Source organism: Streptococcus oricebi, assembly GCF_017883985.1.
GTDB classification, from domain to species: domain Bacteria; phylum Bacillota; class Bacilli; order Lactobacillales; family Streptococcaceae; genus Streptococcus; species Streptococcus oricebi.
In genome coordinates this window covers 237,055-294,725 of sequence record NZ_PRDG01000003.1, presented here as the reverse complement: position 1 = coordinate 294,725, position 57,671 = coordinate 237,055, and the positions used below count along the sequence as shown (strand labels likewise).

The 57,671-nt window shown below is 45.3% G+C and carries 43 protein-coding genes and 1 pseudogene (2 of these 44 only partly in view); 30 read left to right on the top strand and 14 right to left on the bottom strand.

What is annotated here, in order from left to right; genetic code table 11:
- Positions 1–1,076 carry the 3' portion of a 6-phospho-beta-glucosidase gene (locus C4K46_RS06410; RefSeq protein ID WP_209628066.1) on the top strand. 367 nt of this gene lie to the left of the window's left edge, so 1,076 of the gene's 1,443 nt are visible here — the last part of the coding sequence; its start codon lies beyond the left edge, outside the window; the stop codon is at positions 1,074–1,076.
- Positions 1,077–1,220: 144 nt separating this feature from the next.
- On the opposite strand, the gene C4K46_RS06405 is transcribed toward C4K46_RS06410, so the two are convergent.
- Both C4K46_RS06405 and tyrS read right to left on the bottom strand, forming a co-directional pair.
- On the bottom strand, positions 1,221–2,060 hold the full coding sequence (locus C4K46_RS06405) for a methyltransferase domain-containing protein (protein WP_209628065.1): 840 nt from the start codon (positions 2,058–2,060) through the stop codon (positions 1,221–1,223).
- 52 nt (positions 2,061–2,112) lie between these two features.
- Entirely contained in the window at positions 2,113–3,369 is a 1,257-nt protein-coding gene (tyrS, locus tag C4K46_RS06400) for a tyrosine--tRNA ligase (protein ID WP_209628064.1), read from the bottom strand.
- Between the two features lie 160 nt (positions 3,370–3,529).
- On the opposite strand from tyrS, the gene pbp1b reads away from it, so the two are divergent.
- The 8 genes from pbp1b (at position 3,530) to C4K46_RS06360 (ending at position 25,035) form a co-directional block, all read left to right on the top strand.
- On the top strand, positions 3,530–5,878 hold the full coding sequence (pbp1b, locus tag C4K46_RS06395; protein WP_209628063.1) for a penicillin-binding protein PBP1B: 2,349 nt from the start codon (positions 3,530–3,532) through the stop codon (positions 5,876–5,878).
- A gap of 530 nt (positions 5,879–6,408) precedes the next feature.
- On the top strand, positions 6,409–9,975 hold the full coding sequence (gene rpoB, locus C4K46_RS06390; RefSeq protein WP_209628062.1) for a DNA-directed RNA polymerase subunit beta: 3,567 nt from the start codon (positions 6,409–6,411) through the stop codon (positions 9,973–9,975).
- 28 nt (positions 9,976–10,003) lie between these two features.
- The gene (gene rpoC / locus C4K46_RS06385; RefSeq protein WP_209628061.1) at positions 10,004–13,657 is read left to right on the top strand and encodes a DNA-directed RNA polymerase subunit beta'; all 3,654 of its coding nucleotides are present in this window, start codon (positions 10,004–10,006) and stop codon (positions 13,655–13,657) included.
- 443 nt (positions 13,658–14,100) lie between these two features.
- A complete protein-coding gene (locus C4K46_RS06380) occupies positions 14,101–16,911 on the top strand; it encodes a MucBP domain-containing protein (RefSeq protein ID WP_476756098.1) in 2,811 nt (936 codons plus the stop codon).
- A 549-nt stretch (positions 16,912–17,460) separates the two neighbouring features.
- Positions 17,461–20,250, top strand: coding sequence for a glycoside hydrolase family 66 protein (locus C4K46_RS06375; RefSeq protein WP_209628059.1), 2,790 nt, complete (start codon positions 17,461–17,463; stop codon positions 20,248–20,250).
- A gap of 511 nt (positions 20,251–20,761) precedes the next feature.
- Positions 20,762–23,179 carry a glycoside hydrolase family 68 protein gene (locus C4K46_RS06370; protein ID WP_245335148.1) on the top strand — a complete coding sequence of 806 codons (2,418 nt, stop codon included), beginning with the start codon at positions 20,762–20,764 and terminating at the stop codon, positions 23,177–23,179.
- Between the two features lie 186 nt (positions 23,180–23,365).
- Positions 23,366–24,427: a zinc-dependent alcohol dehydrogenase family protein gene (locus C4K46_RS06365; protein ID WP_209628058.1), complete on the top strand. Its 1,062-nt coding sequence runs from the start codon at positions 23,366–23,368 to the stop codon at positions 24,425–24,427.
- A 239-nt stretch (positions 24,428–24,666) separates the two neighbouring features.
- The gene (locus C4K46_RS06360; protein WP_209628057.1) at positions 24,667–25,035 is read left to right on the top strand and encodes a DUF1033 family protein; all 369 of its coding nucleotides are present in this window, start codon (positions 24,667–24,669) and stop codon (positions 25,033–25,035) included.
- A gap of 157 nt (positions 25,036–25,192) precedes the next feature.
- Here the strand turns inward: C4K46_RS06360 and C4K46_RS06355 are convergent.
- A pseudogene (locus C4K46_RS06355) lies at positions 25,193–27,382 on the bottom strand (bifunctional 2',3'-cyclic-nucleotide 2'-phosphodiesterase/3'-nucleotidase); the annotation flags it as partial.
- A 215-nt stretch (positions 27,383–27,597) separates the two neighbouring features.
- Here C4K46_RS06355 and C4K46_RS06350 point away from each other — a divergent pair.
- Both C4K46_RS06350 and dtd read left to right on the top strand, forming a co-directional pair.
- The gene (locus tag C4K46_RS06350) at positions 27,598–29,814 is read left to right on the top strand and encodes a RelA/SpoT family protein (protein WP_209628056.1); all 2,217 of its coding nucleotides are present in this window, start codon (positions 27,598–27,600) and stop codon (positions 29,812–29,814) included.
- Positions 29,815–29,854: 40 nt separating this feature from the next.
- Positions 29,855–30,298, top strand: coding sequence for a D-aminoacyl-tRNA deacylase (dtd, locus tag C4K46_RS06345; RefSeq protein ID WP_209628055.1), 444 nt, complete (start codon positions 29,855–29,857; stop codon positions 30,296–30,298).
- Between the two features lie 103 nt (positions 30,299–30,401).
- Here the strand turns inward: dtd and C4K46_RS06340 are convergent, their stop codons facing one another.
- Positions 30,402–31,049, bottom strand: coding sequence for a metal-dependent transcriptional regulator (locus C4K46_RS06340; RefSeq protein WP_209628054.1), 648 nt, complete (start codon positions 31,047–31,049; stop codon positions 30,402–30,404).
- Between the two features lie 118 nt (positions 31,050–31,167).
- On the opposite strand from C4K46_RS06340, the gene C4K46_RS06335 reads away from it, so the two are divergent.
- The 9 genes from C4K46_RS06335 to C4K46_RS06295 all read left to right on the top strand — a co-directional run bounded on the left by C4K46_RS06335 (position 31,168) and on the right by C4K46_RS06295 (position 37,041).
- Positions 31,168–32,259, top strand: coding sequence for a DUF3114 domain-containing protein (locus C4K46_RS06335; protein ID WP_209628053.1), 1,092 nt, complete (start codon positions 31,168–31,170; stop codon positions 32,257–32,259).
- A gap of 63 nt (positions 32,260–32,322) precedes the next feature.
- Positions 32,323–32,619, top strand: a complete 297-nt coding sequence (locus C4K46_RS06330) for a TIGR04197 family type VII secretion effector (protein WP_209628052.1) — start codon at positions 32,323–32,325, stop codon at positions 32,617–32,619.
- Positions 32,600–32,968 (top strand): hypothetical protein, encoded by a 369-nt coding sequence (locus C4K46_RS06325; RefSeq protein ID WP_209628051.1) that lies wholly within the window; start codon positions 32,600–32,602, stop codon positions 32,966–32,968. The genes C4K46_RS06330 and C4K46_RS06325 overlap by 20 nt, the downstream gene beginning before the upstream one ends.
- On the top strand, positions 32,961–34,340 hold the full coding sequence (locus tag C4K46_RS06320; RefSeq protein ID WP_209628050.1) for a polymorphic toxin type 44 domain-containing protein: 1,380 nt from the start codon (positions 32,961–32,963) through the stop codon (positions 34,338–34,340). Before C4K46_RS06325 ends, C4K46_RS06320 begins: the two co-directional genes overlap by 8 nt.
- Complete coding sequence (locus tag C4K46_RS06315; RefSeq protein ID WP_209628049.1) at positions 34,340–34,849, top strand: hypothetical protein; 510 nt, start codon at positions 34,340–34,342, stop codon at positions 34,847–34,849. The genes C4K46_RS06320 and C4K46_RS06315 overlap by 1 nt, the downstream gene beginning before the upstream one ends.
- A gap of 45 nt (positions 34,850–34,894) precedes the next feature.
- Entirely contained in the window at positions 34,895–35,437 is a 543-nt protein-coding gene (locus C4K46_RS06310; protein ID WP_209628048.1) for a hypothetical protein, read from the top strand.
- A gap of 104 nt (positions 35,438–35,541) precedes the next feature.
- On the top strand, positions 35,542–36,048 hold the full coding sequence (locus tag C4K46_RS06305; protein ID WP_209628047.1) for a hypothetical protein: 507 nt from the start codon (positions 35,542–35,544) through the stop codon (positions 36,046–36,048).
- 45 nt (positions 36,049–36,093) lie between these two features.
- A complete protein-coding gene (locus C4K46_RS06300) occupies positions 36,094–36,621 on the top strand; it encodes a hypothetical protein (protein ID WP_209628046.1) in 528 nt (175 codons plus the stop codon).
- A gap of 45 nt (positions 36,622–36,666) precedes the next feature.
- Positions 36,667–37,041: a hypothetical protein gene (locus tag C4K46_RS06295; RefSeq protein WP_209628045.1), complete on the top strand. Its 375-nt coding sequence runs from the start codon at positions 36,667–36,669 to the stop codon at positions 37,039–37,041.
- A gap of 269 nt (positions 37,042–37,310) precedes the next feature.
- Here C4K46_RS06295 and tpx read toward each other — a convergent pair whose 3' ends face one another.
- The 4 genes from tpx to C4K46_RS06275 form a co-directional block, all read right to left on the bottom strand.
- Complete coding sequence (tpx, locus tag C4K46_RS06290) at positions 37,311–37,802, bottom strand: thiol peroxidase (RefSeq protein ID WP_209628044.1); 492 nt, start codon at positions 37,800–37,802, stop codon at positions 37,311–37,313.
- Between the two features lie 126 nt (positions 37,803–37,928).
- The gene (locus C4K46_RS06285; protein ID WP_209628043.1) at positions 37,929–38,858 is read right to left on the bottom strand and encodes a metal ABC transporter substrate-binding protein; all 930 of its coding nucleotides are present in this window, start codon (positions 38,856–38,858) and stop codon (positions 37,929–37,931) included.
- 12 nt (positions 38,859–38,870) lie between these two features.
- Positions 38,871–39,713: a metal ABC transporter permease gene (locus C4K46_RS06280; protein WP_209628042.1), complete on the bottom strand. Its 843-nt coding sequence runs from the start codon at positions 39,711–39,713 to the stop codon at positions 38,871–38,873.
- A complete protein-coding gene (locus C4K46_RS06275; RefSeq protein WP_209628041.1) occupies positions 39,714–40,433 on the bottom strand; it encodes a metal ABC transporter ATP-binding protein in 720 nt (239 codons plus the stop codon).
- Between the two features lie 233 nt (positions 40,434–40,666).
- Here C4K46_RS06275 and C4K46_RS06270 point away from each other — a divergent pair, with 233 nt between their 5' ends.
- The 4 genes from C4K46_RS06270 to C4K46_RS06255 all read left to right on the top strand — a co-directional run bounded on the left by C4K46_RS06270 (position 40,667) and on the right by C4K46_RS06255 (position 45,171).
- Complete coding sequence (locus tag C4K46_RS06270) at positions 40,667–42,559, top strand: M13 family metallopeptidase (protein WP_209628040.1); 1,893 nt, start codon at positions 40,667–40,669, stop codon at positions 42,557–42,559.
- A gap of 166 nt (positions 42,560–42,725) precedes the next feature.
- Positions 42,726–43,019, top strand: coding sequence for an ArsR/SmtB family transcription factor (locus tag C4K46_RS06265; protein ID WP_245335147.1), 294 nt, complete (start codon positions 42,726–42,728; stop codon positions 43,017–43,019).
- A 106-nt stretch (positions 43,020–43,125) separates the two neighbouring features.
- The gene (locus C4K46_RS06260; protein ID WP_245335146.1) at positions 43,126–44,028 is read left to right on the top strand and encodes an alpha/beta fold hydrolase; all 903 of its coding nucleotides are present in this window, start codon (positions 43,126–43,128) and stop codon (positions 44,026–44,028) included.
- Positions 44,029–44,274: 246 nt separating this feature from the next.
- The gene (locus C4K46_RS06255; RefSeq protein WP_209628037.1) at positions 44,275–45,171 is read left to right on the top strand and encodes a DUF7916 family protein; all 897 of its coding nucleotides are present in this window, start codon (positions 44,275–44,277) and stop codon (positions 45,169–45,171) included.
- A gap of 89 nt (positions 45,172–45,260) precedes the next feature.
- Here the strand turns inward: C4K46_RS06255 and C4K46_RS06250 are convergent, their stop codons facing one another.
- Positions 45,261–46,454: an ROK family protein gene (locus C4K46_RS06250; protein WP_209628036.1), complete on the bottom strand. Its 1,194-nt coding sequence runs from the start codon at positions 46,452–46,454 to the stop codon at positions 45,261–45,263.
- A gap of 201 nt (positions 46,455–46,655) precedes the next feature.
- Here C4K46_RS06250 and C4K46_RS06245 point away from each other — a divergent pair, with 201 nt between their 5' ends.
- From C4K46_RS06245 to C4K46_RS06220, 6 genes are all read left to right on the top strand, one after another.
- Positions 46,656–46,970, top strand: coding sequence for a PTS sugar transporter subunit IIB (locus tag C4K46_RS06245; protein WP_209628035.1), 315 nt, complete (start codon positions 46,656–46,658; stop codon positions 46,968–46,970).
- 4 nt (positions 46,971–46,974) lie between these two features.
- Positions 46,975–47,292: a PTS sugar transporter subunit IIA gene (locus tag C4K46_RS06240; RefSeq protein ID WP_209628034.1), complete on the top strand. Its 318-nt coding sequence runs from the start codon at positions 46,975–46,977 to the stop codon at positions 47,290–47,292.
- Between the two features lie 13 nt (positions 47,293–47,305).
- A complete protein-coding gene (locus C4K46_RS06235; RefSeq protein ID WP_209628033.1) occupies positions 47,306–48,658 on the top strand; it encodes a PTS sugar transporter subunit IIC in 1,353 nt (450 codons plus the stop codon).
- Between the two features lie 3 nt (positions 48,659–48,661).
- Positions 48,662–50,452, top strand: coding sequence for a glycoside hydrolase family 35 protein (locus C4K46_RS06230; protein WP_209628032.1), 1,791 nt, complete (start codon positions 48,662–48,664; stop codon positions 50,450–50,452).
- Complete coding sequence (locus C4K46_RS06225) at positions 50,449–51,378, top strand: aldo/keto reductase (protein WP_209628031.1); 930 nt, start codon at positions 50,449–50,451, stop codon at positions 51,376–51,378. The genes C4K46_RS06230 and C4K46_RS06225 overlap by 4 nt, the downstream gene beginning before the upstream one ends.
- A 128-nt stretch (positions 51,379–51,506) precedes the next feature.
- Positions 51,507–52,925 (top strand): LPXTG cell wall anchor domain-containing protein, encoded by a 1,419-nt coding sequence (locus tag C4K46_RS06220; protein ID WP_209628030.1) that lies wholly within the window; start codon positions 51,507–51,509, stop codon positions 52,923–52,925.
- A 92-nt stretch (positions 52,926–53,017) separates the two neighbouring features.
- Here C4K46_RS06220 and serS read toward each other — a convergent pair whose 3' ends face one another.
- The 5 genes from serS to C4K46_RS06195 all read right to left on the bottom strand — a co-directional run.
- Complete coding sequence (serS, locus tag C4K46_RS06215; protein ID WP_209628029.1) at positions 53,018–54,295, bottom strand: serine--tRNA ligase; 1,278 nt, start codon at positions 54,293–54,295, stop codon at positions 53,018–53,020.
- 218 nt (positions 54,296–54,513) lie between these two features.
- Positions 54,514–54,888, bottom strand: a complete 375-nt coding sequence (locus tag C4K46_RS06210) for a DUF956 family protein (protein ID WP_209628028.1) — start codon at positions 54,886–54,888, stop codon at positions 54,514–54,516.
- Between the two features lie 69 nt (positions 54,889–54,957).
- Positions 54,958–55,869 carry a PTS system mannose/fructose/sorbose family transporter subunit IID gene (locus tag C4K46_RS06205; RefSeq protein WP_209628027.1) on the bottom strand — a complete coding sequence of 304 codons (912 nt, stop codon included), beginning with the start codon at positions 55,867–55,869 and terminating at the stop codon, positions 54,958–54,960.
- A gap of 16 nt (positions 55,870–55,885) precedes the next feature.
- A complete protein-coding gene (locus C4K46_RS06200; RefSeq protein ID WP_209628026.1) occupies positions 55,886–56,689 on the bottom strand; it encodes a PTS mannose/fructose/sorbose transporter subunit IIC in 804 nt (267 codons plus the stop codon).
- Positions 56,690–57,282: 593 nt separating this feature from the next.
- Positions 57,283–57,671 carry the 3' end of a PTS sugar transporter subunit IIB gene (locus tag C4K46_RS06195; RefSeq protein WP_209628130.1) on the bottom strand. 604 nt of this gene lie beyond the right edge of the window, so only the last 389 of its 993 coding nucleotides appear in the window; the start codon falls outside the window, past its right edge; its stop codon occupies positions 57,283–57,285.

Below are 57,671 nucleotides of genomic sequence, written 5' to 3'. Positions count from 1 at the left end.
AGTGCCATAAATATGGAATTGAACCTCTGGTAACCATTACCCACTTTGACTGCCCCATGCACTTGATTAAGGAATACGGTGGTTGGCGCAATCGCAAGCTCTTGGAATTTTATGAGCGGCTCTGCCGAACCCTCTTTACTCGCTACAAGGGTCTGGTCAAGTATTGGCTGACCTTTAACGAAATCAACATGCTCCTTCATGCTCCTTTTATGGGGGCAGGGATTTGCTTTGAAGAAGGAGAGAATGAGGAAGAAGTCAAGTTTCAGGCGGCCCACCATGAGCTAGTAGCCTCAAGTCTTGCGACCAAATTAGCCCATGAAATTGACCCAGAAAATAAGGTGGGTTGTATGTTGGCGGCCGGCCAGTGCTATCCTAGAACTTGCAATCCAGAAGATGTTTGGCAGGCCATGCAGGAGGACCATGAAAACTTCTTCTTTATCGACGTTCAGGCTCGGGGTGAATATCCCAACTATGCTAAGAAGTATTGGGAAAGACTGGGCTTAAAGCTCCAAATGACTGAGGAGGACCTGAGCCTACTCAAAGAGCATACTGTAGACTTTATCTCCTTCTCCTACTATTCTAGTCGAGTAGCGGCCGCTAATCCAGAGGCTTCTGAGGAGACCGAGGGCAATGTCTTTGCCTCGCTCAAAAATCCCTATCTTCCTTCTTCTGAATGGGGCTGGCAAATTGACCCGCTAGGTTTAAGGATTACCCTGAATATTATCTGGGATCGTTATCAAAAGCCAATGTTTATCGTAGAAAATGGTCTGGGAGCTATTGACCACCCAGATGAAAATGGCTATGTGGAAGATGACTATCGGATTGACTATCTAGCAGCTCATATTAAGGCTATGCGACAGGCTATTAACGAGGATGGAGTGGTCCTTTGGGGCTACACAACCTGGGGCTGTATTGACCTGGTTTCGGCAGGAACAGGCGAGATGAAGAAGCGCTACGGATTCATCTATGTGGACCGAGACAATGAAGGCAAGGGAAGCTTTAAGCGGTCCAAGAAAAAATCCTTCTACTGGTATAAGGATGTCATTGCTAGCAATGGTGCCTGCCTAGGGGACTAAAAAATAAAAGCAAGACTGTAAATAAAGGCCTCTTGGGCTTGGGAAACAATTCCAAGTCCAAGGGGCCTTGTCTTGTATGAATTTTTTATCTTGTTTGGCGAAAGACTTTTCTAGGAGTTGGGCCTAAATCAAGCGCTGTTGGATCTATTTGGCTCGGCCTAGTAGGAGGCTGGCTGATACGGTGATTTCTGTCAGTTGGGTCCAGTCGATTTGGCTCTGGTCCACATGAAAGAGTAGGGGCGTCATGGCTAGAAAGGCCTGACGTTGGTTGTCATTTAAGGGGAAGATCCGGCTGACTGTCTGCTTGTCAAGGAGCTCAAAGTGCTTACTAAAATGCTCCAAGACCTTCTGATTGGAGTAGTCTTTCTGTCTAAGCTGGTCTTGGGCTAGCTGTCTGATTTCTAGTAGATGGTCAACATTGGGAATGACCTTTAAGAGCAGGCCGTCTTTTTTTAGGACCCGCTGAAATTCCTGGTAATTGGCAGGGGAAAAGATGTCTAAGACGGCATCCATAGACTGGTCTTGCAGGGGTAGGCGGGCTAGGTCAGCTACAAACCATTTAACTGTTCGAGACAAATCAAGCTTGCTAGCTAGCTGGACAGAGGCCTTGGATAAATCAAAAGCATAGATGTCAGAGGTTAACCTTCTCTGAAGCTGGCGGGCGTAGTAGCCTTCGCCACAGCCAATATCTAGCAGATTATGAAGGTTCTTTTGTCTTTCTAAATGCAGGACAATGGTGTCCAGAACGTGCTGGTAAAAACCAGCCTCCAAAATAAGGGACCTCTGCTCGAAGGAAGACTGGTCATAATCATTGGAGACCTTGGCTTGGGGAGCCAGATTGACATAGCCAAATTTAGCTAAATCATAGGAATGGCCCTGGGGGCACTTGAGACTGGCGTCGACTAGCTGGAGGTCCTGCTGGCATAAGGGGCAGCTAAAGAGGAGCTGGCCGGCAGCAAAACGCTGGAGTTTGGGACTTAACATAGGATTTCCTCTAGAGTAGAAAACGAGCTTGCGCTCGTTTTTTCTTAGTAAATTAGTAAGTGAGAACAAAGTATTTTTTCTTACCACGGCGGATAACGGTCAGTTGGCCTTCGAGCTTATCGCTGTCCTTTAGACTGTAATCCAGGTCTTGGATACGGTCACCATTGATGTAAATGGCTCCGTTTTGGATATCCTCCCGAGCTTGACGCTTAGAAGAAACGACTCCGGCAGTTACGAGGATATCAACTAGGTTTAGCTGGTCATCAGCCTTTACCTGGTAGTTTGGCACGCCTTTTAGGCCTTCCTTTAATTCCTTGACAGAAAGGTTTTTGATTGCTCCTGCAAAGAGTTGCTCGGTAATCTTGAGGGCGCCTTGGTAGGCTTTGGCTCCATGGACTAGGGTGACCACTTCTTTTGCCAAGATTTTTTGGGCCAGGCGTTCATGGGGAGCAGCCTCAAACTGTTGGCGAATCTCTTCGATTTCTTCCAAGCTCAGGAAGGTGAAAATTTTGAGGAAGCGGATAGCATCTGCATCCATGACATTCATCCAAAACTGGTACATTTCATAAGGAGAGGTTTTATCGGCGTCCAACCAGACGGCATTGCCCTCGGACTTTCCAAATTTCTTACCAGTCGCATCGGTAATGAGGGGGACGGTGATGACGTGGCCGGTCTTGTCGGCCTTGCGGCGGAGCAGCTCGGTACCTGCAGTCATATTGCCCCACTGGTCGCTCCCGCCGATTTGCAGGGTCACATTGTGCTTGCGGTTGAGCTCGTAAAAGTCAAAACCTTGCATAATTTGGTAGGCAAATTCGGTATAGGAAATTCCTGTTTCGATCCGTTTCTTAACGGATTCCTTGCTCATCATATAGTTGACGGTAAAGTACTTGCCGATATCGCGCAGAAAGTCGATAAAGCTAATATCAGAAAACCAGTCATAGTTATTGACCATTTGGGCCTTGTTGTCTCCCGTTTCAAAATCCAAAAAGCGGGAAAGCTGTCCTTGGATACTCTTGACCCAACCGTCAACGGTTTCCTTGGTCTGGAGGCTGCGTTCGCTATCTTTAAAAGAAGGGTCGCCAATCAGACCAGTTGCTCCACCGACCAAGGGATAGGGCTTGTGGCCTGCCAATTGTAGGTGGCGCAAAACAAGAATGGGAACCAGGTGACCTAGGTGCAGGCTGTCAGCAGTTGGATCATAACCTGAATAGTAGGAGATGCTTCCTTCTTCCAAGGCCTTGCGCAGGGCGGCTTCATCGGTTGTCTGAAAAATCAGACCACGTTCCTTTAACTCATCAAAAATGTGCATCTTTCGCTCCTTAAAAAGTTTCTTATCCCTTATTGTAACATAATATAGCTAAATAGCAATTTACTTTATTAAAAGATGGTTAAAAATAGTCCTTCCTTTCTTCTACCTTGTAATAAATAGGATAAATTTGCTATAATAGGCAGTGCGAGGAATATATACAATGTGGAAAGAATTTTTAGAAAAGGGCCAGCGCTTAGGGCGAAACCTGGCTAAAAATATATCTAAAAAGAAAAGAAAGTCAAGAAATCAGGAAGGTTGGTCCATTTTAGACATTGGAGCGATCATGCTTCGGACCCTAAAGTTATTGTCTAATGTGGCCTTTGTCCTGGTCTTTTTGGGTGGCTTGTTTGGTCTGGGCTTGTCCCTGGGTTACGCGGCCAATCTTTTTGACAAGGTCCAGGTCCCTGATAAGGAAAGCCTGGTCAAGAAGGTCCAAAATATCTCGGCCATCTCGGATTTGACTTATGCTGACGGGAGCTTGATTTCTAGTATTGATAGCGATCTGCTTAGGGTGACTGTGGATAGCTCGGCTATTTCAGAAAATGTAAAAAAAGCTGTGATTGCCACAGAGGATGAAAATTTTGAGACCCATAAAGGAGTCGTACCCAAGGCTGTACTAAGGGCGACCCTGGGCTCGGTTATCGGTGTTGGCTCATCCAGCGGTGGTTCTACCCTGACCCAGCAGTTGATTAAGCAGCAGGTGGTGGGGGATGCACCAACCTTTAGCCGTAAGGCGACGGAGATTGTTGATGCCCTGGCCTTGGAGCGTTATATGACCAAGGATGATATCCTGACGACCTATCTCAATGTCTCACCTTTTGGTCGCAATAATAAGGGGCAGAATATAGCAGGTGTAGAGGAGGCAGCCAAGGGCCTCTTTGGGAAATCGGCCAAGGATTTGACGGTGCCCCAGGCAGCCTTTATTGCCGGCCTACCCCAAAGTCCTATTAGCTACTCTCCTTACACAGCCAGTGGGGAGAAAAAAAGCCCAGAGGAAATGGCCTTAGGCCTAGATAGGGCTAAGGATGTCCTTTACAATATGTATCGGACGGGTGCCCTGACTGGAGAGGAGTATAATCTTTACAAGGATTATGATGTAAGTCAGGATTTCCTGCCTGGCCAAAATGTTTCTAATGCTTCCAAGGGCTATCTCTATTATGCTACCCTATCCGAGGCTCAAGACGTCATGTATGACTACCTGATCCAGCGGGATAATGTAAGCCGCCAAGAGCTTAAAAATGATGCGACTGTCAAGGCCTATAAGGAATTGGCCGCTCGAGAATTGAGCGAGGGGGGCTATACGGTCAAAACGACTATCAATAAGAATGTCCATAATGCCATGCAAGAGGCAGTGGCAAACTTTGGCTCTATGCTTGATGATGGAACAGGGCAGATAGAAGTAGGGAATGTCCTGATGGACAATAAAACAGGGGCCATTCTGGGCTTCATTGGTGGTCGAGACTATGCTAGCAATCAAAACAACCATGCCTTTGATACAGAGCGTTCTCCAGGATCAACTATTAAGCCTATCCTGGCTTATGGAATCGCTATTGACCAGGGCTTGATGGGAAGTGCCAGTGTCCTTTCAAACTATCCAACCAACTTTTCAAGCGGAGACCCGATTATGCACGTTGATAGTCGGGGGACAGCCATGATGGACTTGGCCGAGGCCCTCAATACCTCTTGGAATATCCCAGCCTACTGGACCTATAAACTGCTCCAGGAAAAGGGAGTCAATGTCAAGGACTATATGGAAAAAATGGGCTACTATATTGATAACTATAGCATTGAGAGCCTACCTATGGGAGGGGGGATAGAGGTTTCTGTCGCCCAACATACCAATGGTTTCCAAACCCTAGCTAATAATGGCTCCTACAAAAAGGGCTATATGGTGGCCAAAATCACAGATAGGAAAGGTCAGGTAATCTATGAGCACAAGGATAGCTCTGCTCAGATATACAGTCCAGCTGCAGCGACCATTATGCAGGAAATGATGCGGGGAGTTCTGAATTCGGGTAATACAACCACCTTCAAATCCCGTCTGGCCCAGGTCAATGGGAGTCTAGCTGGTGCAGACTGGATTGGTAAGACTGGGACAACCAATATCAATGGTGATATGTGGCTGATGCTATCCACCCCTAACCTGACCCTAGGAGGCTGGATTGGTCATGATGATAATTCACCTATGGCTCCTTTGACGGGCTATAATAACAATGCTGGCTACATGGCCAATCTTGTAAATGCCATCCACCAGGCCGACCCCAACCTCTGGGGAGTCAATAAGAAATTTGCTTTAGACTCTAGCGTCGTCAAGTCAGAAGTTCTTAAGTCGACAGGAGAAAAACCGGGCAAGGTCAATATCAATGGTCGTGAAGTTAATGTCGGCGGTCAGACCGTGACCAGCTACTGGGCCAAAAATGGAGCTCCGACCACTAGCTATCGTTTTGGAATTGGTGGTACAGACAGCGACTATCAAAGAGCCTGGTCAGCCATTCTAGGTGGTCGATAAGAAAAAGCAAAAAAAGTGATTAAAAACGTTTTCTAAATCCTTGGGAGACTTGCTTTTTTCGAGGAAATAGGATATAATGATACCAATCATTTGTCGTCTGCTTTTTTGAAATATTGTCCAAAAGAGCTTACAGCAGTTAAATCAAACTTTTACAGTCCGATTTAGCTGCTCTTTTTGTGCCTATTTTTAGAAAAAAAGAGTCTTGTTATCAACACTTAATGATTCTAAAAATTCAGACAAAAAGGACAAAGGAATGTTTTGGTTGACCAAATCAAAATAGATGAGATATGACCGTCTCGTAGACCTATTTAACTGAACACGCCCTAAAAACTTTGAAAAATTCGCTAATGGACTAGTGGTGAACTCCAGACGCAGTAGACATCTGCTTGTAGGTAAGCTCAAGCGCCACCTCCAAGCTAGTTGTCCTTGCGGGGGTCTCACAACGGAGTTGCTAGCCACTCCTGTTCGGCCGCCTATTTTTTCTTCGTTTTCTTTACGGGCTTTGTATCTTATATAAAGGAGCTAATATCTTGGCAGGACATGAAGTTCAATACGGTAAGCACCGTACTCGTCGTAGTTTCTCAAGGATTAAAGAGGTTCTTGATTTACCAAACTTGATTGAAATCCAGACCGACTCGTTCAAGGATTTTCTGGATCATGGCTTGAAAGAAGTTTTTGAGGATGTTCTTCCAATCTCAAACTTCACTGAAACAATGGAATTGGAATTCGTTGGTTATGAAATCAAGGAACCTAAATATACGCTGGAAGAGGCTCGGATTCACGATGCCAGCTATTCAGCACCTATTTTTGTAACCTTCCGCCTAATCAACAAGGAGACCGGTGAGATTAAGACCCAGGAAGTTTTCTTTGGTGATTTTCCACTGATGACCGAGATGGGAACCTTCATCATCAATGGGGGTGAGCGGATTATCGTTTCCCAGCTGGTCCGCTCTCCGGGTGTTTACTTTAATGATAAGGTAGACAAGAACGGAAAGATTGGCTATGGCTCAACTGTCATTCCTAACCGGGGTGCTTGGTTGGAGTTGGAAACGGACTCAAAAGACATTGCCTACACCAGAATTGACCGTACTCGGAAGATTCCATTTACAACGCTTGTACGGGCTCTTGGTTTTTCTGGTGATGATGAAATTTTCGATATCTTTGGCGACAGCGATTTGGTCCGCAATACAATCGAGAAGGATATTCATAAAAATCCAATGGACTCTCGAACAGATGAGGCCCTCAAGGAGATTTATGAGCGCCTGCGTCCAGGTGAGCCTAAGACTGCCGAAAGTTCTCGCAGTCTCTTGATTGCCCGCTTCTTTGACCCACGCCGCTATGACTTGGCAGCTGTTGGTCGCTATAAGATTAACAAAAAACTAAATATTAAGAGTCGCTTGCTCAACCAAACCATCGCGGAGCCTTTGGTGGATCCTGAAACTGGAGAAATTCTAGTAGAAGCAGGGACAGTGATGACCCGTAGTGTGATTGACTCGATTGCAGAGCAATTGGACGGGGGCTTGAACAAGATTACCTACATTCCTAACGATTCTGCTGTCTTGCTTGAGCCAGTTGAATTGCAAAAATTCAAGATTGTTGCTCCAACTGATCCAGACCGGGTGGTGACTGTGATTGGCAATGCCAATCCGTCTGACAAGGTCCGGACAGTCACTCCAGCCGATATCTTGGCAGAGATGAGCTACTTCTTAAACCTGGCTGAAGGGCTAGGTCGGGTCGATGACATTGACCACTTGGGGAACCGTCGGATTCGGGCAGTTGGTGAGCTTTTAGCCAACCAAGTCCGGCTTGGACTTTCTCGGATGGAGCGCAATGTGCGTGAGCGGATGAGCGTCCAAGACAATGAAGTCTTGACACCGCAACAAATCATCAATATCCGTCCTGTGACTGCGGCCATTAAAGAATTCTTTGGTTCTTCCCAGTTATCCCAGTTCATGGACCAGCACAATCCCTTGTCTGAGCTGTCCCACAAGCGTCGTTTATCAGCCTTGGGACCTGGTGGTTTGACTCGTGACCGGGCCGGCTATGAAGTTCGGGACGTGCACTACACCCACTACGGTCGGATGTGTCCGATTGAAACGCCTGAAGGACCGAACATCGGTCTGATCAATAACCTGTCTTCTTATGGACATCTCAATAAGTATGGTTTCATCCAAACTCCATATCGTCGTGTGGACCGTAAGGCTGGCCTAGTAACCAATGAGATTGTTTGGTTGACAGCTGATGAAGAAGATGAATATATCGTAGCCCAAGCCAATTCCAAGCTCAATGAAGCTGGTGGCTTTGCGGAAAGCATCGTTATGGGACGCCATCAGGGTAACAACCAAGAGTTCCCTTCTAGCGAAGTGGACTACATGGACGTTTCACCTAAGCAGGTAGTAGCGGTAGCGACGGCATGTATTCCTTTCCTTGAAAACGATGACTCCAACCGAGCCCTCATGGGAGCTAACATGCAGCGGCAAGCGGTACCTTTGATTGATCCTAAGGCCCCTTATGTGGGAACTGGTATGGAATACCAAGCAGCCCACGACTCCGGTGCAGCAGTGATTGCCCAACATGACGGAACTGTTACCTATGCGGATGCGGACAAGGTTGAGGTGCGTCGTGAAGACGGTTCACTCGATGTTTACCAAATCACTAAATTCCGCCGTTCTAACTCAGGAACAGCCTACAACCAACGTACCCTAGTTAAAGTGGGCGATAACGTTGAAAAAGGTGACTTTATCGCTGACGGACCTTCGATGGAAAATGGGGAAATGGCCCTGGGACAAAACCCAATCGTTGCCTATATGACCTGGGAAGGTTACAACTTTGAGGACGCGGTTATCATGAGTGAGCGTCTGGTCAAGGACGATGTCTATACTTCTGTCCACCTGGAAGAGTATGAGTCAGAAACCCGCGATACCAAGTTGGGCCCTGAAGAAATTACCAGAGAAATTCCAAATGTGGGTGAAGATGCCCTGAAGAATCTTGACGAAATGGGAATTATCCGAATCGGTGCTGAGGTCAAAGAAGGTGATATCTTGGTTGGTAAGGTGACTCCTAAGGGAGAAAAGGACCTATCAGCAGAGGAACGCCTCCTCCACGCTATCTTTGGGGACAAGTCTCGTGAAGTGCGGGATACCTCTCTGCGTGTGCCTCATGGGGCTGACGGTGTTGTTCGGGATGTGAAAATCTTTACTCGGGCCAATGGAGATGAGCTCCAATCTGGGGTCAATATGCTAGTTCGTGTTTATATTGCCCAAAAACGGAAGATTAAGGTCGGAGATAAGATGGCCGGTCGTCATGGTAACAAGGGGGTTGTTTCTCGGATTGTGCCAGTTGAGGATATGCCTTACCTACCTGATGGAACACCAGTTGATATCATGCTTAACCCACTCGGGGTGCCATCACGGATGAATATCGGTCAGGTTATGGAGCTCCACCTAGGGATGGCGGCTCGCAACCTGGGTATTCATATCGCAACTCCAGTCTTTGACGGAGCAAGCTCAGACGATCTCTGGGATACCGTTCGTGAGGCTGGTATGGACAGCGATGCCAAGACCATCCTTTACGATGGTCGGACCGGTGAGCCTTTTGACAACCGCGTCTCTGTAGGTGTCATGTACATGATTAAACTCCACCACATGGTTGATGACAAGCTCCACGCTCGGTCAGTCGGACCATACTCAATGGTTACTCAACAACCGCTTGGTGGTAAAGCCCAGTTTGGTGGACAACGTTTCGGGGAAATGGAAGTTTGGGCCCTAGAAGCCTACGGTGCCTCAAATGTTCTCCAAGAAATCTTGACCTACAAGTCAGATGATGTGAACGGTCGTCTCAAGGCCTATGAAGCAATCACTAAAGGAAAACCAATTCCAAAACCTGGTGTGCCAGAATCCTTCCGCGTGCTTGTAAAAGAGCTGCAATCACTGGGTCTGGACATGCGTGTTCTGGATGAAGATGATCAGGAAGTCGAACTTCGAGACCTCGATGAGGGGGAAGACGATGACGTTATCCATGTAGATGATCTAGAAAAAGCACGTGAAAAAGCAGCCTTAGAAGCGCGAGCAGCCTTTGACGCTGACAGCAAAGAATAAGCAAAGAAATGAAGAAAGGTAAGAAATAGTGGTTGATGTAAATCGTTTTAAAAGTATGCAAATCACCCTAGCTTCTCCCAATAAGGTCCGTTCATGGTCTTATGGGGAAGTGAAGAAGCCTGAAACAATCAATTACCGGACCCTCAAACCAGAGCGAGAAGGTCTCTTTGATGAGGTGATTTTCGGCCCAACCAAGGACTGGGAATGTGCCTGTGGTAAATACAAGCGAATCCGCTATAAGGGAATTGTTTGTGACCGTTGTGGGGTTGAAGTGACACGTGCCAAGGTCCGTCGTGAGCGGATGGGCCATATCGAGCTTAAAGCGCCCGTTTCACATATCTGGTATTTCAAGGGAATCCCAAGTCGTATGGGTCTCACTCTTGATATGAGTCCTCGTGCCCTGGAGGAAGTCATCTATTTTGCGGCCTATGTGGTCATCGATCCTAAGGATACGCCACTAGAGCACAAGTCTATCATGACCGAAAGAGAATACCGGGAACGTCTCCGCGAGTACGGAGCAGGCTCTTTTGTGGCTAAAATGGGAGCAGAGGCTATCCAGGACCTCTTGAAACAAGTGGATTTGGAAGCTGAAATTGCGGTTCTCAAGGAAGAATTAAAGACAGCAACCGGTCAAAAACGGGTCAAGGCTGTCCGCCGTCTGGATGTTTTAGATGCCTTCTACAAGTCAGGCAACAAGCCAGAGTGGATGGTACTCAACATCTTGCCGGTTATTCCACCAGACCTGCGTCCCATGGTTCAGTTGGATGGGGGCCGTTTTGCGGCATCTGACCTCAACGACCTCTACCGGCGGGTAATCAACCGGAACAACCGTCTGGCCCGCCTCTTGGAACTCAATGCTCCAGGAATTATCGTCCAAAATGAAAAACGGATGCTCCAAGAAGCGGTTGACGCCTTGATCGATAACGGCCGTCGTGGTCGTCCGATTACAGGACCAGGTAGCCGTCCTCTCAAATCCCTTAGCCACATGCTAAAAGGGAAACAAGGACGCTTCCGTCAAAACTTGCTCGGTAAGCGGGTTGACTTCTCTGGTCGTTCCGTTATCGCTGTCGGTCCGACCCTTAAAATGTATCAATGTGGGGTTCCACGTGAAATGGCGATTGAGCTCTTCAAGCCATTTGTGATGAGAGAAATCGTGGCGCGTGATATTGTCCAAAACGTTAAGGCTGCTAAACGCTTGGTTGAGCGTGGTGATGAGCGAATCTGGGATATTCTGGAAGAAGTAATCAAGGAACATCCAGTACTCCTTAACCGGGCGCCTACCCTCCATCGTTTGGGAATCCAGGCCTTTGAGCCAGTTCTGATTGACGGGAAGGCCTTGCGTCTTCACCCGCTGGTCTGTGAAGCCTACAATGCCGACTTTGACGGGGACCAAATGGCTATCCACGTGCCTCTGTCTGAAGAGGCCCAAGCCGAAGCCCGCATTCTCATGCTAGCGGCCGAGCATATCCTTAATCCTAAGGACGGAAAACCAGTTGTAACACCGTCTCAAGATATGGTTCTCGGGAACTACTATCTGACTATGGAAGAAGCTGGTCGTGAAGGCGAAGGCATGGTCTTTAAGGACATGAATGAAGCGGTCATGGCCCTACAAAATGGCTATGTTCACCTGCACTCCCGTGTGGGAATTGCTACGGACAGCCTCAACAAGCCTTGGACTGAGAGTCAAAAGCATAAGGTGCTCTTGACAACAGTTGGTAAAATCCTCTTCAATGCGATTATGCCAGACGAGTTGCCTTACCTACAAGAGCCAAGTAATGTCAATCTGACTGAAGGTGTAGCTGACAAGTACTTCTTAGAGCCTGGTCAAGATATCCACCAAGCGATCGAGCAGTTGGAAATCAATCCGCCATTTAAGAAGAAGAACTTGGGAAATATCATTGCAGAAATCTTCAAGCGTTTCCGGACAACTGAAACTTCTGCCCTGCTTGACCGCCTCAAGAACTTGGGTTACTACCACTCAACCTTGGCTGGTCTGACCGTGGGGATTGCCGATATTCCAGTTATTGATGATAAGGAAGAAATCATCGAGGAAAGTCACAAGCGGGTAGAGCAGATTACCAAGCAATTCCGCCGTGGGATGATTACCGATGATGAACGTTATAATGCCGTTACTGATGAATGGCGTTCAGCCAAGGAAAAACTGGAGAAACGCCTAACAGCTAGCCAAGATCCGAAAAATCCAATTGTTATGATGATGGACTCAGGAGCCCGGGGAAATATCTCCAACTTCTCCCAGCTAGCCGGAATGCGGGGCTTGATGTCTGCGCCTAATGGACGGATTATGGAATTGCCAATCCTGTCTAACTTCCGTGAGGGTCTCTCTGTTCTTGAAATGTTCTTCTCAACCCATGGTGCCCGTAAAGGGATGACCGATACGGCCCTTAAGACAGCCGACTCAGGTTATCTGACCCGTCGTTTGGTCGATGTGGCCCAAGATGTTATTATTCGTGAGGATGACTGTGGTACCGACCGCGGACTCTTAATCACTTCTATTGCTGATGGTAAGGAAATGATTGAGCCGCTTGAAGAACGCCTGGTTGGTCGTTACACCAAGAAGACTGTTAAACATCCAGAAACAGGTCAGGTCTTGATTGGGGCCAATGAATTGATTACTGAAGATAAGGCAAGAGAGATTGTTGCAGCTGGTGTTGATGCTGTAACTATCCGCTCCGTCTTTACATGTAACACCCGCCACGGGGTTTGCCGTCATTGCTATGGTATCAATCTAGCAACCGGTGATGCCGTTGAAGTAGGGGAAGCAGTCGGAACAATTGCTGCCCAATCTATCGGTGAGCCAGGTACCCAGTTGACCATGCGGACCTTCCATACCGGTGGGGTTGCTTCTAGTGAAGACATCACCCAAGGTCTGCCTCGGGTCCAAGAAATCTTTGAAGCTAGAAATCCCAAAGGGGAAGCGGTTATCACAGAAGTTAAGGGAACCGTTACTGCTATCGAAGAAGATGCCTCTACTCGGACCAAGAAGGTCTTTGTGGAAGGGGCAACAGGTCAAGGTGAATATGTGGTGCCATTTACGGCTCGCATGAAGGTGGAAGTGGGCGATCAGGTCTCTCGTGGGGCCGCTCTGACCGAAGGGTCTATCCAACCGAAACACCTCTTGGCAGTGCGCGATGTTCTGTCAGTTGAGACCTACCTCCTTGCGGAAGTCCAAAAGGTTTACCGTAGCCAAGGGGTAGAAATCGGTGACAAACACATCGAGGTTATGGTCCGTCAAATGATTCGCAAGGTGCGGGTCATGGATCCAGGAGATACAGATCTACTCATGGGGACTCTTATGGATATTACCGACTTTACCGATGCTAACCGCGATGTAGTTATCTCTGGTGGAGTACCTGCGACCGCTCGTCCAGTTCTGATGGGAATTACCAAGGCCTCTCTGGAAACCAACAGCTTCTTATCAGCTGCTTCCTTCCAAGAAACCACTCGGGTTCTGACAGATGCAGCTATCCGTGGTAAGAAGGACCACCTGCTTGGACTCAAGGAAAATGTTATCATTGGTAAGATTATTCCAGCAGGTACAGGTATGGCCCGCTACCGTAATCTGGAGCCTCAAGCAGTCAATGAGATTGAAATCATTGAAGAAGCTCCCGAGACAGAAGCACCAGTCCTGGAAACTAGTGACAGCGATAAAGAATTAGTTTAAAAGAGCCTGTTTAAATCAGGAAATCTTGCTACAAATTAAAACTCTAGGAAGCCCTTAAGTGGCTTTCCTGGAGTTTTTTTGATGTCTTTTAATCAGTTTTTCTTTATTGGAAAAATATATTTATTTATGTTTGCTAGGTCATTTTTACTACTAGACGTCCAAGTCGCTGTCAGTCAGCATGATCAAGCTAAGTTTAAGTGGATTTTTTTCTAAAAACTACTTGTCTAGGCCCCTTCTTTAGTGATATAATAGGGGGAAGCAAGATGTTCAAAAATGTTATTTAACTACTTTCTGCTTGCTAGTCTGCTTTGCTTACTTATAAAGGTGGCGAGCCGGGAGTGAACATTTATCAAGGAAAAAGGGGGAGAGATTTAAAAGTCAAAAAGTTGTTTTTAAAGTTGATTTGTAACTAAACTCTGACTTGAGATACTTTTTAGTATTTTATGAGGAGGAAAAGATTAAAGGAGAATAAAAATATGCCCAAAATTCATAAGGGCTTCAAAAAGTTAGTTGTCGCAGTACTTTTGCTAGTGGTGGCTTCTTTCTTGTTGCCCCTGAATCGAGCCTTTGCCTTAAGTGAAATCAAGGACGATACGGACTTAGCCCAGTTTAGTCCCTACCAGTTTCATTTGGCCACGGATAATTTTACCGTCTTAGAAAAAGCGTCAAATATTGATGAATTTTTTATGAAAACCCCGGGATATGGAGGCTTGGCTTATCCTCAAAAGCACCCCATGCAAAACTTTGCCCTCAAGGTCGATAAGTCTAAAAAGGCTGACCAGGTCTTTGAAAACTTGCTCTCGCTCAAATTTACCAATGCGGGTACGGTCAATGGAAAACAAGTAGATGCTTATCTTAAAATCAACCGAGTGAGCCTAAAGTACTTAAATACAAGTAAAGCGCAAGAGCAGATGGATAATTCAAGCATGACCGCTGTCCAATTCTTTAATATTTCTGAGAATTGGGGCAAGGATTCCTTTGAAATCGGGAACATTCCTTATATGGATGAGGCGCATAACTACTTTATGGATAGTGCCTTTGCGGTGGATGTTGACGTAACTGCTGAAATCAAGTATGCGGATGGATCTAGCTCCGATATGAAACTGGTCATGAAACCGTCAGATATTGATGCAGTTAATGATGGCTTGAAAGAGTCCTTTTATATCAATAATTATGAGACCAGCGTCAGCAAGCGATTGGTCAATACGCGCAATGTCCTAAATGAGGTCAAGGATGGGACCAAGACTGTCTGGGAAGGAACTCAAGGAACTAATGGGGCAGATGAGGAAAATAATGTATCTGGTATGGCCCTGCGCTCGGTCAATGATAGCCTCAATTTTGGCTACCGCTCAACTGCCTATGCCTCAGCTGTTTTTGGCCTTTATATTGAGAGTGGTATGAAAGCGCCAGTTAAGGCAGTTAATCCCGCTCAAATCCCTGCCCAAGCAGGTCAGACGGTGACCTATCAAGCTACCTACACTATTCCAACACCAGGTAAGGATATCATGACTACTCTTGATAGCTTGCAGTTGACAGATAGCTTTGATAGTCGTTTGGATTTCCAAGATTTAACCGTTCAAGTTGGAGGTCAAACCCTAACCGAGGGAAGCGATTATAGCCTTGAAAAGCAGGGACAAACCGTCACTGTCAAGATGGGAGCAGCCTATCTGGATAAGAGTAAGGCCGGCCAAGAAATTCTGGTAAGCTATCGGACCCTGACCAATCAAACGGTAAGCGCCCAAAATGCTAGTCCGATTGAAAATGTGGCTAGTCTCAAACCGGATACCTTCTCTGTTATCTCTAATAAGGTCAGCACCCAGCTCCTCTACAACAAGACCTACGAGTTTAAGAGTAGCACAGCAGGCAAGGATTTGCCAAAAGAGGTAACGGATTTGTTGCCAACCAAGGAAGCGGGCTTTAGCAATGGCCAAAGCCTCACGCCAAATCAACCTCAAACAACCAAGGTTGACCTGGCTGATGGTTCCTGGGTCTTTAAGGGTTATGATGCCGACAGCAAGCAAGTAGAAGGTCAAGATGTCCACTTCTTAGGAACTTGGGAATTTGAGCCCAAGACCGGAAATGTCATTGTTAAGTACGTGGACGAAGAGGGTAAGGAAATTGCTCCAATCGAGACTCTGAAGAGCAATGCTCCAGTGGGAGAATCTTACAGTGCTAGCCAAAAGACGATTGCTGGTTATGACTTTGTCAAGTTGTCTGACGGCTCTGCTCCAGCAAGCGGTACAGTAGTAGAAGGTACAACAGAAGTTGTCTATGTCTACAAGAAAACTGCAACGCCAGCACCAAAGACTGGTAATGTCATTGTTAAGTATGTGGATGAATCAGGAGCTGAAATCGCTCCAAGCGAGACCCTCAAAACTGATGCACCAGTAGGTGAGGCTTATAGTGCTAGTNNGTATGTGGATGAATCAGGAGCTGAAATCGCTCCAAGCGAGACCCTCAAAACTGATGCACCAGTAGGTGAGGCTTATAGTGCTAGTCAAAAGACGATTGCTGGTTATGACTTCGTCAAGTTGTCAGACAGCTCTGCCCCTGCAAGCGGTACAGTAGTAGAAGGTACAACAGAAGTCATCTATGTCTACAAGAAGACAGTAAGTCCAGCACCAAAGACTGGTAACGTCACCGTCAAATATGTGGATGAATCAGGAGCTGAAATCGCTCCAAGCGAGACCCTCAAAACTGATGCACCAGTAGGTGAGGCTTATAGTGCTAGTCAAAAGACGATTGCTGGTTATGACTTCGTCAAGTTGTCAGACAGCTCTGCCCCTGCCACTGGTACAGTAGTAGAAGGGACAACAGAAGTCGTCTATGTCTACAAGAAAGCTGCAACGCCAGCACAGACTGGTAATGTTGTTGTAAGGTATATAGATGAGCAAGGCAATGAAATTGCCCCAAGTGAAGAACTTAAGACCGACGCTCCAGTAGGTGAGTCTTATAGCTCTAGCCAAAAGGCCCTTGCCGGTTATGACTTTGTTAAACTATCTGAACTTTCAGCTCCTGAAAAGGGAAGTGTGACTCAAGGCAGGACGCAAATCGTCTATATCTACAAGAAGAGTTCACCTTCGCAAGGTGGATCTGGAACTGAGGTCATTGGTGCAGATAATCCAAAGAAGGAAGTGAGAGTTAAACCGACAACTATCCTACCTAAAACTGGTAGTGTAAGTAGCATCTTACTGTCCGCTCTAGGAGTCCAACTCTTTCTTCTCGGTCTTAACTACCGTCAGAAAAAATCTTAATTTGATTTATAGATAAGAAGCTAAACTTTTGTTTAGCTTCTTTTTCTTAAAATAGAGGTCGAGACAAAAGTTCTTTGGCTTCTGAAATACATTCGGTTTATGCGCTAGATGCGGTAGCCGCGTCAAAGGTCTTTTCGCTTTATGCTTGCTTTCCTGCAAGCTAACAGTTTCCAGTCTTTTCCTTCTTTCAAGTCATTCATCGAATGCCTAGAAACAAGAAAGCTGACGAACTATTCCTTTTAAGTTTTTTGTGATAAGCTTTGCTTACTTTATTCACAAGCTCCAATAGTCTCCCAGACTATTGGAGCTGTCCCACTCCCATTTTTATTTTTTTGATTTTATTTTTCAAAAATACTTGAAAAAATTCAAAAAATTTGCAATAATATGGACATTGGCAGCAAGAGTGTCCAATTTTATGTTTGGGCATCTTGCATTGGTATGGGAGAAAGGGACAATGGCCTCCTACGTCCAAAAGGAAGTAGGCTAGGTTCTGGCTATTATCATTAAGAAGGCTTATTCTGCGGTTTAGCCGCTGGAAGGAGTAGCTAGATGAAAAACTATTGTCGCCAAGATTCTAGGCAGGGACATTTATGGAAATGCTCCTTGCTCTTACTCTTCTTTAGTCTCAATCTAGGAGTTTCGGAGCTTGCTGCTGATAGCAAGGAAGAGCAAATAAAGGTTCAAGACGCCTTGAGTCTAGAAAAGAGTGGCCAGTCCAGACAGGAGGAATCGGCTTTGCAAGGTCAGGAGCAGGAAAATCAGAGCTCTAAGGAAGAAGCCAGACAAGCCCAATCCCCAGCCCGGCAGGACCAGCAAGGTCCAGAACTTAGCTGGGATTCTGGTTTGGCTAAGACTGCTAGCGAAAAAGCTGGTTCAAAAGATAAACTGGATTTGGCAAGAGAAAAAGAGGAGAAAATCGAGGTCGCTTCCTCGGGAGAGGTGACTAAAAAAGAAGACCCCAAAGGGGCCGAGCCCAAGGCTGAGGCAGGACCTCCTGAGTCGCTTTCTTCTCTGGACGAGAAAAGGGAGGCTAGTTTAAAGAGAATGCAGGACTTTGATCTAGGAATGAAGGATTGGGATGTTTTTTCTGAGGAGCTTAGGCAGGCTCAAAGCCAGGCTGACCTGACCCAGATTCTAAAGCGAGCCCAAGACCGATCAGACCAAAACAAACTTCCTATTCTAAATAAGGCTAAAGAAGAGGCTAGTCATCGTCTGCAAAATCTAGGCTTAAGTCAAAGAGACTTAGCGGTCTTTAATCGAGAGTTAAGGGGCCTAAAGACTCCAGACCAGGTCCAGGAACTGCTGGAAAGGGCACGGCAGAAAAAGGACAAGGCTTCTTTCTCGAATTCTATCGAAGACCCTGTGGAAAAGATAAAGGATAGCTATGATCACAATCAGACCTTGTCAGATCCGGTCAGCACCCTCCAGGCCTTTAAGGAGGGGCAGGATGTACCGGTTTCCTTCTCCTTTGCTAACAGCAGTAAGCAAGATCAGATTATCACAGCCCGGCTAGAAGTCTATCATGCCCAGCGCAGACTTGGCTCAGCTATCGAGGCTCAGGTCTTTTTGAGGAGCGGAGACTCGATTTCCTTGGAAAAAGAGGCTAGTTTGCAGAAATTTTTCACCATTCCAGCCTCTTGGCTGAAAAATGATACTGGCTATGCAGTCAAGGTCAGCATTCTTGACCAGCAAAGGCAGCTTATGGCTTCTAAGGTTATGGGCTTGTCTGTTGAAAGCGATTGGACCAAGTTTCCTCGTTATGGAACGGTGGCTGGCTCTGAAGACTACCAAAATAGTATTTTAGATAAGCCTGAGCTCAAGGCCAGATATGCTAAGGAATTTGAACAAATGAAAAATATGCATATCAATGCCCATTTTTACTATGATGTCTACCAGCACCCAACTCAACCCTTTTCAAAAGAGGACCAGGTCTTTAAGCAGGAGTGGAACTGGTGGAGTCAGTCCCAGATAGATAGCCAGGTTATTAAAGATTTGGTCAAGCAGAGTCACCAAGACGGGGCCAAGGCCCTGCTCTATAATATGATTAGCGCCCGGACCAATTTTGATCCAGCCATTCCAGTCAAAGATGACCAGCTAGTCTATAACTATGAGGATAATTATTTTGGTAAAAAGGGAAGCCCTATGACCAACCCCATGTTAAAGGAGGGGGAAGAGCTAAAGGTCTATCAGGAATACTACAATCCAGCCAGTCCTTCCTGGCAGAACTACATCACTAAAACCATGCAGGAGGCCATGGATGTGGCTGGTTTTGATGGTTGGCAGGGCGACACCATCGGGGATGCCCGCGTCAATACCTCAGAGCAAAGGCAGAGCAAGAAAAACAGTGATTCCTTTTTGATGTCTGATACCTATGCCCACTTTACCAATCGGGTCAAGGACCTGATTCCTAATAAGTATTTCACCTTAAATGCAGTAGGCGGTCAAGGACTAAAGGATTTGGCCAAGTCCAAGCAGGATGTCGTCTACACCGAGGTCTGGGCCAATGGCGATCGGGACGATAATAAGACTGGAACCGGGCGTTTCCATACCGAATATGGAGATTTGAAACGCTTGGTGGACCAAGTCAGGGAACTATCTGGCAAATCCCTGATTGTAGCAGCCTATATGGAACTGCCAGGAGACGGTAATCCTTCAGCCAAGGATGAGTATTTCCAGACAGACGCAGCCCTTTTAGTGGACGCGACCGTAGCAGCAGCTGGGGGCTACCACATGACAGTCGCCGCCAATGCCAACTCTAAACATAAGTACGGGGTAGGGATTCTTGATGCGGCCTACTACGCCAGCCAGGGCTTGAAAGTTTCTGAAGAGCTAAATCGTAAGCTCTATAACTACCAGCAATTTATCACCGCCTATCAAAATCTCTTGCGGGGAGATGGGGTAGAAAACGATCAGGTCCTAGCCAAGGTCTTTAATCGTTCTGGCCGGCAAGTCTCCTTTGATGATAATAATGACCCTGAAAAATCGGGCATCTGTGGTCACCAAGTCTGGACCTTTACCAAGAAGGGACCGGGCTTTCAAACCATCCAGCTCATCAATCTGCAAGGAATCAACTCGGACTGGACCAATAAGGCCGGTCTATCGGAAAATAAACGGCCCAAGGAAGAAAGAAACCTAACTGTTTATTATCCTTTGACCGGCCTGACCAAGCAAGAGGCTGAGAAAAAAGCCAAGTCTGTCTACGTTAGCTCACCCGATGACTGGCTCAAGGGAGATATGAAACAAGTCAAAGCTCGAGTTGTCAAGAGAGATGGAAGCTACGGTCTCCTGATTCAAGTTCCTCGACTCACCCTCTGGGACATGATCTACCTACCAGACTAAGAGAAGCCCCCTTTTTGTTAGGGGAATGTGAAGGCCAGGAAAACCTAATCTGCCTGCTTTCATCTTCATTTTTATATAGCTTTCATAGATAAAAGTAAAAGTTTTAATTTTTTCATTTGAACAAGGTCTTTTGCGGAATTTTTACGATTTCCTCAAAATAAAGGGGAATAAAGTTTTCTTTAAGCCCTATCTGTTTTTTAAAGAACAGATAATTGTCCCATAATGTTCAAATAAATTTTTTTATCTGAAAAACTAACTGTCTAATTTGGCTTGAAAAGGACAGATTAGGAAGAGCTCGAAAGCCCACCTTATCAAACGATTGAGTGGTCACTTGGGCTCTTTTTTATTTTTATGGACAGACTGTTTGTAAATGTGTTGTATTTTAGAAAATTCAGAATTTTTACCATTTTCTATTGAACTTGTAAATTTAAAATATTATAATGGGGGAGGATAGACAGGTGTGTATCCACCAAGTCTTAGTTTGTGTAAAAGGCAAAGGAGGTTAATGCCGATGAAAAGACAAGACACGTCGAAGAAAAAGATGTACAAGAAGGGGAAGTTCTGGGTGGTAGCAAGTATTGCTGTCGGCCTAGCAAGTGCCAACCAAGTGTTGGCTGAGGAAACTGCCCCTGCTCCAGCAGAGGGAGTTCCAGATGCTCCAGCAGCTCAAGCTCCAACTGAGGAAAAGCAGGTAGTGGTTGATGAAGGTCAGGCTCCTGCAACAGGACCAGTCTACAATGCTCCAGCCGCCGCAGAAGTAGCCCCAGCAGCTAGTCCTGAAAAAGCCCAAGAGGCTCCTACTCCAGCGGACCAGCCGGCAGGCAAGGAAGTAGCAGAAACAGCTAATCCAGCCCAAGAAGCTAGTGTCTCTGACAAGGGAACTAACAAGCAGAATGCAAATTCGCTTAAGACTGGCGAGAGCCCAGAAGTTCTGACGGACACCAAGCAGGCACCAGTAGCTGCTCCAAATTATACCAGCTCCAACTATGGAAGACTGGGAGAGACAGCTCAAAAGTTGGTGGCTGAGGCTGGATTTACAGATGCCCAGTTGGATCAGTTAACCGATGTCCAAATCGAGGCCCTCAACAGGGTCCGAGTCGATGATACAGCGGAAGCTGGTACTCGAATGACCTACAAGAATTTTGCAGATATTGCCCAATCCTTGATTGATCAAGACCCCCGCTATGCTATTCCTTTCTTTAAGGCGGATGCCATTAGAAATATGGATGCAGCTACTACTCGCAATGCCCAATCAGGCAAGGTAGAAGAATTGGAAGTTTGGGATTCTTGGCCAGTTCAGGATGTTCGGACCAAGCTGGTGGCTAACTGGAATGGTTACCAACTGGCTGTTGCCATGATGGGGGTTCCTGGTACCAATGACAACCACCTCTACTTGGTTTACAATAAGTATGGGGACAACAATCTACAAAACTGGAAGAATGCAGGCTCTATCTTTGGTTATGGTCTAAGTGAGAACCTGCAACAATGGTCTGGTTCAGCCATTGTCAACAAGGACGGCTCTATCCAGCTCTACTATACCCAAGTTGATGGTAGCGAAGGAACCAACCACCAAAAATTGGCCTCTATCACCCTCAATCTTGAACATAATGACAAGGATGTCTGGATCAAGTCAACTGAAAATGACCAGGTTATCTTTGAGGGGGATGGCTACCACTATCAAACCTATGATCAGTGGAAGGAAACCAACCGAGGAGCGGATAATACAGCCATGCGGGATGCCCATATCGTGGAAGATGAAAATGGGGACCGCTATATTATCTTTGAATCCAGTACCGGAACCGAAAACTACCAGGGTGAAGACCAGGTTTACAACTGGAAGAATTATGGCGGAACGGCTGCCGAAAATATCAAGAATCTCTTCCAAGTCATCAATAATCCAGATATTAAGAGCCGGGCTAGCTGGGCCAATGCCTCTCTAGGAATCATCAAATTAACCAATGATGAGAAGGCTCCTAAGGTAGACAAGGTTTATAGTCCTTTGATTACAGCCAATATGGTCAGCGACGAAATTGAACGTCCAAGTTTGGTTCAGTTGAATGGTAAATACTACCTCTTTGCGGCAACTCGTCTCAATCGGGGAAGTAATGATGATGCCTGGGAAGCAGCCAACAAGGCCATTGGAGACAATGTTGCCATGATTGGTTACGTTTCTGATAGTCTCCTAGGTGGCTACAAGCCTCTGAATGAGTCTGGTGTCGTTCTGACTGCGACCGTTCCTGCTGACTGGAGAACAGCGACCTATTCTTACTTTGCTGTTCCAGTTGAAGGCTCAAACGATACGGTCTTGATGACCTCTTACATCACCAACCGTAATGGTGTGGCTGGTCCTGAAAATAAGGCTAGCTGGGGACCAAGTTTCTTGGTTAAAATCCTACCAGACGGTACAACTCGTGTTCTAGCCAAGATGACCCAACAAGGGGACTGGATTTGGGATGAAGGTAGTGAGAGCCAAGATATGGTTGGTACTCTAGAAACAGCCAAACTTCCAAATGAAGACTATTATGTGGATTGGGAACTAATCGGTTACAACCTCAAGGACCACAAGCCAATTGACGATCCAGCAGATCCTAAGAAGGATAATAGTGGAGCTAGCCTTGTCGCACCTCTAGTCTACGATCCAGGTGAGCTTGTGATTCCAGCTGACTATGATCCAAACGATCCAAATGGTGGTCAAGGAGCAGCTACTAGAAACTTGGCAGCTAGTCAACTGGCTAATTCCAAGGATCCAAGTGGACTGGCAAACAGTAAGAATGGAAAAGACGGTCAAAATCCAGACCTAGCTAAGGCTTCTGCCCTCCCTTCTACTGGAACAGTAGCTACCCAAGCCTCTATCCTGGCTGGTATTGCTGGTCTTGTCGGAGTAGTATTTGCTGGTGCAGCCTATCGCAGGAAAGAAGAACGAGACTAAGTTTTTGCTTAGCCCTATAAAAAAAGAGGAGTTGAGAGTCATCTCAGCTCTTTTTTCAGTTTTTTAATAAGGACCTAAACAAACAAAAAAAGAAACCAGTTTAAGAAAACAGGAAAGCGCTTGCAAGAAAACTGAAAAAGTTATAAAATAGAGCTAAGAAAATCCACTAGCTAGAAAGGAGAGCTTATGAAAGCTTATACTTATGTCAAGCCAGGTTTGGCCCAGTTTGTCGATGTGGATAAACCACTGATTCAAAAGCCGACAGATGCCCTGGTTCGCCTAGTGAAAACCACTATTTGTGGGACCGACCTCCATATCATCAAGGGAGATGTCCCAGCGGTGGAGAGCGGTCGAATTTTGGGTCATGAGGGGATTGGCCTTGTTGAGGAAGTTGGTAGTGCAGTGACCAATTTCAAAAAGGGAGACAAGGTCTTGATTTCCTGTGTCTGTGCTTGTGGCAAGTGTTATTACTGCAAGAAAGGCATCTATGCCCACTGTGAGGATGAAGGAGGTTGGATTTTTGGTCATCTGATTGATGGGATGCAGGCAGAGTATTTGCGGGTACCGCATGCGGATAACACCCTCTATCACACACCTGAAGGCCTATCTGATGAGGCCCTGGTCATGCTATCAGATATTCTACCGACTGGCTATGAAATCGGGGTTTTAAAAGGCCAGATCAGCCCTGGTTCGACTGTGGCCATTGTCGGCTCGGGTCCTGTCGGTTTAGCAGCCCTCTTGACAGCCCAATTTTACTCTCCAAGTAAGCTCATCATGATTGACTTGGATGAGAATCGGCTAGATAGGGCCCTCTCTTTCGGTGCCACCCACAAGGTCAATGCTTCAGATGCCCAGCAGGCGATTGAGCAAGTCTATGCCCTGACTGATAATCGTGGGGTGGATGTAGCGATTGAGGCGGTGGGGATTCCAGCCAGTTTTGACCTCTGCCAAAAGATTATTGGGATAGACGGCACTATTGCCAATGCTGGAGTCCATGGTCGGCCAGTTAGCTTTGATTTGGATAAGTTGTGGATACGCAATATCCAGGTCACTACGGGTCTGGTCTCTACCAATACGACACCTCAGCTCTTAAAAGCTCTGGAAGGTCATAAGATTGCCCCTGAAAAGTTAGTAACCCATTACTTCAAGTTGAGCGAGATTGAAAAAGCTTATGAAGTCTTTTCAGAGGCTGCCAAGCACCAAGCTATTAAGGTCATTATTGAAAATGACATTTCACCCCAAACATGATTGACTAGTAAGTCACTTAAGGTTCTGAGATGATTTTAAGCTCATCTCAGAGCCTTTTAAGCTTGGATAAAAGCTAGAGAAGAGCCGAGACAGATAAGACTTTCTAGGACTGGGAAGTCTTTTTCCTTGCTCCCCTTGTTTGGCCTTGAGGCCGGGTCTTTTTCTCCCCTTTTGAGCATATCTTTTTTAAAATGCCTCGATTTCCTATATAATATACGGTAATGAAGGATGTGAGAAAATTGTATCGTGTGGTAGAAATGTATGGGGATTATGAACCTTGGTGGTTTTTAGACGGTTGGGAGAAAGATATTGTTAGCAATCGCTCTTTTGAGCATTATTATGACGCTTTGAAATATTATAAAAGAGCATGGATAAAATTGTCAGAGCAATCACCGCGTTACAAGAGTCGTAGTGATTTGATGACTATTTTTTGGGATCCCAAGGACCAGCGCTGGTGCGAGGAATGTGATGAGTATGTCCAGCAGTACCATTCCTTGGCTTTGCTTGAAGACGAGCAGAAAATTCCGAAAGCCAAATTCCGCCCTGGCTATGATAAGCAAAATGCTACTGAGAAACATCGGATTTGTGGGATAGGTATCAAAGACTAAGTAAGGTTGGGAGTAAACCCAGCCTTATACTATTTTATAGGGACTAGGTTTAAAAGAGAGTCAGCCCAAGTCTAAGAAAAAGGCATAACATCCAGCTGGATGTTATGCCTTCTTTCTTGTGGAGCCATCAACCTGCCTCTTATCTATCAGATTTTGTCTAATTCTTTTCTTTGTACCTTGTAACTAGGTAAGAAAAGGCGCTCATAATAGTTAGGCCTACTAGGCTAAGCAGAGAATCCTGCTGACCAGTTGCTGGAAGTTCTTCTTGGCCTTGTTTCATTCTTTGAGGGTTAGTTGTTGGACTAGTGTTTGGCAAAATGATTTCTTGTTGGGAGCTAGTCAAGCGCAGAACTGAACCAGAGTTAGTTTCCTTCTTTCCCTTGCTTGGCTGAACAAGAGGGACATTTTCTTGGCTCGGCTCGATATAATTGTATCTAAATTCTCCAAAACCTGGACTAGTTTGAGAAGGGCCCAAGTAGCTAATGTCAGACTGGCCGGCAATCAAATCTTTGGCATGATCGGCAGTTAAAAAGCGGATATCCAAGCCTTTGATGGTATCGCTGAAACCCCAGTTGTAATCAGCTGTAGGATTGATGGTTTTCACGGCCAGGATATAGTTGATAATGGCCTGCCGATTTTCGAGATTTAGGAGACGATTGAGACTGGCCTCTCTGACTCCTGGGAATTTTCCATTGGCCCGATAGTTGTTGGTAACAACGATAAATTCTTGTTGCGGATCCACATCTCTACCTTGGTATTGGAGATCGCGTACCCGGCTGGCTTGAGGATTTACTAGCTTACCTTCCCGGTCATATTTATTGGGCTGGGTAATATCGAATTTATAGCTGACCCCATCGATAACATCAAAATTATAGGTTCGATAGTTAGTATTGACTAGTTCTTGAGCTTCCTTCTTGTTAGGGTCAATCCGATTGAACTGGCCTGCCGACATTTCTAGCCATTCCTTGAGTTGGGCTCCAGTTACTTTGAGGATAGCTGTGACATTATCGTAGAGATAGAGGTCAGCTACATTCTTGATTGCAATAGGCCCCGCTGCTATATCCGTATAGGCACTGGCATCGCCACGAGTTCCGGCCTTGAAAGGAGCCGCAGCAGATAGCAGGGGTAGCTCGGCCTCAGTCGTTCCTTTGAGTTCATTTTTGGCATACCAGAGCTGAGCATTGTTAACGATTTGGACAGACGGATCGTCCTTGACCAAGGAGAAGTAGATGGTGATAGGAGCGGTTGTCTGCCCCACTTGCTGGCGGACGTATGTAATTGTGCCTTCATGAGCAGGTTTGGCAATATCAATGACGCGCTGATCCGCAAGATTTGACTTGCTGTCGACCTTGCGGATAGAGCCCTTGCTATTGCTAACCTGCCATTTGCCCTCTCTATAGGTCAGATTGAGGTCAATGACGCCCAAGTGATCGCCATATTTACCAGCCATGGTAACTGGTGTGCCGTTAATCTTACCATTAACTCCGTCCACGCCCTTATATTTTTCATAAAAGCCTGTTCCATTTCCGCTAGGAAATTCGGCATGGGAATGACCAGTGACCACCGCGTCAACACCGGGGAGGCTGGCGATTTGATAGCCCTCATTTTCCTCCCCCTTTTCGTACTTATCATCTCCGATACCAGAATGGGAGAGGACCAGAGTAATGTCTGCCCCAGCCCGGCGCATGACTGGCAGGATATCTTGAATGGCCTCAACCGAATCCTTGACCTCAATCTTACCTTCCAGATGAGCCTTGTCCCAGCTGAGGATTTGTGGAGGGACAATCCCAGTTACTCCAATCTTGAGGCTAACCTTGTGCCCCTCGGTATCTGTGAAAGTCTTATTGATAATCTTGTAGGGTTCATAGAGAAAGTTTCCGGTTTTTTTATCGATTACATTGGCATTGACAATGGGCATGCCGGCCGTGGCAATTACCTTTTTAAGATAGTCCAAGCCGTAGTTAAATTCATGATTACCCAGGGTTCCCGCTTCAAAACCCAAGGCCTCTAAGGCAGCATACATGGGGTGTTGCTCCCCTTCAGCAATCGGCTGGACAATGGCCTTGTAAGTACCTAGGGGTGTCCCTTGAATGGTGTCACCATTGTCGACCAGAAGGACATTGGCATTTTCTTTTTTTGCTTCTTCAATGAGTAAGGCAGTCTTGGCTAGCCCTAAGGTTTCAACGGGCTTATCCTGATAGTAATCATAATTGACCAGATTGGTATGAAGGTCTGTTGTAGCCAGGATTCGGACGTCTACCTTTTGCCCTTCGATTGGAGCTAGGTCTGCTTGGTCAAGCTGGGCTTGTTCTGCTTGAGCAAGGACGGCTTGTTTCGTCTCGCTATTGTCTTGGAAACTTTCTTCCTCGGAAGAGACTGCTGCTTAATTGAGCAGTTCCCAATTTTCATTATACAATATGAGCCTACCTTCATCAATAGGACTAGAAGAGGAAGACTTTCTGCTTCTATCTACTTTTCCCCTTGCCACTAGAATTATAGGTCTAAGAGGTTTTATTCTTGGCTTAAAAGTGTTAAAATGGTAAGAAGAACTGGAGAGTAAAGATGCCAAAAGAAGTGAATTTAACAGGGGACCAAGTTGTCGCTCTGACCAGAAAGTATTTAGCAGCAGAAGATGTGGCCTTCGTTCAAAAGGCGCTGGTTTATGCTGTCGACTGCCATAGCGGTCAATTTCGTAAATCAGGAGAGCCCTATATCGTTCATCCCATTCAGGTGGCGGGGATTCTTGCCCAGTTAAAACTGGATGCGGTAACGGTGGCCTGTGGTTTTTTGCATGATGTAGTTGAGGATACCAAGGCCAATCTAGATGATTTGGAGCGGGAATTTGGCCATGATGTAAGGGCGATTGTGGACGGGGTGACCAAGCTAGGGAAGGTCAAGTACAAGTCCCACGAAGAACAGCTAGCCGAAAACCATCGCAAGATGCTCATGGCCATGTCCCAGGACATTCGGGTCATCTTGGTCAAGCTAGCCGACCGTCTCCACAATATGCGGACTCTCAAACACCTGCGTAAGGACAAACAGGAAAGGATTTCGCGGGAAACCATGGAAATCTATGCCCCGCTGGCTCATCGTCTGGGGATTTCCAGTGTCAAGTGGGAGTTGGAGGACCTTTCCTTTCGCTACTTGAACGAAACCGAGTTTTACAAGATTTCCCATCTGATGAAGGAAAAACGACGGGAGCGGGAGGCCCTAGTAGAGGAGGTCGTCTATAAGATTGAGACCTATGCTGGAGAACGCCATCTCCATGGCCAAATCTATGGTCGGCCCAAGCACATCTACTCTATCTACCGCAAGATGCAGGATAAGAAGAAGCGCTTTGATGAGATTTATGACCTGATTGCCATTCGCTGTATCCTGGAGACCCAGAGTGATGTCTATGCCATGTTGGGCTATATCCATGAGCTCTGGAAACCCATGCCGGGTCGTTTCAAAGACTATATTGCCAACCGCAAGGCCAATGGATACCAGTCTATCCATACTACCGTTTATGGTCCCAAGGGACCGATTGAATTTCAGATTCGGACCAAGGAAATGCACGAGGTAGCCGAGTACGGGGTAGCTGCCCACTGGGCCTATAAAAAAGGGGTCAAGGGCAAGGTAGATAGTCGTGAGTCAGCTATCGGGATGAACTGGATCAATGAACTGATGGAATTGCAGGCTGAGTCAGGTGACGCCAAGGAATTTGTTGACTCGGTCAAGGAAAACTATCTGGCCGAAGAGATTTATGTCTTTACCCCAGATGGTTCGGTTCGGGCCCTGCCCAAGGACTCAGGCCCAATCGACTTTGCCTATGAGATTCACACCAAGGTTGGAGAGCGGGCGACCGGGGCCAAGGTCAATGGTCGCATGGTTCCCTTGACCACCAAATTGCGGACAGGAGACCAGGTTGAAATCATCACCAGCTCCAACTCCTTTGGACCTAGCCGGGACTGGATTGGCCTAGTAAAAACCAGCAAGGCCCGCAATAAAATCCGTCAATTTTTCAAAAATCAAGACAAGGAACTCTCCATTTCCAAGGGCCGGGAACTACTCCAAAATCAATTTCAGGAGCAGGGCTATGTGGCTAACCGCTATTTGGATCGCAAGCACATGGAAGAGTTACTCCAAAAGACCAGCTACAAGACCGAAGAAGCCCTCTTTGCGGCAATTGGTTTTGGTGAAATCAGTGCGATTTCCATCTTCAACCGTCTGACTGAAAAGGAAAGGCGGGAAGAAGAGAGGGCCAAGGCCAGGGCCGAGGCAGAAGAGTTGGTTAAAGGAGGAGAGGTCAAGCGGGAAAATAAGGATACCCTCAAGGTCAAGCATGAGGGGGGCGTGGTTATTCAAGGGGCATCAGGTCTCTTGATTCGGATTGCCAAATGTTGTAATCCTGTACCTGGAGATGAAATTGTCGGCTACATCACCAAGGGACGAGGGGTGGCCATCCACCGGATGGACTGCATGAACCTCAAGGCCCAGGACAATTATGAACAACGTCTGATTGATGTCGAATGGGAGGACAATAATAGCAGCAAGGAATACATGGCCCATATCGACATTTATGGCCTCAATCGCAGTGGCCTACTCAACGATGTCTTGCAGGTTCTATCCAATACCACCAAGAACATCTCAACGGTCAATGCCCAACCGACCAAGGATATGAAATTTGCTAATATCCATGTTTCCTTTGGGATTGCCAACCTGTCTACCCTCACCACAGTGGTGGATAAGATTAAGAGTGTCCCAGAGGTTTACTCGGTCAAGCGGACCAACGGTTAAATTAGTCCCACAGAAAGAGGAAAATGGAGGTAGCTAAGAGATGAAAGTAGTCATTCAGAGAGTAAAGAGAGCCTCTGTCACCATTGAGGGGCAAGTCCAGGCCGCAATCGAGCAGGGTCTGCTCCTCTTGGTAGGCTTTGGGCCGGATGATGAGTTAGAGGACCTGCTCTACACTAGTCGTAAAATCAGGGATATGCGGATTTTTGAAGATTCAGCTGGCAAGATGAACTTGTCCATCCGAGATATTCAAGGTCAGATTTTATCGGTTTCCCAGTTTACCCTCTATGCCAATAGCAAAAAAGGAAATCGGCCCGCCTTTATTGGGGCGGCTGCCCCTGATGTGGCTCGGATTCTCTATGAGGATTTTAATCGTCTTCTGGCCCAGGACCTCCCGGTCCAGACAGGTGTTTTTGGGGCGGATATGAAGGTAGAGCTAGTCAATGACGGTCCAGTCACCATTCTTTTAGACAGTAAAAACAAGTAAAAAAGAGCCCGAGTCAGCCCCAGCCAGTTGAAGAACTGGCTGAGACTGACAGGCTCTTTTTGTTATGGACTCGATCAAGCTAGTAGGGCCGTCTTTAGGGCTTCTAGCATTTTTCGACATAGATTTGTTGGGCGATTAGGGGGCCGACCTGGATTTCCTGGTCCTTGACTTCCAGCAGGTAGACTTGGGTATAGGGGTCGTAGTGGATAAGGCGAATTTGGTCCCCGATTTTTAGTTCCTGCTTTTCCAAGTATTTGAGGAGCTCAAAGTCATCATGGACCCGGCGCAGGATATAGTTTCCCGCCTCCTTGGCCGCTTCCAGGGTTAGCTGGTATTGTTCAACCAGGAGTTGACCCTTGGCTGGAACTGTTCCCCCATGAGGACAGGTCTCGGGAAAATCAAGCATTTGATCCAGGCGTTCGACAAAGCGTTCAGAGACGGTATGCTCCAAGACCTCGGCTTCTTCATGGATTTCATCGGTTGTATAGCCCAGATGATTGACCAGAAAGACCTCGATTAAGCGGTGCTTGCGGTAGAGTTCAGAGACCAGCTCCAAGCCTAGCTGGGTTAGTTTATAGCCCCGCTTCTTGTCCTTGACAAGCAGGTTTTCAGCCAGCATTTTCTTAATCATTTCGGTTACGGCTGGTGGCGAGACCTGCATGAGCTGGGCGATTTCTTTATTGGTGATTTTCTGGGTATGGGTACTAATCTCGTAGATACATTTGAGATAGTCTTCTTTATTTGGCGTCATGGTGGACCTCTTTGTCTTTTCTACTACTAGTATATCAAAAATAGACCTAATAATAAACCTTGGGCTTCTGTGTTATAATAGGTAAGAAAAGATGGAAAGAGGAGGGGAGGAGCCTACTATGAAAGAAAACCATCATCAGCTTCAAGCCAAGTTAGAAGAAGAAGGAAAAATTCTGCAAGCAGAAGGTTGGTCTAGGAAGGCTGCTAGTCTCTATCAAGAAGAGCTGGCGGACTTGCCTAGTTTAGAGGACTGGACTTTAGCCTTGGCCAGTCTCCGCCTTTTTGGGAGCCGTCTCTTTAAAAAGCTATGGCGACTGGATAGTCAAGGGGCCTCTCAAGAAAGAGCCCGCCAACTTTTACGACTAGCCATGACTTATCTGGGCATGCCCCAGGAATTAACCGGCAGTCAAAGGGAGGCCCAGGAGCTAGTCGAACGGATAGACCCTGCTCTGAGTCCAGCCGATCCCTTTTGGGCTGAATTTTCCAGCCTACTCCGCCGGGCCTTTCCTGCCGAGACCTTTACCAGTAGAGGAGAAGAGGAGATACTAAAGCGCCAGCTCCACCAATTTCGCTATGTCATCTCAGCCCAGCAGGCCCAGTGGGTACGAGACCACTATCGAAAAGGAGCCATGACCGATAGTCAAGCTCTGGCTGCCTATTTTAGAAGTGATAAGAAACTCTCCTATGCCATTGGGCCGTCTGCTCGTCTGCATAATAAGGCCTATATTGATGAGGCTGGTCAAGCTGTCTATCCCAGCGGTCAAGCCTATCAGGCCAACTATAAAATTCTGATGAATTTTCATACCGAGTTTATCCTAGATGCAGCTGGAAATTTTCTCAATGAAATCGACCCAGAAGGGGCCAGTATCAACGGTATTGTCAATGGGGCCAGCTTTAACTATGGTCAGGATGATTCCGTCCAAAATCAAAAATCCCATACCCGCTACGATGTCAAGCCCCCAGCCCTCTGGGATCCCGCCTTTCGAGACAGGGTTGTTAAAAATCAAGGTCAGCGTTTTCGAGCCCCTAAGTATGATAAGAGTCAGCATGGTTACCTAGCTCCTAAAGGCTACTATGCCCAGGCCGGTAAGAGTAACAAGGCCTGTGTTGACCAGGCTTGTCGGGACTTTAAGGACCTGCTAAAAGAGCCCTGGTGGCGGTTTTCTCGGTTTAGAAAAATCTTGAGCCGCCTCTTTTTCAGGCGATTTTAAAAAAATTGTCTAAAAAAAGAGAACTATGCTATACTATAAAAAACGTCTTTTAGGAGGATTAGGATGACTATTGCAAGTAATTCCCAGCTAGCGGGCCAACACGCCCAGGCAATCGTTCAAGCTGCAAATAATCTGACTCTGATTGGAGAAGCGACTTTAGATAATCAGAGCCAATTCCAGACCAATAGCGACTTACAGGCCTATCTGAGTCGAGCTCAGAGCCGGTCTCAGGAACTGTCCCAGCAGGAGGTTGACTTTGTTCAAGCCCTTCAGACAGTGGCTAGTGACTTTGATGCCGCCGATGCCCTGTTAAGCCGTCAAATAAAGGAGCAGCCCGCCCATGGACAAGCCCAAGACTAAGCTAGCCAGCCTTGAAAAGGAAATCAATCAGCTAGAGGAGGCGATTGAAGAGACCTATCAGGCCCAGATTGACCTAGATAAGCGGGAGGAGGGGACTTTAAGCCAGTTTGCCCAAGGTTTTTCCTACTTGCAAAAAATGGAGCTGGAAGTCCGCCCGCCCAAGGAAGAGATGAAACAGCTGGAAATCTTGGCAGATTTTAGGGTCTTAGAAGGCCAAATTGCCCAAGATTTTCAGGATAGTCGCGAGGAGCTTAAAAAGCAAAGATACGACTTGGAAGACCAACTAGATAGCCTTCACTATAAGCGCCGTCGTCTTTACCAGCAAGAGGAGGAAGAAAAAAATGGCTAAAGTATTTTACCAAGCCTTAGAAACTCAAGGGACTAGTATCGCCCAAGTCATGCAGAGCCAGGCCCAGTCCTATAGTGCCATTCAAAAGGCCCTGCAAGACTTTATCGCAGAAACCGCCCTTAAAGGGGCAGCCTACAGCAATGCCCAGAGCTACTCCAAATCAATCTTAGTTCCCGCAGCTCAAGGAGCTAGCCTTTTAGTTGAGCAACTGGGACAGGCCGGAGTTGCCCTTTCCGACCTCTACCAGTCTATGGTTGGAGCAGAAGATTTGGACAGTGAGGTTCTCGAAAGAGATATAGCCAATTTGGACAATTCCCTGCACTCTCTCCTAAATGCCTATAATATGATGTCCAAGTCCCCTGACACTAAGCCTGCTACCCTCCAGAGCTTTTCGACTAAAATGGAGGGGATTAAGACCCAGCGAGATGAAAAACTCGAAAAATTACGCAAGCTCAACAGCTTTCTCCAAGCCGCTCCGCAGGTATTGACCAATATCTCTGAGCTCGAAACGGCCGTCCAAACAGGACTAGGCCAAATTTCAACTGACCTATCCCACTTTGCTGGTAGCTTTCCAGCAGTCACCAGTCAGCCTGACTGGAGTAAAAAAATCGACCAAATCAAGACCCAGCACCAAGAAGCGATTCAGAAAGCTAAGATAGAAAAAGAAGAGAAAAAACTTCAAAAAAAGGTGGCTCAGATTAAGAAAAGCACTGCTACAGCCGTAGATAAGACCGATAAAATCGTCAAGGCTTATGAAGATTTTCTATATGCTATCAATAAAAAAGCCTTTGATGAGTATTGGAAAGAAAGAAAAAGTTATAAGCCCAAAGAGGGAAAGTGGAATGCAACAAATGACCAGAGAGTTAGAGATATTGAAGATAAGCTAGGAGAAAAGGTACAAAAATCAGGGATTGATATTAAAAAAATAGCTCAAAAATTAGGGGACGATATTCTAGATATAGGAGAAAGAAAGGCTGAAATCAGAGTGGATAACGTTACTATAAAGAGTGAACGTACTCATGATTTTTTTAGGGACAACTTAGCTTTTGTAGGTTTAGTCAATACAGGTCAGCCGCTAGATTTAAAAACGCGAAATTATAGCGATAGCTATAAATTTTCCGTCTGGGGACGCCAATGGGAAAAGGGCATGAAGCCAGACTATCTAGGAAATTACCTCTATGGCTATGTTGGAAAAGAGTATTTGGGCATGCCTGACGGTTATTTAAAGTCTAGCGCAGGTCTGGCTCAGGTCATTTCCGATAAAGATATCCAAAAATATATGGAAAATCTTCTTGAGGGCAACTATGGGGATAATGCAGGAGATGCTAAGTCTATCCAAGATGGAATTGATGCTTATAAAAGGAGAAAGTAATGCCAGAGTTGACTATTAAAGAAAAACAAAAAAAGAAAAATCGGGGTTGTTTTGTTTCATTAGCTGTTTTTATTGTTGTATTAGTTGGACTTATTTTGGGGGTATCAAATTTAGGGAAATATACTCTGAATCCTGGGGAGGTTGCTAAAATAAATATACGCCCTAATCTTAAACAAGAAGAGGGTTCAACAGAAATAACGATTAATAATCTAAGTGGTGGAAAGCTAAAATTGATGGGAAGTTCAGTCTGGAGAGATGAGAATACAGATACTTATTACAATACGGAAGAACAAACTATAACCAAATATATCCAGACAAGTCAAGGAATTCAGAAACAACAAGTTGAAAATCTTAAAACCAATGATATATATTTGGATAAAGACGGGATTATAATGCAATTTAAAGGTAAGAAAACAATAAATATTAACTCTGGAAAAAATTATTCGATTGAGATTAAAAATTTGTCAGACAAAATCATTGATTTTAAAGCAACGGTGACCAATCGGTAAAAATCTCCAAGACGGCATTGATGCTTATAAGAAAGGACATAACAAATGATTTATATTCTTTGGTTGTTAATTCCATTGGTCTTACTTTTGCTTATTGTCCCAAATTTTTATGTGCCCAAGAAAAAAAGAAAATGGTTGTTCTTGATTTATCTTCTAGTGTTTGGTTGGGGAGCCTATTATATTTTTTATCAAAGCGACCAACCTGATATTTTGCAACCTGGTCAAAGTGTGGAAATTGAAATTAGGCCCAATACAGAGGGACTGGAGCCCATTACCGAATTGTATATTGATAATCTGGACGGAGGTCAGTTACTATTAACAGGCCGTGATTCATGGCATGAAAAAGAACATGATTTACAATTTAATATAAAAGAAAAGGAAGTGTCTTATTGGGATAGCCAGGCCGGTTATCGAAAAATTTTAAATGATAACCATTCGCACGGAATTACCTTAACAAATAAGGGTATCATTATTGATAAAAAAAGAAAGTACACGTTTTCTACGACAGAAAATAAGACTTATAAAGTGAGAATCAAAAATTTGTCAAACAAAAAAATACACTATAATGCATTTGAAGTGTTCAGATAGATTATAGTAGAGGACACAGCAAATGATTTCATTTTTATTATTACTCTTGCTTCTATTTTTTCTTTCCCTTAGGATTTCTTTTCTGATGAGTAAGAGGAGCCACCATGATTAAACAAACATATAAGAAACAGAATAGTTGGAATATGGGTTGTTCTCTCTTTCTTGTTGCAGTCGTTATGACTAGTGTAGCCTTTGCTTTTTGGTTGAATAATACAGGAAAATATACAGTACAAGTGGGAGAAACAATAGAAATAAAAGTCAACCCAAACCTAAATTTTCAGGAATCTTCTACAAGACTGATTTTAAAAGAGCTAGGAGGTGAGAAATTAAAATTTTCTGGTAGTTTAGTATGGAAAGATAGTAGAAGTGGTATTTTTTATGATGTGGAAAATCAGACTGTTAGTAAATTGGTTGAAAAAAGCGAAGACTACAAAGAAGAACTTGTAAAGAATTCACCAATTAACGATATTTATTTAACCAAGGATGGGATTATTTTAAAAGTCAAAGGTGAGAAGATTTTTTATATAGATTCAGGAAGGAATTATACCATTAAAGTAAAAAATCTTTCTAATAAAACTGCCCATTTCAAAGCAACGGTTACAAATCGATAATAATCTTATCCAAGATGGCATAAATGCCTATAGGGAGAGTGTGAAATGAAAAATACGATTGGTAAAAAATGGAACAAGTGGAATATAGGCTGTTCGGGTTTTCTGATTGTAGTTCTTCTTTTTATCGTCTATATCGTTGTCGGTGGATTAAATTATGGCAAATACACTCTCAGACCTGGAGAAAGTGTCAAAATAGAGGTGAATTCTTTAACCAATCAACCCGATTATAGTTCAGAATTGGAGCTTGATAATTTGAATGGAGCCAAGTTACAATTATCTAATAGTCCTAGACGTAGTTGGAAAGAATATATAGGAGAAGAACGGAATAAATTTATATCTTATGATACAAAGACTCAAAAAGTCACAAGTTATAATTGGGATTCCGGAGAAAAACAGAAACAAGAACTAGAAAATTCTCCTCAGCAAGATGTTTATTTAAAAGGTCAAAATTTAATTATTCAATCTAAGGGGAAAAGACTGTTTGGAGTGACTAACTCTAAAAAATATTACCTTATAATCAAAAATCTTTCTAACAAACCAGCTCATTTTAAAGCAACGGTGACCAATCGGTAAAAATCTCCAAGACGGCTTTGATGCTTACAAGAAAGGACATAACAAATGATTTACATTCTTTGGTTGTTCATTCCATTGGTCTTACTTTTGCTTATTGTCCCAGCTCTTTATTTGTCCAAGAAAAAAAGAACGTGGCTGTTCTTAATTTATATTCTAGTGCTTGGTTGGGGGGCTTATTACATCTTTTATCAAAGCGGTCAGCCTAAAACTCTGCAACCTAATCAGACAATAGAAATTAAAGTGAAGCCTAAAGATGAAGGTGCTGATCCAGTTACAGAATTATATTTTGATAATCAGGACGGTGGACGGTTGTTATTAACAGGGCAGGATGTTTGGTATGATGAGGAAAACAAACTCACCTTTGATGTAAAAAAAGCAAGGCTACTTATCAAGACGAGCGAAATAGTTATAAAAACCTAGATAATAAGCAATTACATGGAATTACCTTAACAAATAAGGGGATCATTATTGATAAAAAAAGAGAATATCTGTTTGACGCAGGAGCTCCAAATCCTTATACGATAAAAATTACGAATCTCTCTAATAAAACAATTCGTTATACTACATGGCTTCAATATCGCTAGTGGCTGGTAAGAAAGGACCTAATAAATGATTTCATTTCCTTGTCTCAATGTTGGACCATCACATCATACAAAAATCCTAGCCCTCAAAGCTAGGATTTTATTTTCTTAGAGGCTTTTAACCGCCTCAATAGCTGCCTGATAGTCAGGTTCGGTATTGATATTGTCGACATACTCGGCATAGGTAATCTTATTATTTTCATCAAGAACGAGTACAGCGCGTGCCAATAGGTGCCATTCATTGATTAAGAGGGCATAGTCGCGACCAAAAGAGTGGTCGAAGTAGTCAGAAAGCATAATCGCATTTTCAATTCCCTCAGCAGCACACCATTTCCCTTGGGCAAAAGGCAGGTCAACTGAAATGGTGATGACCACTGTATTGTCCAAATCGGACAGTTCTTGATTAAAACGGCGAGTTTGGGTCGAGCAAACCCCGGTATCAATAGATGGAATGATGCTCAAAACCTTCTTTTTGCCAGCGAAGTCAGCTAGGCTTTTCTTGCTGAGGTCGGTAGTAGTAAGGGAGAAGTCAGGAGCCGTGTCACCGACTTGTGGTTGTTGACCTGTAAAGCTTACAGGATTTCCAAGAAAGGTTGTCATAAAAAATCCTCCAATAAAAGTTCTATCCCTATTGTACTATATTTTGAAAGAGCTTTCTAAATGATTTGTTTGGAAATTTTCCCTTGTGCTAGTAAAAAAGAGCCCTGATTTATCAGAGCTCTTTCTTTATTTAGCCAAGCCTTCGGCAATCTTATCCAAGTTCCACTTCATCATGGAGTAGTAGCTATCTCCGTCCTTGCCCTCTTCGGCAATAGAGTCGGTGAAGATTTTGGAATAGATAGGAATATTGGTATCCTTGGAGACGGTCTTCATCGGACGTTCATCGACACTGGATTCGACAAAGAGAGATGGGACCTTGGTTTGGCGGAGTTTTTCAACCAAATTCTTGATTTGGTCAGGGGTTCCTTCTTCTTCAGTATTGATTTCCCAGATGTAGGCAGAAGGCACTTGGTAGGCCTTGGAGAAGTATTTGAAGCAACCTTCGCTGGTGACAATCATCTTCTTATCCTCTGGGATATTCTTGAATTTCTCCTTGGCTTCCTGGTCTAATTTGGTCAATTTCTCAGTGTAGGCCTTGAGATTTTTTTCATAAAAGTCCTTGTTTTTAGGATCTTTTTCGCTCAAGCGCTTGGCAATATTTTGGGCATAGATGATACCATTTTCCAGATTGAGCCAGGCATGGGGGTCTTCCTTGCCCTTTTCGTTTTGCCCTTCTAGATAGATAATATCCACCCCGTCACTGACTGCATAGTAGTCCTTGTTTTCTTTTTTCTGAGCATTCTTGACCAGCTTGGTGAACCAGGCATTACCCCCAGTTTCCAAGTTGATACCATTATAGAAAATCAAGTCGGCCTGGGAGGTCTTCTTGACATCTTCGGGCAGGGGCTCATATTCGTGAGGGTCCTTGCCGATTGGGACGATTGAATGGAGATTAATCTTATCTCCAGCGATATTTTTGGTAATATCAGCAATGATAGAGTTGCTAGCTACGACCCTTAATTTATCAGAGCTAGCAGTCTTATTCTTAGATGTTGAACAGGCAACCAAGACCAGACAGGCCAGTAGGCTAGAGATTAAAATAAATAGTTTTTTCATAATGCATCCTCTTTATTTTTTGGCAAATTTGGCTTTGAGACCACCCTTCTTGGGAGCGATGAAGAAGCTGATTGCAAACATCAAGGCAGAGGTAAGGACGATGCTGGAACCAGCTGCTACATTGAAACTATAGCCGATAAAAAGTCCCAGAGCAGAGGCCAAGGCCCCCAGACCAGATGATAGGAAAATCATGGTCTTGAGGCTATTGGCGTAGAGGTAGGCGGTTGCTGCTGGCGTAATCAGCATAGCGACAATCAAAATCGTTCCCACACTTTGCATGGCGGTCACAGAAACCAAGGTTAAAATAAACATCAGTAAATAATGATAAAAGTTGACAGGCATGCCCATGGCCTGGGCTAGCAAGGGATCAAAAGAAGTAATCAAGAGCTCCTTGAAAAAGAGCCAGATGACCAAAAGAACCAAGATAGCTACTCCGATACTAATCCACTTATCCAGATCTTGAACAGCCAGGATATTCCCAAAGAGAATATGGAAAAGGTCGGTCGAACTATTGGCCACCCCAATCAAGATAACTCCCAAGGCTAGAAAGGAGGAGAAGGTAATTCCAATCGCTGTATCACTTTTGACAATAGAGTTGCCCCTGATGTAGGTGATGATGACCGAGGCCATCAGGCCGAAAATAATAGCTCCGATAAAGAAGTTAATACCTAAAATATAAGAAAGGGCTACCCCTGGTAGGACTGCATGGGAAATGGCATCCCCCATCAAGGACATACCTCGCAGGATGATAAAGCAACCAACTGCTCCGGCCACAATCCCGATGACAATGGCTGTAATCAGGGCATTTTGCAGGAAGTGAAACTTCTGTAGGCCGTCAAAAAATTCAGCAATCATCTAGACACCTCCCGTCATAAAAATCTGAGAACCATAGGTCTCTTTCATGTTTTTCTCAGTGAAGGTCGTCTCAACATCTCCGGCAGCAACCAGATGACCATTTAGGAGAATAATCTGATCAAAATAGCTGGTCACCTTGCTGAGATCGTGGTGGACAATCAGAATGGTCTTGCCCTGGTCCCTTAGTTGGCGCAGGGTGTCCATGATAATCTCTTCGCTGACCGAGTCAATCCCGACAAAGGGCTCGTCCAAAAAGATATAGTCAGCTTCTTGGACTAGGCAGCGAGCAATTAAAACCCGCTGAAATTGTCCGCCAGAAAGTTGGCTAATCTGCCTGTCAGCATAGTCAGTCAAGCCGACCAAATCAAGAGCGGCAGCGACCTTATCCCAGTCCTTAGCCTTCAACTTGCGAAAGAGTTTAATCCTAGGATAGAGTCCCAGGGAGACACACTCTCTGACCTTGATGGGGAAGTTGTAGTCGATGTTAACCTTTTGCTCTACATAGGCGACATTTTCCAGCTCTTTTTCTAGGGGCTTGTCATCTAGTAGGGTCTGCCCCTCATGGTCAATAATGCCCAGCATACCCTTTAAAAGGGTGGACTTACCTGCCCCGTTGGGTCCGATAATTCCGGTTATTGTCGGACCAACAATTTTTAAAGAAAGTTTTTCTAAGGCTAGTCTATCGCGATAACTAACACTTAAATCTTTGATATCAATCATAATTTTACCTCTAAGTTTAATATAACTTAATTTAAAAATTAAGTCAAGTTAATTTTGTAAAAATCCCCTAAACTTTTGATAAAAGTTTGCTTATTATCCTCTTTTTTGCTAGGATAGGAGAAAATACTATTCCGGGAAAATCAAACTGGAGGAAAAGGACGCTGAAAGGTTCAGCCAGTCTTATCTAGCCAAAATCGATGATTTTCAGGAATTATAAGGAAAGCGAGAAGTCTATGACACGTTTACAAGATGATTTTTACGCCGCGATTAATGGAAGCTGGGAAGAGACGGCAATTATTCCAGATGACAAGCCGGTCACTGGTGGTTTTACCGATATTCATGACAAGATTGAAGAGCTAATGTTGGAAAGAACGGACAAGTGGTTGGCTGGAGAAGACCTGCCCCAGGATCAGGTCTTAGCCAACTTTGTCAAGTACCACCGCCTAGCAGCTGACCAGACCAAACGGTCTCAAGATGGAGTGGCCCCTGCTCAAGACTTGATTGAGGAATTTAAGGCTCTAGACTCTTTTAAGGCTTATACAGACAAGCTAGTCGATTTTGAATTGGCCGGCAAGCCCAATGCCCTGCCCTTTGGAGTGGCTCCTGACTTTATGAATGCCAAAATCAACGTCCTCTGGGCAGAAGGACTTTCAACCATTCTACCCGACACTAGCTATTACGCAGAGGACCATCCCCAAGGGGAGGAACTTCTAAATAAATGGCAGGAGACAGAAGCGGCCCTCCTTGAGGCTTACGGTTTTGAAGAGGAAGAGATCGCCGATCTTCTAGCCAAGGTCTTGGAGCTAGATGCCCGCATTGCCAAGGTAGTCCTATCCAGCGAGGAGTCTTCCGAGTACGTCAAACTCTATCACCCTTATGACTGGGCTGATTTCGAGCAGTTGGCTCCTAAGCTCCCTCTAGCTGATTTCTTTAAGGCCATACTGGGTCAGGTGCCAGACAAGGTAATCGTACCCGAAGAGCGCTTCTGGCAGGCGGCAGATCAGTTTTATAGTGAGGAAGCCTGGCCCCTGCTTAAGGCCAGCTTGATACTAGGAGCAGTCCGCACGACTACTGCCTATTTGACTGATGAAATCCGAGTTCTGGCTGGAGCTTATAGTCGGGCCCTGTCCGGAACGCCAGAGGCGCAAAATCAGAAAAAGGCAGCCTATTACTTGGCCCAAGCTCCTTTTAGTCAGGCCGTAGGCCTCTGGTATGCAGCTGAGAAGTTCTCCCCCCAAGCCAAGGCAGATGTGGAGCAGAAGGTTGCCAGCATGATTGAGGTCTATAAGAAAAGACTATCTGAAAATACCTGGTTGACTCCTGAGACCAGAGATAAGGCCATTGTCAAATTAAATAGCATCAAGCCTTATATTGGCTATCCAGACAAATTACCAGAGCGCTATTATAAAAAGCTGGTTGATGAAAATCTCAGCCTGTTAGAAAATGCTCAAAATCTGCGCCGAGTAGAGATTGAACATGGCTGGAGCAAGTGGAATCAGCCGGTCGATGACCAGGAATGGGCCATGCCTGCCCACATGGTCAACGCCTACTACGACCCCCAAAAGAACTTAATTGTCTTTCCAGCTGCTATCTTGCAAGCCCCCTTCTATGACCTTCAGCAGACCTCTTCTGAGAATTATGGAGGAATTGGGGCAGTCATCGCCCATGAGATTTCCCATGCCTTTGATACCAATGGGGCTTCTTTCGATGAAAACGGGAGTCTCAGCAACTGGTGGACAGAGGCAGACTATGCTGCCTTTCAGGAAAAAACTCAAAGAGTGGTTGATCTCTTTGAGGGGCAGGATTCTTATGGAGCTAAGGTCAATGGTAAGCTGACCGTCTCTGAAAACGTTGCTGATTTGGGAGGTTTGGCCTGTGCCCTAGAAGCAGCCAAGAAGGAAGAAAGTTTCTCAGCTGAGGACTTCTTTACCAATTATGCCCGCATTTGGCGCATGAAAGCGAGAGAAGAGTATATGCAACTCCTGGCCAGTGTCGATGTTCATGGACCAGCTAAACTAAGGGTCAACCTACAAGTACCTAACTTTGACGACTTCTTCACAACCTTTGATGTCAAGGAAACAGATGCCATGTGGCGGGAGCCAGCAGATCGTGTCGTGATTTGGTAGGAGCTGCCTTCCATACTTCCTGCTAATATTTTAGGCTAAAAATCTATTATCGTCCTTAGAATTTATCTAAGGACGTTTTTTGAGCAAAGGGGTTGACAAGTTGGTTGAAATTTGATTTTTTAAGTTTAAACATTTCAACGCGAGGTTGCTTATGAGCCAGAAAACGATGACAATACTGAAAGAAGCCATTCCCTTTTTTGATATGCTAAAAGATGTCAATCGTCAGGAATTGCTGATGCTCCTCTTTGATAAGGGAGAGCAGACAGTTAACCAATTAACAGAAAACATCTCCCTTTCGCGTCCGACAGTCTCTCATCATCTAAAACTCCTCTTGCAGGCGGGATTGGTGAATGTAAGGCAAGAAGGCAAGGAGCGTTATTACAGTATTGATTTGCGGATAGCTTTGGAGAATTTAAAAAGGCTAGTCTCTTCTATCGAAAATGATATGAAAGAAAGCTAGCTTTCTCATTTGTAAAACGAGTTGAAAAGTTTAAACTTATAAAAATAAAAAAGAAAGTGAAACATTATTTATGAATTATCAATCTCAAACTACTTGGAAAAAGATTATGCAAGCTTTACCTAGCAACTATCATTTTACAAAAGATTATCACCCGACAGAAGAATGGTGGGCTTGGGGAGAGCATAAGGTTCACTTGGATACCTTTCGTAATCCTGCTGCGCCTGCTAAATTGATTTGTTTTCATGGTGTGGGAACGAACGGTCGGCAGATTTCTTTGATAGCGGGTGGGCCACAGGCAAAAGCTGGTTTTGAAACAATTATGATAGATATGCCGACTTATGGTATGACAGAAGTAGCCAATCGCAATCAAGTTACTTATGATGACTGGGTGCAAATTGGGAGTGATTATATTGATTTTGAGCTAGCGCGTGATAAGCGTCCCATTTTTCTCTATGGGCTGAGTGCTGGTGGTATGGAAACTTATCATATTGCTGCTCTAAATAAAAAAGTGAAAGGAATTATTGGGATGACTTTTCTTGACCAGCGTGTTCCTTTGGTGCGCAACGAGACGTCTTATAATTATTTTATGGGAAAAATCGGTGTTCCGATGACAGGTCTTGCTCGTCGCTTTGGTCTCGGAAAAATGACAACACCCATGAAAAGGGCGTCTAAGATGTCTGCCTTGGTTAATGATGACCAATTACTAGACTTGATGCTACAAGACAAAACCTCTGCGGGCAACCGTGCCTCTATGAACTTTTTGGACAGTTATATGAATTACCTTCCTGCTGTGGAAGCGCCTGACTTTGACCTTTGTCCAGTACTTTTGACTCAGCCTGAGTTAGACTGTTGGACACCGCTTGAGTTGAGCAAGCCCCTGCTAGATAAAATCAGCCAAGTTCCTGTTGACATCGTCATTTTACCACAAGGTGGACATTATCCAGTTGAGGCATCAGCCCTACAAGTCATGAATCAGGCAATTACAGACTTTATCAAAAAACACAGTTGAAAAGCGGTTCAGAGATATCCCTCTTGGCACTTTAACTTTCTTTGTTCCATTTAACAATAACCCTTTGGTTTATATAATCTCTTAAATCAGCAAAATGTTTTTTTACTTCTGAATAAAAAATTAAACCGTTTACATTTTAAAAGACTTGTGCTATACTTTAATTGATAATAAAAAATAAACAAAGAAGCATAAAAAAATATTATATTAGTTAATTGTTAATGATTGATAAAGAAAAAGGTGTAAAATATGGTTAAACGATTTATTAGTTCCAATGCTTCTGAAATTTTAAAGATGACCGCAGCCGAGCTCAAGCAGAGTATCAAGGCCAGTGAAGGACGGATTATCCTATCAGAAAATGTCGCCTTCAAGGAGTCCTATATCGGAGATGTGACCAATGCTGAAATTGCCCGGGCCTTTGGAGCCGACCTTATCCTGCTAAATGGTTTGGACCTCTTTGAACCGCTGGTTGCTGGCCTAGACAATAGCGCCGACTTTGTAACAGAGCTTCATCGTTTAGTTGGACGGCCTATCGGTGTCAACCTAGAGCCTGTTGACAATCAAGCCCAAATGGCGGGAGAAAGACTGGATATCAATGAAGGACGTAAGGCCAGTCTTGCGACCATTAAGCGCGCCCAGGACTTGGGAGTTGACTTTATCTGCCTGACAGGTAACCCTGGGACAGGGGTGACCAACCAGGCCATTATTGATACCATTCGTTTGGTCAAGGAGAATTTCTCGGGTCTTCTCATTGCTGGAAAAATGCACGCCTCAGGTGTAGATGAGCCAGTAGCTGACCTAGAGGCTATCGGTAAATTTATCGCAGCAGGAGTGGATATTGTCCTAGCGCCAGCTGTTGGAAGTGTGCCAGGCTTTGATGAGCAGGACTTGAAGGTAGTGGTCCGCTTAGCCCACCAACAAGGAGCACTGGTCATGAGTGCTATTGGAACCAGTCAGGAAAGTGCTGATGAAGACACAGTGAAGCAGATGGCCATCCGCAATAAGATTTGTGGTGTGGATATCCAGCACATCGGCGATTCAGGCTATGGCTGTCTGGCCCCGGTAGAAAATATCTTTGCCATGAGTAAGGCCCTGCGAGGCCAACGTCATACTATTTCGATGATTTCACGCTCAATCAATCGTTAAAAGCCCCTCCAAATAAAAAAAGCCCAGGCCTGAGTTCAAATGAAGTTTTGACTTAGGTCTGGGCTTTTATGCTGATTTTCTTATAGTTTTTAAGTATATTGAGGTTCTAAAAAATCCTGGTAGACACAGAGACTAACAGCAGCCTGGGCAATATTGAGGCTGGAGTAGGGTTTGATGGCAATCTGGGTCTCTTTTTGTTTGGGAAAGAGTTGGCTAAAGTCCTGGAGTTGCTTTTGGACCTGGTCAGCGATAATCGGGTAGGAAAAGATTTCCCCATCAAGGTAGATTCGTTCGCAATCAATGAGCTGACAGAGGTTGGAAATGGAAATGCTGAGATATTTGCAGGCCGTATTGATAAGCTCGATACTGCCCAAGTCTCCTAGTTGATAGGCGGTAAGAAGGGTACTGAGGTTGATATCCTTGGAATCGGCAACCAGGGTCCTTAAGAGGGAGATACGGGAGGAGTGGTAGAGAATGGTGGCCTTATTGATAAGGGCACTTTCACTAGCGTAGTTTTGTAGGCAGCCATTTTTACCACAAGGACAGCGTTCTCCTTCTGGGTTGATGATGGTATGGCCGACTTCACCGATTAGAAAATTCTCCTGCCCATAAATCTGTCCTTGATACATATAGGAGCAGTGTATCCCACGGGCTACATGGTAGACGATGAAATTACTGTCCTTGGGGTGCTGGCCAAAGAGGCGCTCGGCCAAGGTCAGGCAGTGGGACTTGTTGCCGAAGTAGACAGGGATAGAAAAGGCCTCCCTGATGGTCTGGAGATTGATATTATCCCAGTGGGGGTTGTTGGCGATAATGGTCTCTGTCTGCTCCAGCTGGACATGGCCTGGTAGGGCTAGGGCCAGGGAGGAGACGGGATAGCGCCGATGTTTTTTTAGGAAGTCCTTGATCAGCTGGATGATCTCGCTATCACTAGGGCCGCCCCCTTTTTCAAGCTCATAGGGGGTCCACTTGCTGGCTAGGACCTGACCTAAATTATCAGCGATGACCAAGGCTAGATATTTCTCTGAGATTTCAAAGCCTAGATAGTAGACCTGCTTGGGAGCAATGTCTAGTAGGGTTTTCTTGCGGCCGACGGTTTCGTCGTTTAGTTCGCCCAATTCTAAGACCAGACCCTCCTTGATTAGCTCATTGATGGTGCTGCCAGTCGTGGCTGGGGTAATCTGAGTTTCTTTGGAAATATCAATGCGCGACAGGGGTCTTTTGGCATAGAGTTGATCCAAAATTGTCGCCCGAATTTGGGCTTGTTTTTTTGTTAATACCATAAACTTTCTCCTTGCTGTCATATTATCAAAAAATAATTAAAAAGACAAGATGAAAGCGTTGACATTTCCTTGGAAAGCCGATATAATATTTATAGAATATTAACAATAACTTAATTATAATAATTTTTTTGCTTTTTTGTTTACATATTGCAAATAATATATATTTGTAATGGCCGATTGCTAGAAGTAAGTGAGGTGCCTATGGAAACCAAGGAAATTATGTTGGTCTGTGCAGCGGGGATGAGTACCAGTCTAATGGTTACCAAGATGCAAAATGCCGCCCAAGAAAGAGATTTGGCAGCTAAAATCTTTGCTGTTCCTGTGCCAGAAGCCAAGGAATATCTGGCCCAACATTCAGTAGATGTCCTATTATTAGGACCGCAGGTTCGTTATTTGTTAGACGGTTTTAAGGAAGACTACCCAGAAATTCCAGCTGAGGTTATTCCCATGACCGACTATGGCATGATGAAGGGGGACAAGGTTTTAGACCTAGCAGTGTCCTTGATGAACGGGTAGCACAATGGCAGAAGAAGCAAGTTTAGAAGTTGCAATGACCCTAATTATGTATGGAGGAGAAGCCAAGTCCTGTGCGCTTGAGGCGATTTCTGCTGCTAAAAAGCAAGACTTTAAGCAGGCAAAAGAAAAGTTGGCCCAGGCTCAAGAGGCCTTGTTGTCTGCCCACCATGCACAGATGGAGATGTTAAGTAAGGAGGCTCGCGGCGAAAAGACAGACTATAGTTTATTTATGGTGCATGGGCAGGATCACCTCATGACCAGTATTGCCTTCCTTGATTTGGCCAAGGAAATTGTGGAATTATATCAGAAGATAGATAAATAAGGAGAGACGCATTATGAGTAGTTTTGTTGACAAATGGCAGGCTAGACTCATGCCGATTGCAAACAAGGTCGGTAATCAAAAGTTTCTAGTCGCCCTGCGTGATTCTTTCATCGGGACCATGCCTGTTATTATGACTGGTTCCTTTGCCCTGATGTTAAATGCCTTTCTATCGGACCTCCCCCTGCAATTTGGCTGGAAGGGTGTCGTGTCAACCTTCCAATGGCTGATTGATATTAACTACCTAGTATTTAAGGGAAGTATTCCGATTGTTGTCCTGCTCTTCCTCTTTACCTTTGGGGTCAATATCGCTAAGATTTATAATACAGATAAAATTTCGGCCGGTCTGGTTGCGGTGGCCTCCTATGTGATTACAATTGGGGGTTCTATCAGCAAGACCTTTGAATTGGCTGCTAAGACTCCAGGGCTCAGTAAGGCTATCGGAAAAATACAGGAGCTTGAGCTATCCGGAAAAAATTTGACGGTGACCTTAAATGGAGTCCTACCTGGTGATCAGATTAGTGCTCGGGGTTATTTTACCGCCATTATTATCGGCTTTATTTCAGTAATTATCTTTTGTAAGGTCATGAATCGCAACTGGACCATTAAGCTGCCTGACTCTGTACCACCAGCTATCATGAAACCCTTCTTGTCCATTATTCCAGCGGCTATCGCCATGTATGTGGTAGGGATTGCTACCTACATCTTCAATTCGGTGACAGGTGAGCTGATGATTGACTGGATTTACAAGGTGCTCCAGGCCCCTCTTCTTGGCCTATCACAAAGTTTCTGGGCAGTGCTCTTGATTGTCTTTTTGAATAAGATTTTCTGGTTCTTTGGCCTTCATGGAGGAAATGTATTGGCTCCAGTCATGGCCAGCCTCTTTGGTGTGACCATGCTAGCTAACCTGGAAGCCTATCAGGCTGGTCAGGCCATTCCTTATATGTGGACAGACAATTCCTTTGGAGCCTTTGTTTGGTTTGATGCGATTGGGGTAGCCATTGCAATCCTATGGCAAGCTCGCAACAAACACTATCGCGAAGTAGCCAAACTCGGAATCTTCCCTATGGTCTTTAATATTGGGGAGCCAGTGATGTATGGTTTGCCAATCGTTCTCAATCCAATCATGTTTATCCCTTATGTATTGACACCGATGGTCATGGTTACTGTTGCCTATTTCGCTACCTCCCTAGGCTTGGTTGCTCCGGTGACACAAAATGTAACCTGGGTAATGCCGCCAATCCTCTATGGCTTTTTCGCAACAGCCTTTGACTGGCGGGCCATTATTCTATCTCTAGTCAATATCGCTATTTCAACCTTTATCTATCTACCATTTGTCAAATTGGCAGATAAGCAGGAGGAATTATAGAGAATGACAAGATTTGAAATTCGTGACGACTTCTATCTAGATGGACAGGTTTTTAAAATCCTATCTGGAGCTATTCAGTACTTTCGTTTGCACCCCAGCCAGTGGCGGGAAACTCTGCATAATCTAAAGGCTTTGGGTTTCAATACGGTGGAAACCTACATTCCTTGGAGCCTGCATGAGCCGGCCCAAGGGCAGTTTACAAGTCAAGGAATGCTGGACTTTGAAGCCTATTTTGACTTGGTTCAAGAGATGGGCCTCCATTTAATCGTCCGTCCTAGCCCTTATATCTGCGCGGAGTTTGACTTTGGAGGTATGCCTCCTTGGTTGCTGACCTATCCAGAGATGCGCTATCGGGTGGATCATCCTCTATTTCTGGAAAAAGTAGCCCACTTTTATGACTGGCTCTTTCCCAAACTTCTGCCCTACCAGTCCAGTCAGGGTGGTCCAATTCTCATGATGCAGGTGGAAAATGAGTATGGCTCCTATGCTGAGGACAAGGCCTATATGCGCAAGATTGCCCAGATGATGCGGGATCGAGGGGTTGAAGTTCCCCTCTTCACTTCAGATGGTACCTGGATTGAGGCCTTGGAGGCAGGGACCTTGATTGAGGACGACATCTTTGTAACGGGGAATTTTGGCTCCCAGGCCAAGGAAAATACGGATAATCTGCGAGCCTTTATGGCTAGACATGGCAAAAAATGGCCCCTTATGTGTACCGAATTTTGGGACGGTTGGTTTAACCGCTGGTCTGAGCCAATCGTTCGCAGGGAGGCCGAGGACTTGGCAAGCGATGTCAAGGAAATGTTACAAATTGGCAGCATGAACCTCTTTCTACTAAGGGGAGGGACTAACTTTGGTTTTATCAATGGCTGTTCCGCTCGGAAGACCAAGGACTTGCCCCAAGTGACCTCCTATGACTTTGATGCCCCCATCAATGAATGGGGCCAGCCAACTGAAAAGTACTATGCTGTTCAAAGGGTGGTTCATGAGCTCTTCCCAGACTTGGAGCAGATGGAGCCGATTACTCGTAAGGCCAAGGCTTATGGTAGCTTCCCGCTAGCGGGCACTGCCAATCTGCTGGAAGTCGCTCCGGTAATTACCGAGGAGATTTACGCTGACTATCCTCAGGCCATGGAAAAAATTGGTCAAAATCACGGCTACATCCTCTACCGCTCTGATATTAAAAATCAGTATCATGAAGAACGCCTCAAGGCCTTAGAAACTCATGACCGCTGCCAATTTTATATCAACCAAGAACACTTGGCTACCCAGTATCGGGAGGAGATAGGAGATGAACTGCTCTTTTCTGCTGATACGGAGAAGGTGCAGATTGATGTCCTGGTTGAGAATCTGGGCCGGGTCAACTACGGTTATAAGTTGGGGGCTCCTAGCCAGTCCAAGGGCGTTAAAGGGGGCATCATGATTAACCACCAGTTCCGTAAGGGCTGGAAGCACTATGCGCTCAAGTTTGATGCGGCCATGTTGGAGAAGATTCCTTTTGATAGTCCATCTACAAGGCCCAGCCAGGCTCCAAGTTTCTATCAATTCAAGGTTAGATTGACAGAACTTGCAGATACCTTTATTGATTGCTCGGCCTATGGCAAGGGCTGTATCAGTGTCAATGGTTTTAACCTGGGCCGTTATTGGCAGGAGGGGCCGATTCAATACCTTTATGTTCCATCTGGGCTCTTGCAGGAGGAAAATGAATTTATCGTCTTTGAAACGGAGAATGTGGCCATTGACTGCTTGACCTTGGTCGATCAGCCTGTCTTTAAAGATGAGGAGGAACTATGAAGTATCTAAATCTTGGAACTCAATTATCGCAGGCCAGTCAGCTGGTTTTGGGCTGTATGCGGATGGCGGATTGCTCCCCAGAGGAGGTTGTGGCTGTTTTGCAAGGCACTCAAGAGCTAGGGATTAACTTTTATGACCATTCAGATGTCTATGCAGCTGGCCAGGCTGAGTCTAGCTTTGCTCGGGGCTTGAGAGAGGCTAAGATTTCTCGGGATAAGGTTCTTATCCAGTCCAAGTGTGGCCTACGAGATGTCTACACCAACTATCATTTTGATTTTTCTAGGGATTACATTATAAGCTCGGTAGAGGCTAGCTTGAAGCGTTTGGAGACGGACTATTTAGATGTCTTGCTCCTCCACCGCCCGGATGCCTTGGTTGAGCCTGAGGAGGTAGGAGAGGCTTTTGAAAGTCTGCATCAAGCGGGCAAGGTCCGCTATTTTGGGGTCAGCAATCAAAATCCTTACCAGATTGAACTCCTACAAAAGAGTGTCAAGCAGCCCCTCATCATCAACCAGCTTCAGTTTGGGCCAGCCCATACTCCCATGCTCGATCAAGGCCTGAATGCCAATATGCTTAATTCCTTTGCGGTCAATCGAGACGGAGGCGTTTTAGACTACTGCCGGCTCCACAATATTACGATTCAGCCTTGGTCGCCTTTTCAGGTTGACTTGAGCCAGGGGCTCTTTATCAAACACCCCAAGTATAGTCAATTAACTAAAAAACTAGAGGAAGTTGCGGCTGACTATGGAGTTAGTTTGGAGGCCATGGTGATTGCTTGGATTTTGCGGCACCCAGCCAAGATGCAGCCTATTATTGGTAGTATGAATCCGAAACGGATTGCTTCTATGGCTCAGGCTTTTGAAATTCAATTGTCTAGGGCCGATTGGTATCAAATCTATAAGAGTGCCGGCAATCCCTTGCCTTGATGATTTAAGAACTGATAAGCGCACAGACAGTGCTGGGCAAGGATTTGCCCATTTTAAAGGGGAACAAAGGAATCAGTTAAGAATTTTGTCAATCTCAAAGCTCTCGTATCTTTCAATAGGAGGATGGTATGAATAAAAAGACAATGTTTGATTTTTCTTCTAAGAAGTTTGCTGCCAAGTCTTATGGTGGCTCACTCTTGGTTTGTGCTTCTCTCTTGTCTCTTTTAACAATCGGGGTTTCTAGTGTTAAGGCAGATGAGAAAGCGAACCCTAGCGACGTCACCACTACAGTAGTTGATAAGGCCTCGCCAGAAGAGGCTAACCCTGAGGCGGTTACTGAAAGCACTAGTCCCGTGGAAGAAAAGGCTAGTCCAGTAGCTGAAAGTCCTAGCAGTCAAGTCCTAGCTAGTGCTCCTCTAGACAGTAGTCAGGTCATGTCTGAGGCTGAAAAACAAAGGGCTATCGCCCAAATGGGGGCCAACCAAGGAGATGTCTGGGTCTGGTCTAGCGAAAACCAGGTTCCAGATGAAAAGCGTGGTCCTAATGGCGGTCCTGGTCAATTTAATGCTGGGGCAGTAGTTCTGGGTGGTCGTCCGAATTTTGACCCGGCGGCGGATTGGTATTATCTGGCATATAAACACGATGGAATGACTGATGAGCAAGCCCTGGCTGATTTCAACAAGGAACGGGGCAAATGGATGGACGAATTTGACCCTTGGGGCGTTGTGCTGGAGATGAGCGACAACAAAGCTACAAATGCTTGGGCTGATGTCCGCAATATGCAGGCTTTTGTCTTGCGGCAAGATTCCAACACCTGGGACAAGATTATGGACCATCCCGAAGCAGTGAACTGGGTTGCTCAATTTAAGGGGAATATGAATACTTTTGTTAAAGAAGGAGAGAATGAGCCCATTGCGGGTGGTGGGACTGCGATTGAAGTCTTGCCCAAACAGGACCGAGTTGCCCACTGGGGCTCTAACCAAGTTACTAATATTCAAAATCCGCAAACGATTCGGGCAGTCCTGGTTTCGGTGGAAGCCCGCATTTCTGAAAAGTCTGATCCAGAAGCTAAGTTGGGTATCCAGGTCGGAGGCGACTGGAAATTTACCAATGAAACCATTCATCCAGCCTGGTATCCAGGTGCTGGTCTAGCAGGTATTCAACGCCTAACCAAGGACTGGGCTCGTTACTATTTTGTAAGTATTACAGGGGTTCAAGATGCCATTGAAGAACGGGGGATTTCGAAAGAAGCCTTCCTCAATAGTGTGGTTCCTCTGGCTGACATGGTGGCAGATCCTGGTCAGCAGGGACAAGATTCCCTTCCAAATCCTAACAAGCCTAGTCAGGACCAGAATCATCCAGCAGGAGCGAGCTTGAGCCAGTTGGCTAATCAAAAGCAGGCAGAAGAAAAGGCTCCAGCTACTGGCCGGCTAGCAAGCCAAACCTTACCCCAAACAGGAACAAGGGAAAATAGCCTGGCAGGTCTAGCAGGCTTGGCCTTGTTTATCCTTGGTTTTGCTTGGTTGCGGCGACAAAAAAGAAATTAACTTTTACAAAAGAAGTTTCTTTCCCTCAGCAAATCCGCTTGATTAAACAAAGAAAAGTTGGAAGTTTTTGTCTTCCAACTTTTTTGTCTATCTTAATCTGCCTTGATGACGCTAACGCCTCCCATATAGGGGCGGAGGACTTCTGGAATGGTAACAGACCCGTCTTCATTTTGATAGTTTTCAAGAATGGCTGCGACTGTCCGGCCAACGGCCAGACCAGACCCGTTCAAGGTATGGGCTAGTTTTACCTTGCCATCGGCCTCGTCCCGATAGCGAATTTGAGCCCGCCTTGCTTGGAAGTCTTCGGTATTAGAGCAGCTAGAGATTTCCCGATAGGTGTTTTGGGCTGGAATCCAGACCTCCAAATCATAGGTCTTAGCGGCAGAAAAGCCCATGTCACCAGTTGACAAGGCTAGAACTCGGTAAGGGAGTCCCAGCTTTTGCAGGATATTTTCAGCATTGGCGGTCATCTTTTCCAATTCTGCGTAAGATTCTTCGGCTTTGGCAAATTTAACCATTTCCACCTTGTGGAATTGGTGCAGGCGAATGAGACCACGAGTATCGCGGCCAGCAGAGCCTGCCTCTGAACGGAAAGAAGGACTCATAGCTGTAAAGTAGATAGGTAGATCCTTGCCGTCAATAATTTCATCCCGATAGTAGTTGGTTAGGGGGACCTCGGCGGTTGGAATTAAGACAAAGTTTGTATCAGCCAGCTCAAAGGTATCTTCTTTGAATTTTGGATATTGGCCAGTTCCAAACATGGAGTCATGGTTCACCATATAAGGAGGGATCACCTCTGTATAGCCTTCCTTGGCATGCTCATCTAGCATGAAGTTATAGAGGGCCCGCTCTAGTCGAGCACCCAAGCCCTTATAGAAAAGAAAGCGTGCACCAGTGACCTTGGCACCATGTTCCCAGTCTAGAATATCCAAGTCCTCACCCAGGTCCCAGTGGGCCTTGATGTCAAAGTCAAAGGCGCGTGGTTGGCCCCAGCGTCTAATTTCGACATTATCCTCTTCATCAGCACCGACAGGAACGCTGTCGTGGGGAATATTGGGAAGGGTAGTGGTAAATTCAGTTAGTTTGGCGTCTAGTTCAGCCAGTTCACCATCTAGGGCCTTGACTTCGGCAGCCAACTTTTGCATGGCAGCGATTTTTTCGTCAGCATTTTCTTTATTTCGCTTGGCCTGGGCAATTTCAGCCGAAACTGTATTGCGCTCCGCCTTGAGTTGCTCAACCTTGACTAGCAAGTCACGGCGTTTGGCATCAATGTCCTTCATTTCATTCAGTACACTAGCCTCAACGCCTCTAGTCGCCAATTTTTTAGCAACCCCTTCAAAGTCAGTCCGTATTCTTTTTAAATCTAACATAGCCTTCTCCTTTTTATCAAAAATGAAAGCACCCCTATTGATTGTTGGAGCGTCTAACAAACGCGGTCCCATCCAACTTCACAGGAGTGCACTTAATTATTTATCTAGTTGTAATTAACGGTAGAATTTCAATTTTTCACCCTATCTGCTCGCAGCAACCGCAGACTTTCTGACAAGAGTTCCAAATCTACTTATCCGTTGCTATGATTATACCCTACTTAGGCTTTTTTTGCAAATAAATTTTTAAAAAAGCGTCCAATCATTTGGAGGAGGGTTGGTAGCTTAACCACCTTTTCATTGCCGACATGTTCTCTCGCGATTTTTAAAATCTTGCCAGCGTCCTTGGAGGCAAAGAGAAAGCGCCCTTTGTCCGTGTAAATTTCAAAATGCCGACTAATTTTCTTGCCCGAGACGTTGGCCCCGATTTTTTCGATGCTAATCCAGGGGATTTGCACATAGTCTTCGACGTTTCTGTCGGCGTAAAATTCGATTGCGCGATCTCCCAATAGAAATTTACCAACCTTATTTCCCAGTCCCAGATAGGAAACGCCGGTCGTTTGAAATTCAACTTTTTTATTTTGCGATTGTGCCATAACTAGCTCCTTACTCTCATTGACCCTATTATACCATAATAAAAAGAAGGCCGAAACCTTCTTTTGTTTTTACATGAGACCAGCCACGTGAGCTAGGATACCCACGATGAAGAGTCCGATAATGATTGTAATTGGTGAAACTTTTTTCTTTAGCAACCACATGCAGAGGAAGGTGAGTAATAGGCCCATTAAACCTGGAATAAGTGAGTCCAAGTTTTGTTGGAAACTAGTAACCTTTTGCGGTGTTTGTGAAAGCCCCTCTCCGACTTGCTTGAAAGCTTCTTGGATACCTTTAGCTCCATCTGGAAGCTTGTCCCAGTGGATGTAGGCTTTCTCATCTAATTGTACACTAGACACGTTAAAGACAAACTTGATTGATACCCAGCGTTCAACTAGGACTGCTAGGATAAACATTCCCAGGATAGAAGCCCCTTTAGTAATATCTTGAAGGATACCACCGGACATATCTTTGGTAATTTCAGAACCAGCCTTGTAACCAATTTCCTGAGTGTACCAGAGGAAGCCCATCCGGATAGCATTCCAAAGAACGAAGAAGAGAATTGGACCAAGGATATTACCGTTTTGTGCCAGGGAAGCCCCAAGAGCCCCAAGGATTGGACGAACAGTGAACCAGAAGACAGGGTCACCGATACCGGCAAGAGGTCCCATCATTCCGATTTTAACCCCTTGGATAGCAGCATCATCAATATCTGCCCCGTTGGCTTTTTCTTCTTCCAGAGCCAAGGTAACCCCCATAATAGGAGCTGCTACATAAGGGTGGGTGTTGAAGAATTCTAGGTGGCGCTCAAGAGCAGCAGCTTGATCTTCTTTACTAGTGTAGAGTTTTTTGATGGCTGGGATAAGTGAGTAGGCCCAACCCAAGTTTTGCATCCGCTCATAGTTCCAAGAACCTTGCAAGAAAGTGGAACGTAGCCAAACCTTTTGACGGTCTGCTTTACTTAATTGAATTTTTTCAGTCATGATAGAGTCCCCTTTCTTAATAGTCTTCTAGAATATCGCCGATTGGATCATTAGATGTGGCACCGCCGCCACCACCATTGCCGCCTTTTTTAGAAAGGTTGAGGTAGATAAGAGCGATAGCGACACCAATAGCACCAAAGGCAATCAAAGTAAGGTCAGTTACAGCAGCAAGGGCGAAACCGATAGCAAAGAAAGGCCATACTTCGCGGGTTGCCATCATATTGATAACCATAGCGTAACCAACGGCTACAACCATACCCCCACCGATAGCCATACCGTCAGATAGCCAAGCTGGCATAGCTTCAAGAGCTGCTTGAACAGCAGAAGTTGGGACCATTAAGAGAAGGGCTGCAGGAACGGCAATCCGCAGACCTTGAAGGAGAAGGGCGATAAAGTGAGCACGCTCAACTCCTCGGATATTTCCATTTTTAGCAGCAGCATCAGCAGTATGGACCAGACCAACTGACAGGGTCCGGACAATCATAGTGAGGAAGAGACCAGCAACCGCAAGAGGAATAGCGACACCTTGAGCGACTGAAATTCCTTTGGCTGTAAAGTCGCCACCCTTGACTAAGATGATGGCAGCAGCGACAGAAGCAAGAGCAGCATCGGGCGCTACGGCAGCCCCGATATTAGCCCAACCTAGAGCAATCATTTGGAGGGAACCACCCAGCATGATACCCGCTGTGAGGTTACCAGTTACCAGACCAATCAAGGTACAAGCAACGAGTGGTTGGTGAAATTGCCACTGGTCCAAAATTCCTTCAAGACCAGCAAGAAAGGCAACAAAAACCACTAAAACAATAGAGATAATTGACATGTTTCAATCCTTTCATAAGATACGAGAGCGTGTAAAAAGCAAGAGAAAAATAGGAGATTGACGCTGTGTGCTCGCACACAAGGAAATCTATCTTTTTTCCGCAGCTTTTAGCTCGAGTTCAATTAAATAAGATACAAAGCCCGTTAAGAAAACGAAGAAAAAATAGGGAATACGACGACGGAGCCCTAGCTCCTAGGAGTATTTATCTTTTTTTCAAAGTTTTTGGGGCGTGTTCAATTCATAAGATACAAAGGGCGTTAAGAAATCCGTATAAAAATAGGCGGCCGAACTGGACTTGCTTGCAAGTCCCTAGTGAGACCCCTGCAAGGCTGACTAGACTGGTGACAAGTCACTTGGTGACGCCGACAACTGGCAGTCAGCTACTGCGTTTAGATATTCACCAGTTTTTAGCTTGCGAACTTTTTACTAGGATTTTAGGGCGTGTTCAATTAACAAGATACAAAGCCCCTTGGCAGACGCAATCAATATCTGGAGGTAAACCTCCTTGCTACTGAACGAAAATTTCGATGAAAATTTTCTATGCTCGGCGCTAGCTTAAGTATCGTTTATCTAGAGAGCACGAGGCTCATTTTTTATTGAACGTTAGCTTTTTTAATTAAGTCAAACAAATCTTTCTTGGAGTCATTTGGCACTTTACGGACGTCAAATTCAACTCCTAGATCGCGCATTTTCTCAAATGTAGCAACGTCTTCCTTGTCCATAGACAGAACGTTGTTGACCATAGTTTTCCCAGTTGAGTGAGCCATGGAGCCAACATTGAGGGTCTTGATTTCTACTCCCCCTTCAATGGCTCTGAGAGCGTCTTGAGGAGTTTCAAACAAGATGAGGGCATGAGTGTTTCCGAAACGAGGGTCCTTAGAAACAGCGATTAGTTTGTCGATTGGGACAACATTAGCCTTGACATTTCCTGGTGCCGCTTGTTTGATTAGTTCCTTACGTAGTTCATCTTGAGAAACTGAGT

Excerpts from the sequence above, each read along its gene's own strand:
- C4K46_RS06245 (WP_209628035.1), top strand. The coding sequence starts at position 46,656 with ATGGAAACCAAGGAAATTATGTTGGTCTGTGCAGCGGGGATGAGTACC.
- C4K46_RS06260 (WP_245335146.1), top strand. The coding sequence starts at position 43,126 with ATGCAAGCTTTACCTAGCAACTATCATTTTACAAAAGATTATCACCCG.
- C4K46_RS06315 (WP_209628049.1), top strand. The coding sequence starts at position 34,340 with ATGCCAGAGTTGACTATTAAAGAAAAACAAAAAAAGAAAAATCGGGGT.
- C4K46_RS06330 (WP_209628052.1), top strand. The coding sequence starts at position 32,323 with ATGACTATTGCAAGTAATTCCCAGCTAGCGGGCCAACACGCCCAGGCA.
- C4K46_RS06365 (WP_209628058.1), top strand. The coding sequence starts at position 23,366 with ATGAAAGCTTATACTTATGTCAAGCCAGGTTTGGCCCAGTTTGTCGAT.
- C4K46_RS06335 (WP_209628053.1), top strand. The coding sequence starts at position 31,168 with ATGAAAGAAAACCATCATCAGCTTCAAGCCAAGTTAGAAGAAGAAGGA.
- C4K46_RS06375 (WP_209628059.1), top strand. The coding sequence starts at position 17,461 with ATGAAAAACTATTGTCGCCAAGATTCTAGGCAGGGACATTTATGGAAA.
- C4K46_RS06205 (WP_209628027.1), bottom strand. The coding sequence starts at position 55,869 with ATGACTGAAAAAATTCAATTAAGTAAAGCAGACCGTCAAAAGGTTTGG.
- C4K46_RS06265 (WP_245335147.1), top strand. The coding sequence starts at position 42,726 with ATGACAATACTGAAAGAAGCCATTCCCTTTTTTGATATGCTAAAAGAT.
- C4K46_RS06340 (WP_209628054.1), bottom strand. The coding sequence starts at position 31,049 with ATGACGCCAAATAAAGAAGACTATCTCAAATGTATCTACGAGATTAGT.
- C4K46_RS06305 (WP_209628047.1), top strand. The coding sequence starts at position 35,542 with ATGATTAAACAAACATATAAGAAACAGAATAGTTGGAATATGGGTTGT.
- C4K46_RS06285 (WP_209628043.1), bottom strand. The coding sequence starts at position 38,858 with ATGAAAAAACTATTTATTTTAATCTCTAGCCTACTGGCCTGTCTGGTC.
- C4K46_RS06275 (WP_209628041.1), bottom strand. The coding sequence starts at position 40,433 with ATGATTGATATCAAAGATTTAAGTGTTAGTTATCGCGATAGACTAGCC.
- C4K46_RS06235 (WP_209628033.1), top strand. The coding sequence starts at position 47,306 with ATGAGTAGTTTTGTTGACAAATGGCAGGCTAGACTCATGCCGATTGCA.
- C4K46_RS06295 (WP_209628045.1), top strand. The coding sequence starts at position 36,667 with ATGATTTACATTCTTTGGTTGTTCATTCCATTGGTCTTACTTTTGCTT.
- C4K46_RS06350 (WP_209628056.1), top strand. The coding sequence starts at position 27,598 with ATGCCAAAAGAAGTGAATTTAACAGGGGACCAAGTTGTCGCTCTGACC.
- C4K46_RS06325 (WP_209628051.1), top strand. The coding sequence starts at position 32,600 with ATGGACAAGCCCAAGACTAAGCTAGCCAGCCTTGAAAAGGAAATCAAT.
- serS (WP_209628029.1), bottom strand. The coding sequence starts at position 54,295 with ATGTTAGATTTAAAAAGAATACGGACTGACTTTGAAGGGGTTGCTAAA.
- C4K46_RS06220 (WP_209628030.1), top strand. The coding sequence starts at position 51,507 with ATGAATAAAAAGACAATGTTTGATTTTTCTTCTAAGAAGTTTGCTGCC.
- C4K46_RS06300 (WP_209628046.1), top strand. The coding sequence starts at position 36,094 with ATGAAAAATACGATTGGTAAAAAATGGAACAAGTGGAATATAGGCTGT.
- C4K46_RS06370 (WP_245335148.1), top strand. The coding sequence starts at position 20,762 with ATGAAAAGACAAGACACGTCGAAGAAAAAGATGTACAAGAAGGGGAAG.
- C4K46_RS06240 (WP_209628034.1), top strand. The coding sequence starts at position 46,975 with ATGGCAGAAGAAGCAAGTTTAGAAGTTGCAATGACCCTAATTATGTAT.
- tpx (WP_209628044.1), bottom strand. The coding sequence starts at position 37,802 with ATGACAACCTTTCTTGGAAATCCTGTAAGCTTTACAGGTCAACAACCA.
- C4K46_RS06225 (WP_209628031.1), top strand. The coding sequence starts at position 50,449 with ATGAAGTATCTAAATCTTGGAACTCAATTATCGCAGGCCAGTCAGCTG.
- C4K46_RS06255 (WP_209628037.1), top strand. The coding sequence starts at position 44,275 with ATGGTTAAACGATTTATTAGTTCCAATGCTTCTGAAATTTTAAAGATG.
- pbp1b (WP_209628063.1), top strand. The coding sequence starts at position 3,530 with ATGTGGAAAGAATTTTTAGAAAAGGGCCAGCGCTTAGGGCGAAACCTG.
- C4K46_RS06320 (WP_209628050.1), top strand. The coding sequence starts at position 32,961 with ATGGCTAAAGTATTTTACCAAGCCTTAGAAACTCAAGGGACTAGTATC.
- C4K46_RS06250 (WP_209628036.1), bottom strand. The coding sequence starts at position 46,454 with ATGGTATTAACAAAAAAACAAGCCCAAATTCGGGCGACAATTTTGGAT.
- C4K46_RS06280 (WP_209628042.1), bottom strand. The coding sequence starts at position 39,713 with ATGATTGCTGAATTTTTTGACGGCCTACAGAAGTTTCACTTCCTGCAA.
- dtd (WP_209628055.1), top strand. The coding sequence starts at position 29,855 with ATGAAAGTAGTCATTCAGAGAGTAAAGAGAGCCTCTGTCACCATTGAG.
- C4K46_RS06270 (WP_209628040.1), top strand. The coding sequence starts at position 40,667 with ATGACACGTTTACAAGATGATTTTTACGCCGCGATTAATGGAAGCTGG.
- C4K46_RS06310 (WP_209628048.1), top strand. The coding sequence starts at position 34,895 with ATGATTTATATTCTTTGGTTGTTAATTCCATTGGTCTTACTTTTGCTT.
- C4K46_RS06230 (WP_209628032.1), top strand. The coding sequence starts at position 48,662 with ATGACAAGATTTGAAATTCGTGACGACTTCTATCTAGATGGACAGGTT.
- C4K46_RS06210 (WP_209628028.1), bottom strand. The coding sequence starts at position 54,888 with ATGGCACAATCGCAAAATAAAAAAGTTGAATTTCAAACGACCGGCGTT.
- C4K46_RS06200 (WP_209628026.1), bottom strand. The coding sequence starts at position 56,689 with ATGTCAATTATCTCTATTGTTTTAGTGGTTTTTGTTGCCTTTCTTGCT.
- C4K46_RS06405 (WP_209628065.1), bottom strand. The coding sequence starts at position 2,060 with ATGTTAAGTCCCAAACTCCAGCGTTTTGCTGCCGGCCAGCTCCTCTTT.
- tyrS (WP_209628064.1), bottom strand. The coding sequence starts at position 3,369 with ATGCACATTTTTGATGAGTTAAAGGAACGTGGTCTGATTTTTCAGACA.